This window comes from Pseudoxanthomonas sp. JC1303, from assembly GCF_058448525.1.
The window spans coordinates 1-56,306 of sequence record NZ_CP185958.1 but is presented as its reverse complement, the minus strand read 5'-3'; the positions used below and the strand labels follow the sequence as shown (position 1 = coordinate 56,306).

General features: G+C 68.0%; 48 protein-coding genes, 5 tRNA genes and 1 pseudogene (1 of these 54 running past the window's edge). 32 read left to right on the top strand and 22 right to left on the bottom strand.

The window, feature by feature from the left end; all coding sequences use genetic code 11:
- From ACORQU_RS00270 to hemN, 3 genes are all read left to right on the top strand, one after another.
- Positions 1-679, top strand: partial view of a pyridoxal phosphate-dependent aminotransferase gene (locus ACORQU_RS00270; RefSeq protein WP_491642723.1) — the 3' portion only. Its footprint begins 470 nt before the window's first position; the window shows 679 of its 1,149 coding nt (coding positions 471-1,149); the start codon falls outside the window, past its left edge; its stop codon occupies positions 677-679.
- 258 nt (positions 680-937) lie between these two features.
- Positions 938-1,741 carry an amidohydrolase gene (locus ACORQU_RS00265; RefSeq protein ID WP_491642722.1) on the top strand — a complete coding sequence of 268 codons (804 nt, stop codon included), beginning with the start codon at positions 938-940 and terminating at the stop codon, positions 1,739-1,741.
- A gap of 66 nt (positions 1,742-1,807) precedes the next feature.
- Positions 1,808-3,217 carry an oxygen-independent coproporphyrinogen III oxidase gene (gene hemN, locus ACORQU_RS00260; RefSeq protein ID WP_491642721.1) on the top strand — a complete coding sequence of 470 codons (1,410 nt, stop codon included), beginning with the start codon at positions 1,808-1,810 and terminating at the stop codon, positions 3,215-3,217.
- A 12-nt stretch (positions 3,218-3,229) separates the two neighbouring features.
- On the opposite strand, the gene ACORQU_RS00255 is transcribed toward hemN, so the two are convergent.
- The 5 genes from ACORQU_RS00255 to ACORQU_RS00235 form a co-directional block, all read right to left on the bottom strand.
- The gene (locus ACORQU_RS00255) at positions 3,230-3,619 is read right to left on the bottom strand and encodes a hypothetical protein (protein ID WP_491642720.1); all 390 of its coding nucleotides are present in this window, start codon (positions 3,617-3,619) and stop codon (positions 3,230-3,232) included.
- Between the two features lie 25 nt (positions 3,620-3,644).
- The gene (locus ACORQU_RS00250; protein WP_491642719.1) at positions 3,645-5,519 is read right to left on the bottom strand and encodes an ABC transporter ATP-binding protein; all 1,875 of its coding nucleotides are present in this window, start codon (positions 5,517-5,519) and stop codon (positions 3,645-3,647) included.
- Positions 5,520-5,655: 136 nt separating this feature from the next.
- Positions 5,656-6,138 carry an FKBP-type peptidyl-prolyl cis-trans isomerase gene (locus tag ACORQU_RS00245; RefSeq protein ID WP_271645368.1) on the bottom strand — a complete coding sequence of 161 codons (483 nt, stop codon included), beginning with the start codon at positions 6,136-6,138 and terminating at the stop codon, positions 5,656-5,658.
- A gap of 152 nt (positions 6,139-6,290) precedes the next feature.
- Positions 6,291-6,446: a hypothetical protein gene (locus ACORQU_RS00240; protein WP_491642718.1), complete on the bottom strand. Its 156-nt coding sequence runs from the start codon at positions 6,444-6,446 to the stop codon at positions 6,291-6,293.
- Positions 6,447-6,521: 75 nt separating this feature from the next.
- Positions 6,522-7,481, bottom strand: coding sequence for a cation diffusion facilitator family transporter (locus ACORQU_RS00235; protein WP_491642717.1), 960 nt, complete (start codon positions 7,479-7,481; stop codon positions 6,522-6,524).
- Positions 7,482-7,645: 164 nt separating this feature from the next.
- Here ACORQU_RS00235 and ACORQU_RS00230 point away from each other — a divergent pair, with 164 nt between their 5' ends.
- Entirely contained in the window at positions 7,646-7,984 is a 339-nt protein-coding gene (locus ACORQU_RS00230) for a zinc ribbon domain-containing protein YjdM (RefSeq protein ID WP_271645371.1), read from the top strand.
- Positions 7,985-8,003: 19 nt separating this feature from the next.
- Here ACORQU_RS00230 and ACORQU_RS00225 read toward each other — a convergent pair whose 3' ends face one another.
- Entirely contained in the window at positions 8,004-8,984 is a 981-nt protein-coding gene (locus ACORQU_RS00225) for a LysR family transcriptional regulator (protein WP_491642716.1), read from the bottom strand.
- Between the two features lie 47 nt (positions 8,985-9,031).
- Here ACORQU_RS00225 and ACORQU_RS00220 point away from each other — a divergent pair, with 47 nt between their 5' ends.
- Together ACORQU_RS00220 and ACORQU_RS00215 are read left to right on the top strand one after the other, a co-directional pair.
- A complete protein-coding gene (locus tag ACORQU_RS00220; protein ID WP_491642715.1) occupies positions 9,032-9,793 on the top strand; it encodes an SDR family NAD(P)-dependent oxidoreductase in 762 nt (253 codons plus the stop codon).
- 110 nt (positions 9,794-9,903) lie between these two features.
- Positions 9,904-10,929: a LacI family DNA-binding transcriptional regulator gene (locus ACORQU_RS00215; RefSeq protein WP_271645374.1), complete on the top strand. Its 1,026-nt coding sequence runs from the start codon at positions 9,904-9,906 to the stop codon at positions 10,927-10,929.
- Positions 10,930-11,154: 225 nt separating this feature from the next.
- On the opposite strand, the gene ACORQU_RS00210 is transcribed toward ACORQU_RS00215, so the two are convergent.
- The 4 genes from ACORQU_RS00210 to ACORQU_RS00195 all read right to left on the bottom strand — a co-directional run bounded on the left by ACORQU_RS00210 (position 11,155) and on the right by ACORQU_RS00195 (position 13,660).
- The gene (locus ACORQU_RS00210) at positions 11,155-11,337 is read right to left on the bottom strand and encodes a hypothetical protein (protein WP_271648729.1); all 183 of its coding nucleotides are present in this window, start codon (positions 11,335-11,337) and stop codon (positions 11,155-11,157) included.
- Positions 11,338-11,353: 16 nt separating this feature from the next.
- Positions 11,354-11,686 carry a YkgJ family cysteine cluster protein gene (locus tag ACORQU_RS00205; protein WP_491642714.1) on the bottom strand — a complete coding sequence of 111 codons (333 nt, stop codon included), beginning with the start codon at positions 11,684-11,686 and terminating at the stop codon, positions 11,354-11,356.
- Positions 11,683-12,345: a class I SAM-dependent methyltransferase gene (locus tag ACORQU_RS00200; protein WP_271645376.1), complete on the bottom strand. Its 663-nt coding sequence runs from the start codon at positions 12,343-12,345 to the stop codon at positions 11,683-11,685. Before ACORQU_RS00200 ends, ACORQU_RS00205 begins: the two co-directional genes overlap by 4 nt.
- Before the next feature lie 208 nt (positions 12,346-12,553).
- On the bottom strand, positions 12,554-13,660 hold the full coding sequence (locus ACORQU_RS00195) for an alkene reductase (RefSeq protein WP_491642713.1): 1,107 nt from the start codon (positions 13,658-13,660) through the stop codon (positions 12,554-12,556).
- A 181-nt stretch (positions 13,661-13,841) separates the two neighbouring features.
- Here ACORQU_RS00195 and ACORQU_RS00190 point away from each other — a divergent pair, with 181 nt between their 5' ends.
- From ACORQU_RS00190 to ACORQU_RS00180, 3 genes are all read left to right on the top strand, one after another.
- Positions 13,842-14,183 (top strand): RidA family protein, encoded by a 342-nt coding sequence (locus ACORQU_RS00190; protein WP_271645378.1) that lies wholly within the window; start codon positions 13,842-13,844, stop codon positions 14,181-14,183.
- A 73-nt stretch (positions 14,184-14,256) separates the two neighbouring features.
- Positions 14,257-14,421, top strand: a complete 165-nt coding sequence (locus ACORQU_RS00185; RefSeq protein WP_491642712.1) for a DUF2256 domain-containing protein — start codon at positions 14,257-14,259, stop codon at positions 14,419-14,421.
- A 27-nt stretch (positions 14,422-14,448) separates the two neighbouring features.
- Positions 14,449-15,006, top strand: a complete 558-nt coding sequence (locus ACORQU_RS00180) for a 2'-5' RNA ligase family protein (protein WP_491642711.1) — start codon at positions 14,449-14,451, stop codon at positions 15,004-15,006.
- Here ACORQU_RS00180 and ACORQU_RS00175 read toward each other — a convergent pair.
- Positions 15,003-16,232 carry a TCR/Tet family MFS transporter gene (locus ACORQU_RS00175; RefSeq protein WP_491642710.1) on the bottom strand — a complete coding sequence of 410 codons (1,230 nt, stop codon included), beginning with the start codon at positions 16,230-16,232 and terminating at the stop codon, positions 15,003-15,005. The genes ACORQU_RS00180 and ACORQU_RS00175 overlap by 4 nt on opposite strands.
- 189 nt (positions 16,233-16,421) lie before the next feature.
- On the opposite strand from ACORQU_RS00175, the pseudogene ACORQU_RS00170 reads away from it, so the two are divergent.
- The 13 genes and pseudogenes from ACORQU_RS00170 (at position 16,422) to ACORQU_RS00110 (ending at position 28,245) form a co-directional block, all read left to right on the top strand.
- A pseudogene (locus tag ACORQU_RS00170) lies at positions 16,422-18,992 on the top strand (DNA internalization-related competence protein ComEC/Rec2).
- Positions 18,892-19,485, top strand: a complete 594-nt coding sequence (locus ACORQU_RS00165) for a MotA/TolQ/ExbB proton channel family protein (RefSeq protein WP_491642709.1) — start codon at positions 18,892-18,894, stop codon at positions 19,483-19,485. Before ACORQU_RS00170 ends, ACORQU_RS00165 begins: the two are co-directional and overlap by 101 nt.
- A gap of 7 nt (positions 19,486-19,492) precedes the next feature.
- On the top strand, positions 19,493-19,915 hold the full coding sequence (locus tag ACORQU_RS00160; RefSeq protein ID WP_491642707.1) for an ExbD/TolR family protein: 423 nt from the start codon (positions 19,493-19,495) through the stop codon (positions 19,913-19,915).
- Complete coding sequence (msbA, locus tag ACORQU_RS00155; protein WP_491642706.1) at positions 19,912-21,666, top strand: lipid A export permease/ATP-binding protein MsbA; 1,755 nt, start codon at positions 19,912-19,914, stop codon at positions 21,664-21,666. Before ACORQU_RS00160 ends, msbA begins: the two co-directional genes overlap by 4 nt.
- Positions 21,663-22,676, top strand: a complete 1,014-nt coding sequence (gene lpxK / locus ACORQU_RS00150; RefSeq protein ID WP_491642705.1) for a tetraacyldisaccharide 4'-kinase — start codon at positions 21,663-21,665, stop codon at positions 22,674-22,676. Before msbA ends, lpxK begins: the two co-directional genes overlap by 4 nt.
- A 112-nt stretch (positions 22,677-22,788) precedes the next feature.
- Entirely contained in the window at positions 22,789-23,568 is a 780-nt protein-coding gene (gene kdsB, locus ACORQU_RS00145; RefSeq protein WP_491642704.1) for a 3-deoxy-manno-octulosonate cytidylyltransferase, read from the top strand.
- Positions 23,569-23,696: 128 nt separating this feature from the next.
- Positions 23,697-25,118 carry a hypothetical protein gene (locus ACORQU_RS00140; RefSeq protein ID WP_491642703.1) on the top strand — a complete coding sequence of 474 codons (1,422 nt, stop codon included), beginning with the start codon at positions 23,697-23,699 and terminating at the stop codon, positions 25,116-25,118.
- Positions 25,115-26,992 carry an excinuclease ABC subunit UvrC gene (gene uvrC, locus ACORQU_RS00135; RefSeq protein WP_491642702.1) on the top strand — a complete coding sequence of 626 codons (1,878 nt, stop codon included), beginning with the start codon at positions 25,115-25,117 and terminating at the stop codon, positions 26,990-26,992. The genes ACORQU_RS00140 and uvrC overlap by 4 nt, the downstream gene beginning before the upstream one ends.
- The gene (gene pgsA / locus ACORQU_RS00130; protein WP_271645388.1) at positions 26,989-27,633 is read left to right on the top strand and encodes a CDP-diacylglycerol--glycerol-3-phosphate 3-phosphatidyltransferase; all 645 of its coding nucleotides are present in this window, start codon (positions 26,989-26,991) and stop codon (positions 27,631-27,633) included. Before uvrC ends, pgsA begins: the two co-directional genes overlap by 4 nt.
- Positions 27,624-27,699: transfer RNA gene (locus tag ACORQU_RS00125), tRNA-Gly, on the top strand. Before pgsA ends, ACORQU_RS00125 begins: the two co-directional genes overlap by 10 nt.
- Positions 27,700-27,805: 106 nt before the next feature.
- Positions 27,806-27,879, top strand: a tRNA-Cys gene (locus ACORQU_RS00120).
- Between the two features lie 43 nt (positions 27,880-27,922).
- Positions 27,923-27,998, top strand: a tRNA-Gly gene (locus ACORQU_RS00115).
- Between the two features lie 160 nt (positions 27,999-28,158).
- Positions 28,159-28,245 (top strand) — tRNA-Leu (locus ACORQU_RS00110).
- Positions 28,246-28,512: 267 nt separating this feature from the next.
- Here the strand turns inward: ACORQU_RS00110 and ACORQU_RS00105 are convergent.
- Positions 28,513-28,644, bottom strand: a complete 132-nt coding sequence (locus ACORQU_RS00105; RefSeq protein WP_271645389.1) for a hypothetical protein — start codon at positions 28,642-28,644, stop codon at positions 28,513-28,515.
- A gap of 519 nt (positions 28,645-29,163) precedes the next feature.
- A complete protein-coding gene (locus ACORQU_RS00100) occupies positions 29,164-29,427 on the bottom strand; it encodes a hypothetical protein (RefSeq protein ID WP_491642701.1) in 264 nt (87 codons plus the stop codon).
- A gap of 40 nt (positions 29,428-29,467) precedes the next feature.
- Here ACORQU_RS00100 and ACORQU_RS00095 point away from each other — a divergent pair.
- A tRNA-Val gene (locus ACORQU_RS00095) sits at positions 29,468-29,542 on the top strand.
- Positions 29,543-29,614: 72 nt separating this feature from the next.
- On the opposite strand, the gene ACORQU_RS00090 is transcribed toward ACORQU_RS00095, so the two are convergent.
- Positions 29,615-30,628 carry a LysR family transcriptional regulator gene (locus ACORQU_RS00090; RefSeq protein WP_491642700.1) on the bottom strand — a complete coding sequence of 338 codons (1,014 nt, stop codon included), beginning with the start codon at positions 30,626-30,628 and terminating at the stop codon, positions 29,615-29,617.
- A gap of 125 nt (positions 30,629-30,753) precedes the next feature.
- Here ACORQU_RS00090 and ACORQU_RS00085 point away from each other — a divergent pair, with 125 nt between their 5' ends.
- The 6 genes from ACORQU_RS00085 to ACORQU_RS00060 all read left to right on the top strand — a co-directional run bounded on the left by ACORQU_RS00085 (position 30,754) and on the right by ACORQU_RS00060 (position 38,667).
- A complete protein-coding gene (locus ACORQU_RS00085) occupies positions 30,754-30,981 on the top strand; it encodes a hypothetical protein (RefSeq protein WP_491642699.1) in 228 nt (75 codons plus the stop codon).
- Positions 30,978-31,778: an SDR family oxidoreductase gene (locus tag ACORQU_RS00080; RefSeq protein ID WP_491642698.1), complete on the top strand. Its 801-nt coding sequence runs from the start codon at positions 30,978-30,980 to the stop codon at positions 31,776-31,778. The genes ACORQU_RS00085 and ACORQU_RS00080 overlap by 4 nt, the downstream gene beginning before the upstream one ends.
- Before the next feature lie 48 nt (positions 31,779-31,826).
- The gene (locus ACORQU_RS00075) at positions 31,827-33,026 is read left to right on the top strand and encodes an efflux RND transporter periplasmic adaptor subunit (protein WP_491642697.1); all 1,200 of its coding nucleotides are present in this window, start codon (positions 31,827-31,829) and stop codon (positions 33,024-33,026) included.
- A gap of 161 nt (positions 33,027-33,187) precedes the next feature.
- Positions 33,188-36,367 carry an efflux RND transporter permease subunit gene (locus ACORQU_RS00070; protein WP_491642696.1) on the top strand — a complete coding sequence of 1,060 codons (3,180 nt, stop codon included), beginning with the start codon at positions 33,188-33,190 and terminating at the stop codon, positions 36,365-36,367.
- A gap of 60 nt (positions 36,368-36,427) precedes the next feature.
- Positions 36,428-37,177, top strand: a complete 750-nt coding sequence (locus ACORQU_RS00065; protein WP_491642695.1) for an SDR family oxidoreductase — start codon at positions 36,428-36,430, stop codon at positions 37,175-37,177.
- Positions 37,171-38,667 (top strand): efflux transporter outer membrane subunit, encoded by a 1,497-nt coding sequence (locus ACORQU_RS00060; RefSeq protein WP_491642694.1) that lies wholly within the window; start codon positions 37,171-37,173, stop codon positions 38,665-38,667. Before ACORQU_RS00065 ends, ACORQU_RS00060 begins: the two co-directional genes overlap by 7 nt.
- A gap of 201 nt (positions 38,668-38,868) precedes the next feature.
- On the opposite strand, the gene ACORQU_RS00055 is transcribed toward ACORQU_RS00060, so the two are convergent.
- Complete coding sequence (locus ACORQU_RS00055) at positions 38,869-39,126, bottom strand: acyl-CoA-binding protein (protein WP_271645397.1); 258 nt, start codon at positions 39,124-39,126, stop codon at positions 38,869-38,871.
- Between the two features lie 141 nt (positions 39,127-39,267).
- Entirely contained in the window at positions 39,268-40,395 is a 1,128-nt protein-coding gene (locus tag ACORQU_RS00050) for an acyltransferase family protein (protein WP_491642693.1), read from the bottom strand.
- A 345-nt stretch (positions 40,396-40,740) separates the two neighbouring features.
- Between ACORQU_RS00050 and ACORQU_RS00045 the strand changes: the two genes are divergently transcribed.
- The 3 genes from ACORQU_RS00045 to ACORQU_RS00035 all read left to right on the top strand — a co-directional run bounded on the left by ACORQU_RS00045 (position 40,741) and on the right by ACORQU_RS00035 (position 47,029).
- Positions 40,741-43,227, top strand: a complete 2,487-nt coding sequence (locus ACORQU_RS00045; protein ID WP_491642692.1) for a S9 family peptidase — start codon at positions 40,741-40,743, stop codon at positions 43,225-43,227.
- A gap of 194 nt (positions 43,228-43,421) precedes the next feature.
- Complete coding sequence (locus ACORQU_RS00040) at positions 43,422-44,429, top strand: glycoside hydrolase family 43 protein (RefSeq protein ID WP_491642691.1); 1,008 nt, start codon at positions 43,422-43,424, stop codon at positions 44,427-44,429.
- A 212-nt stretch (positions 44,430-44,641) separates the two neighbouring features.
- Positions 44,642-47,029: a GH92 family glycosyl hydrolase gene (locus tag ACORQU_RS00035; protein WP_491642690.1), complete on the top strand. Its 2,388-nt coding sequence runs from the start codon at positions 44,642-44,644 to the stop codon at positions 47,027-47,029.
- A 246-nt stretch (positions 47,030-47,275) separates the two neighbouring features.
- On the opposite strand, the gene ACORQU_RS00030 is transcribed toward ACORQU_RS00035, so the two are convergent.
- From ACORQU_RS00030 to hutH, 6 genes are all read right to left on the bottom strand, one after another.
- Positions 47,276-49,342, bottom strand: coding sequence for a TonB-dependent receptor family protein (locus ACORQU_RS00030; RefSeq protein WP_491642689.1), 2,067 nt, complete (start codon positions 49,340-49,342; stop codon positions 47,276-47,278).
- A 708-nt stretch (positions 49,343-50,050) separates the two neighbouring features.
- Entirely contained in the window at positions 50,051-50,635 is a 585-nt protein-coding gene (locus ACORQU_RS00025; protein WP_271645403.1) for a DUF8082 domain-containing protein, read from the bottom strand.
- Positions 50,636-50,684: 49 nt separating this feature from the next.
- A complete protein-coding gene (locus ACORQU_RS00020; protein ID WP_271645404.1) occupies positions 50,685-51,812 on the bottom strand; it encodes a Cache 3/Cache 2 fusion domain-containing protein in 1,128 nt (375 codons plus the stop codon).
- A gap of 230 nt (positions 51,813-52,042) precedes the next feature.
- Entirely contained in the window at positions 52,043-53,710 is a 1,668-nt protein-coding gene (hutU, locus tag ACORQU_RS00015) for a urocanate hydratase (protein WP_491642687.1), read from the bottom strand.
- A 47-nt stretch (positions 53,711-53,757) separates the two neighbouring features.
- Positions 53,758-54,591, bottom strand: coding sequence for an N-formylglutamate deformylase (gene hutG, locus ACORQU_RS00010; protein ID WP_491642686.1), 834 nt, complete (start codon positions 54,589-54,591; stop codon positions 53,758-53,760).
- Positions 54,592-54,696: 105 nt separating this feature from the next.
- The gene (gene hutH / locus ACORQU_RS00005; RefSeq protein WP_491642685.1) at positions 54,697-56,238 is read right to left on the bottom strand and encodes a histidine ammonia-lyase; all 1,542 of its coding nucleotides are present in this window, start codon (positions 56,236-56,238) and stop codon (positions 54,697-54,699) included.
- Between the last annotated feature and the right edge of the window lie 68 nt (positions 56,239-56,306).

Sequence of the window (56,306 nt, the reverse complement as noted above, 5' to 3'; positions counted from 1 at the left end):
GGCCACGCGCCTGATCATGATCAACAGCCCGCACAATCCGTCGGGGGCGATGCTGGGCCAGGCCGACCTGGAAGCGCTGACCAGCATCCTGGAAGGCACCGACATCTTCCTGGTCTCCGACGAGGTCTACGAGCACATCGTGTTCGACGGTCGCGTGCATGAATCGATCCTGCGCTGGCCGGAGCTGGCCCGGCGCGCCTTCGTGGTGTCCAGCTTCGGCAAGACCTACCACTGCACCGGTTGGAAGATCGGCTACGCGATCGCCCCGCCGGCGCTGACGGCGGAATTCCGCAAGGTGCACCAGTACAACACCTTCACCAGTTTCGCCCCGGCCCAGCACGCCTTCGCCGCGATGCTCCAGGCCGAGCCGGAGCACGACGAGCAGCTGGGCGCGTTCTACCAGGCCAAGCGCGACCGCTTCGCCGAGCAGCTGCGGACCACCCAGCTCAAGCCGTTGCCGGTCCCGGGCGGGTATTTCCAGCTGGTCGACTACTCGGCGGTCAGCGACCTGCCGGACATCGAATTCGTGAAGTGGCTGACCGTCGAGCACGGCGTCACTGCGATCCCGCTCTCGCCGTTCTACGAAACCCCGCCGGCCGGCCAGCGCCTGGCGCGCCTGTGCTTCGCCAAGAACGCCGCCACGCTGGACGCGGCGATCGAACGATTGAAGTTGCTGTAATGGCGCGGATGGGTTGGTTCGGCTGGTTCCGGACCCTTGTAGCGCCGAGTTTGCTCGGCTGGATCCGGAAATTTGTAGCGCCGAGCTTGCTCGGCTGGCGCTCTGCCGGGGAAGCCTCAGCCGAGCAAGCTCGGCTCTACAGGGATGTCGGGAAAGCTTCAGCCGAGCAAGCTCGGCGCTACGGGAGCGGTCGCCGGGTAAGGACGGCGTTTGGGAACGGAGCGGGCACCGCTTTCTGGCTATGAGGAGGAGATCACGATGCAGGATCTGAGAATCGCCCTGGTCCAGGGCGCGACCCGCTGGCACGACCCGGCCGGCAACCGCAGCCACTACGGCGAGCTGATCGCGCCGACCGCGGGCCATGCCGATCTGGTGATCCTGCCCGAAACCTTCACCAGCGGGTTCTCCAACGACGCCATCGACAAGGCCGAGGGCATGGATGGGCCGACCGTGGCCTGGATCATCGAGCAGGCGGTGGTCTTGAATGCCGCCGTCACCGGCAGCGTGCAGCTGCGGACCGAGGATGGCGTGTTCAACCGCCTGCTGTGGGCCACGCCGGACGGCGCACTGGCCTACTACGACAAGCGCCACCTGTTCCGCTACGCAGGCGAGCACAAGCGCTACGCGCCGGGGCGCGAGCGACTGAGCGTGGAGTGGAAGGGCTGGAGGATCAATCCGCAGGTCTGCTACGACCTACGCTTCCCGGTGTTCTGCCGCAACCGGTTCGATGTCGAGCGCCCCGGGCAGTTGGACTTCGATCTGCAGCTGTTCGTGGCGAACTGGCCGGCGCCGCGCCGCTATCCGTGGCAGACGCTGCTGCGCGCCCGCGCCATCGAGAACCTGTGCGTGGTCGCCGCGGTCAACCGTGTCGGAACCGATGGCAACGGGCTGGAGTATGCGGGCGACAGCGTCGTGCTCGATGCGCTGGGCCAGCCGCTGGCCGAGGCCGATGCGTCCGAGGGCGTGACCTATGCGGCGGTCTCGGCCGAGGCCCTGCGCGCGCATCGGGAGCACTTCCCGGCGATGCTGGATGCCGATCGCTTCGAGCTGATCGATCGGTAATTCCGTGCGCGGGCCGCTTTGATCCAGGTCAAGGCGGCCGGTCCCGCAGGCGGCGAGGATGGCCGCATGACGACTTCACTCCCGCGGCCAGGCGACTGGTCCTTCGATGCCGAGCTGCTGCGCCGCCATGGCGTCAACGGACCGCGCTATACCTCCTATCCCAGCGCGCTGCAGTTCAACGAGGACTTCGGGCCGGCGCAGTTCGCCGAGCAGGCGCGGCTGAGCAACGTCGGCCAGTACTCGCGGCAGCTGTCGCTGTACGTGCATGTGCCGTTCTGCGCCAGTCCGTGCTTCTACTGCGGCTGCAACCGGGTGATCACCCGCAGCCCGGTCGCCGGCGGACGTTACGTAGACTTCCTGGAGCGCGAGATCGCCCGGGCGGGCGCGTTGTTCGAGCCGGGGCGCGAGGTGGTGCAGCTGCATTTCGGCGGGGGCACGCCCAACTTCCTCGATGGTCCACAGCTGGCCCGGGTCGTGGCCTGCCTGCGGCAGCACTTCCACTTCAGCCAGGCGCAGGACCGCGACATCTCCATCGAGCTGGACCCGCGCACGACCACGCCGGCCCACGTCGCCGCGCTGGCAGAAGCCGGTTTCACCCGCGCCAGCCTTGGCGTGCAGGACCTTTCCGTGCAGGTGCAGGAGGCCATCAACCGCGTGCAGAGCTTCGAGCAGACCTACGCGGTGGTGGCGGCCTGTCGCGCCTACGGGCTGCAGTCGATCAACCTGGACCTGGTCTACGGCCTGCCGTACCAGACGCTGGAGGGCTTCGCCCATACCCTGGACCAGACCCTGGCCCTGCGACCGGACCGGCTGGCGGTCTACGGATACGCGCATATGCCGTCGGTATTCAAGGCGCAGCGGCAGATCCCCGAGGACGCGCTGCCCGATGCCGAAGGTCGGCTGGCGCTGCTGGAACTGGCCGTGCAGCGCCTACGTGCGGCCGGCTACGACTACATCGGCCTGGACCATTTTGCGCTGCCCGGCGATGCGCTGGCCCAGGCGCTGCGCACCGGCAGCCTGCATCGCAACTTCATGGGCTATACCACCCATGCGCAGACCGACCTGCTGGGCTTTGGCGTCAGCGCCATCAGCCATGTCGGGGACAGCTACAGCCAGAACCATCGCGATTTGCGGCAGTGGGAGGCGGCGCTGGAGCAGGAGCGCTTGCCGATCATGCGCGGCGTGCTGCTGGACGAGGACGACACCATCCGCGCCGACGTCATCCAGCAGCTGATGTGCGGCGGCCGGGTCGAACCGGAGCAGATCGAACGTGCCTGGAGCATCCGTTTCCAGGAGTACTTCCGCGATGAGATCCATGCGCTGGCGCCGCTGGTCCAGGACGGGCTGGTCCGGGTCGAGCCGGACCTGATCGAGGTCACGCCGCGTGGGCGCGGCCTGCTGCGGCTGGTGGCGATGCGCTTCGACCGCTACTTGGCCGGCGGGCACCTGCGGGGGCGGCACTCACGCGCGGTCTAAGCCGGCGCTGGCTCAGGGGGTGAAGCTCAGCTCGTAGGAGACGTAGAACGGCGAGCGCGCCGGCACCAGCAGGATGCGACCGCGCAGGAACTTCTCCATGCAGATCGACAGCGGCGTGGTGCCCTGCCGCCAGGTGTGTTCGATGCGGCCCTGCGCGTCGAGCTGGGCGACCACCACGAAGGGGCTGGTGTCCGGCTGGGGCGTGGCGCAGGCCTTGACGCCGGCTTCCAGCGTCTCGGCCTGGGTGCTGCGCATCGCCTCGGCCACGTCCTCCGGCAGCGAGGCTTCGTCGCGGTCGGCCAGGGCCTTGGCTTGGGTGTAGTTGATCGGCGTCTGAGCGCTGGCACTCAGGCTGGCACCGCAGAGCAGGGCGGCGAGTAGGATGGCGATGGCGTGGCGCATGGTCTCCTCCTGGTGACGGCAACGTTCAACGATAGCCGGCGGCCTGCAGTTCGAACAATTCCGCGTAGCGGCCCCCTTCGGCCAGCAGGCTTTCGTGGGTGCCGCTGGCCTCCAGCCGGCCCAGGTGCAGCACCAGGATGCGGTCGGCCATGCGCACCGAGGAAAATCGATGCGAGATCAGCACCGCGGTGCGTTGCTCGGACAGCTCGCGGAAGCGTTGGAACACCTCGAATTCGCTGCGCGCATCCAGCGCGGCGGTGGGCTCGTCCAGGATCATCACCTGGGCCTGGCGCATGTAGGCGCGGGCGATGGCGATCTTCTGCCACTGCCCGCCGGACAGGTCCACGCCGGTCTTGAAGCGGCGCCCGATCAGTTGGTCGTAGCCGGCCGGCAAGCCTTCGATCACCTGGTCGGCCAACGCGCTGTGGGCGGCGGCGCGAATGCGCAGGGCATCGTCCATGGCTTCGATGCGGCCCACCCCGATGTTCTCGCCGGCGGTCAGGTAGTAGCGCACGAAGTCCTGGAAGATCACCCCGACGTTGGCGCGCAACGCATCCAGGTCGTACTCGCGCAGGTCGCGCCCGTCCAGCAGGATGCGGCCTTCGTCCGGGTCGTACAGGCGCGCCAGCAGCTTGACCAGGGTGGTCTTGCCGGCGCCGTTTTCGCCGACCAGCGCCAGCACTTCGCCGACCCTCAGCTCGAAATCCAGGTGCCGCACCGCCCAGTATTCGGCATCCGGATAGCGGAAGCCAACGTTCTCGAACACAAAACCCTGGCGGATCGGCTGCGGGAAGGGGAGCGGGTCGGCGGGGGAGGTGATCTCCGGCTGCACCGCGAAGAACGAGAACAGGTCGTCCAGGTACAGCGCCTGGCCTGCGACTTGCGAAAAGCCCACCAGCAGGCCTTCCAGCAGCTGGCGCAGGCGCAGGAAGCTACCGGCCAGGAAGGTCAGGTCGCCGATCGAGAAATCCCCGGTCACCGTGCGCCAGGCGATGTAGGCGTAGGCGGCGTAGTAGCCCAGCGAGCCCAGCGCGGCCAGCGCCGTCCCCCAGATGGCACGCCGCTTGGCCAGCACGCGGTTGGCCAGGAACAGCTGCTGGGCCAGCGCGCGGTAGCGCTCGATCAGGAAGCGATGGAGGTTGAAGATCTTCACCTCCTTGGCCGTCTCCACGCTGGCGCCGGTCTGGCGCACGTATTCCAGCTGGCGGCGCTCGGGCGTCCACTGGAAGTTGAGCGAGTAGCCCAGCGCGTTGAAATGCGCTTCGCCGACGAAGGCCGGCACGAGCGCCACGATCAGCAGCGCGATCAGCCACGGCGCGTAGGCGAGCAGGCCAACGCCGAAGCTCACCACGGTGATGGCGTCCTGGACCTGGCCGAACAGCTGGCTGAGCAGGTTCATGCGGCCCATGGTCTGGCGCCGCGCGCGGTCCAGCTTGTCCTGCAGCTCCGGGTCTTCGAAGTCCTCCAGGTCCAGCGTGGCGGCGTGTTCCATCAGCCGGATGCTGGTGGCGTTGGTGAACAGCTCCGACAGCAGCGTATCGGCATAGCTGATCAGCCGGCCCAGCAGGTCCGAGCCGATCGCCAAGGCGAATTCCAGCGCCAGCAGTTCGAGCAACCGGGTCAGTTGGCCGCTGGCCAGGGCCTGGCCCAGCGAATCGAACTGCAGCCCCAGGCCGACCAGGCGCACGGCCTCGTCGATGATCAGCTTGCCCACGTACAGCGTGGCGACGGGCACCAGGGCGCGGATCAGGCGCAGCCCCAAGCTGCCGACGGTCAGCCACGGGCTGGTGGACCAGACCATGCGCAGGAAAGGCGGCAGGTTGCGCATGGCGTCGAAACGCTCGCGCAAGCTGGGTTGTTTTGAGGTGCGCGGCGGTGCGGCGTGAGGCGAGGGCGGCATGGCGCCCATTGTCGCCCGGGCGTGATCAGGATGGTGCGATCATCGTGCTTGGCCGTGCCTGCATACGAAAACGCCCCGGGGGCATCCCGGGGCGTTCGACATCAGCGGTCGCGACCGCGACCGGCCACGCTGGGCGTCAGGCGTGCGCGCCGTCGGCGCCGTGCACGTGGCCGTGGTTGAGCTCTTCGGTGGTCGGTTCACGCACATCGGCCACTTCCACGGCGAAGTGCAGGTTGCGGCCGGCCAGGGGGTGGTTGCCGTCGATCGTGACCTGATTTTCGCCGACCTCGGTGACCATGACGACCATCGGACCACGCTCGCTGCGGGCCTCGAACTGCATGCCCGGGACCACGCTGGCGCCCTCGGGGAAGGCGGTCTTGGCAACCTGTTGGACCAGCTGCTCGTGACGCGGGCCATAGGCTTTCTCCGGCGGCACATCGGCCTGCACGGTGTCGCCCTGCTGCTTGCCGGTGAGCGCCTGCTCCAGGCCCGGCACGATGTTGCCGGCGCCGTGCAGATAGCTCAGCGGGGCTTCGGGCGTGGAGCGATCGATGACCACGCCGTCGTCGTCGGTCAGGGTGTAATGAATGGTGGCGACACGACCGTCCATGATTTCCATGGGAAACCTCCGTAGTTGAGAAAAAGGGAGTTGAAGCGATACGCCGGCAGAATTCACGGCGAAGATGCGAGTTGCCTTATCTACCCTAGGGAAAAGCGGCGCGCGATACAACCTCGGGGCCCGCCGGGGCGGGCTTCTGGGGCAGGTGCGATTCAGCCGTGTTCCGGCGAATCGTCCGGATAGACCTCGGCAATCGGGCATCGGGCACTTCGCGTTGAACGCTGAGCGCGCCACGCGCGATTTCGGGCGCGTTCTCCGCTGCCGCCATCGCTCACCCGCAGCGCGTCACCCGGATTGCCGTAGATCATGCCGATGTATCAATCCTTCGATGCGGCTCGGTGTGCGGCGTGTCGCGTCGCGGGGCTTCGGTGGTCAAGCGCGGCCTAATGCGGTTGGTTTGCCTCGGCCAGGACCGCGCGCCTGGCTTGGAAGACCTCGGGTGTCTGCGGCTTGACGAACAGCGCCTTCAGCTCTGGATATTGGCGCTTGACCGCGTCCTCGATGCGGGTGATGCAGGCCTCGATCTGCTGGGTATTGCGTGCATCCTCGAATTCGCAGCTGAGCATGGCCACCACCTGGCGGGGGCCCATCTGCATCGTGGTCACGCCGTTGGCGCCGCGCACGTCGGCATCGGCGGTGGCCAGTTCCAGGATGGTGCTGGCGACCTTGGGATGGGCCGGCTCGCCGACCAGCAAGCCCTTGGTTTCGCGGGCCAGCAGGAAGGCCGCGGTGGCCAGGACCGCGGCGATGCCCAGCGATGCCACGCCATCGAGCACCGGCATCTCCAGCAACTGCGCGGCCAGCAGGCCGGCCAGGGCGAAGCCCAGTCCCAGCAGCGCGGCACTGTCCTCCAGCAGCACGGTGAAGGTGGACGGGTCCTTGCTGCGACGGAAGGCTTCGAAATAACCCTGCTTGCCCTTGGTGCGGCGGAACTCGCGCAGGGCCAGGTACCACGAGGTGCCCTCGAACAGGATCGACACGCCCAGCACGATGTAGCTCATCAGATGGCTCTTGGCCGGCTCCGGATGGCGGATGTGGCTGATGCCCTCGTAAGCAGACACGCCCGCACCGGCGGCGAAGACCAGCAGCGCCACGATGAAGCTCCAGAAGTACAGCTCGCGCCCATAGCCGAACGGATGCGTGGTGTCCGGGGCTTTCTCCGCGCGGTGCAGCCCGTAGAGCAGCAGCAGCTCGTTGGTGGTGTCCACCAGCGAGTGCACGCCTTCGCTGAGCATGGCCGAGCTGCCGGAAATGCCGGCCGCGATGAACTTGGCGATGGCGATGGCGAGGTTGCCGACCAGGGCGGCATAGACGACAAGGCGCGAGCCGGAGGGTTTGGCCATGGGGCGGAGGATTGGGAAACGGCGTGGACTGACATCTTGGTCAGCCTGGTGTCCCGGCTGCGTGAGAGATCCGCGTCCGCCGTCCGGAGCCATCGCCTGGCCTTGCCCGAATCGCGTTGTCGTCCGCGTACAATCGCGCGCCCTGCTTTGAAATGCTGCTTCTGATGCCGACCAACGCCTGCCCGCAATGCACGCTGGATAACACCTACCCCGATGGCGCACTGTGGATCTGCGCCGACTGCGGATTCGAATGGACGGCCGAGGCGTCCGAGTCAGCGGACACCGCACAGCTGGTGCGCGACGCCAACGGCAACGTGCTCAATGCCGGCGACACGGTCACGGTGATCAAGGATCTCAAGGTCAAGGGATCCTCGATCCCGCTCAAGCAGGGCACGGTGATCCGCAACATCCGCCTGGTCGAAGACGATGTCGAACACATCGAAGGCCATTCGGACAAGATCAAGGGCCTGGTGCTGAAGACCTGTTTCCTGCGCAAGGCATAGGACGCACCTCAGGCCGGTCTCAGCGCGGGACCGGCATGGGCTCCAGGTGCGGGGTCGCCACGCCGGCCAGCCAGTCCATGAAGGCAGCGACCCGGCGCGGCAGGTGTCGCCGTCGCGGATATAGCAGGGTCAGTGGCATGGGCTCGGCGGGGGCGTCGGGCAGGATTTCCACCAGTTCCCCGGAGGCCAGCAGCTGGCGCACGCCCATGGCCGGCGGCTGGATGATGCCGAAGCCAGCCAGTGCCGCGGCCACATAGGCATCGCCGCTGTTGACGGTGATCGGGCCGGGCAAGGCGCGCGTGACATAGGCGCTGCCATCGAAATACTCCAAGCCTGGCGAGCGTTGGCCCAGCGTGCCGACGTAGTGCACCAGCCGATGGCCCTCCAGCTCATCCGCCGTGTGCGGCGTGCCATGCCGGGCCAGGTAGGCTGGGCTGGCGCAGGTGACGACGGGCATCATCCCCAGCGGACGCGCGACCAATGAACTGTCAGCCACCGTGCCCGCGCGCAGGACGCAGTCGAAGCCTTCGCGGACCACGTCGACCAGACGGTCGGTGCTGCTGATCTCCACTTCCAGCAGCGGATGTTCGGCGAGGAATTCGGGCAGGCGCGGCAGCACATAGCCGCACGCCACGCCGCCGGACATGTCCACCCGCAGCCGGCCTTTAAGCTGGCGCGCCTGGCGGAACATGCCGTGCAGTTCGTCCATGTCGTCGGCCAGGTCGCGACTGCGCTGGTAGAAGACCTCGCCGTCGGCGGTCAGTTGCACCCGGCGCGTGGTCCGGTGCAGCAACTGGGTGCCCAGGCTGGCCTCCAGCCGGGCCACCGCAGTGGACACGCTGGCCTTGGGCAGGCCAAGTGAATCGGCGGCACGGGTGAACCCGCCCAGCTCGGCCACGCGCTGGAAGATGCGCAAGGTTTCCAGCGAATCCATGGACTGTTCGCAAATAATGAACGGTGAAATCAGAATTGCGCGATTTGTGCGCAACTTCAAGCGCAATAGTCTCAGTGCACCGGGCAATCGCCCTTCGCGACGAGCTTCTGACGATGTTGAACGCACCCACCACCACCCTGATCACCGGCGGCAGCCGCGGCCTGGGCCGCAATGCCGCGCTCGCCCTGGCCGCTGCCGGTGGCGATGTCATCCTGACCTACCACCAGCGCAGCGACGCGGCCGACGAAGTGGTGGCCCAGCTCCAGGCACTGGGCCGCAACGCGGCCGCGCTGCGCCTGGATGTGGCCGACGCCACCTCCTTCCCGGCCTTCGCCGGGCAGGTGAAGGATGTCCTGGCCGGCTGGGGACGCGACCGTCTCGACGCCCTGGTCAACAATGCCGGCACCAGCCTGCATGCCTCGATCGCCGACACGACCCAGGCGCAGTTCGACGAGGTCGTCGCCGTGCACCTGAAGGCGCCTTTCTTCCTCACCCAGGCGCTGCTGCCGCTGATCGCCGAGGGCGGCCGCATCCTCAACGTGTCCAGCGGGCTGGCGCGTTTCGCGCTGCCGGGCAGTTCGGCCTACGCGATGATGAAAGGCGGCATCGAGGTCTTCACCCGCTACCTTGCGCGCGAGCTGGGCGAGCGCGGCATCAGTGCCAACACCCTGGCCCCGGGCGCGATCGAGACCGATTTTTCCGGCGGCATGGTCCGCGACAACCCGCAGGTCAATGCCATGGTGGGGCAGAACACCGCGCTGGGCCGGGCCGGCAAGCCGGACGACATCGGGCCGGTGGTGCTGGCCCTGCTGTCGCCGAAGACGCACTGGGTCAACGGCCAGCGCGTGGAGGCGTCGGGCGGCATGTTTCTCTGAGCGACCTCCAAACCCGCAGGGCAGTCCCGGAGCGTTGCAGGTTCCGGGCTGCACGTTGCGTGCGCGACACGGCACACTAGCGCCCCTCCGTTCAGCGTGAGGCCGAGGCGATGTCGCGCAACAAGCCTAATTTCCAACAGATCGCCGAACTGGCCGGCGTCAGTCCCAGTACCGTGGACCGCGTGCTCAACGACCGTGGCGGCGTGTCCGAAGCGCGCCGCAAGAAGGTGCTCGAAGCCGCGCGCAAGCTGGGGACCGGGCGGGTGTTGCCCAGCGCGGTGCGCGGCTCGATGCATTTCGACATCATCCGCACCAAGGCCGAGAACGAGTTCTCGCGTCGCATGGAGCTGGCCTTGCAGCGCGTGGCCAGCATGCTGGGCAAGGACATCGTCCTGCACCGCAGTGTGTGGGCTTCCGAGGACCAGAGCGCGCTGGTGCGCTTCATCACCCGTCCGCGCCATCGCCGGCATGGGTTGATCATGGTGGCCGGCGATACCCCCGAGGTGCGTGGCGCGCTGGAAACGGCGGTGTCCAACGGCATGCCGGCGGTGTTGATGGTCAATAACCTGCCGGACCTGGCCCAGGCCGTCCCCTACGTGGGCGTGGACAATCGCGCGGCCGGCGCGACCGCGGCGTTGCTGATGGGGCGTTTCCTACGCCGTCAGGGGCGGGTGCTGATGCTCACCGGATCCGCCAATTTCCAGCCCTACCGCGAGCGTTCCGAGGGTTTCATGCAGGTCATGGACCGGGACTTCCCCGGGTTGGAGCTGATCGGACCGATCGACATGCGCGACGACGACGCGCTGGCCGAGGCGACCGTGCGCGGCGCCCTGCGGGGCGAAACACCGCTGGTAGGCCTGTATGGCAATGGCCAGGGCACCTTGGGGGCCGATCGGGCCATGGGGCGCCTGCGTCCGGGCGAGCGGCCCATCTGGATCACCCATGAGTCCACGCCGCAGCACGATGCCCTGCTCAACGCCGGCCGCATCCACATCCTGATCGACCAGGATCCGGAGACGCAGGCCCTGCATGGCATGCAGCACCTGCTCCACGCCAACCATGACGGTCCGGCGCCAGCGGTGGCGCAGACCCGCTTCCACATCATCACCTCGGAAAACATGCCCGCGCTGGGCTGACGCTTTCCCCTAGGCTTCCGCAAGGTGAGCACGCCTAAGCCGTGGCGCGGATGTTCGGCAAGCGCCGCCAGGGCAGCGCGGCTGCGTGTCGCCGCCGCGCTTGGCCCGGCGCTGCAGGTGCATCGGTCTTGGCATGGCCCAGGCGCGCATCCACGTGGGCGAGTGGCAAAAAAGACAAAGGCCGCGAAAGCGGCCCTTGTTGTCATGGGGTCGAAACGACGGCGGTCAGTTGGTGCCTTCCTGTCCGTCGACCTTCTTCAACACGCGGGTGTTGCCGAGCACTTCCACGCGGCCACCGGCCTTGCGGAACGCTTCCAGGTCGGCCTGCAGCCGCTCGTGGGTGAGCGCGCCGCCCTTTTCGCCGGACTTGTTCTTGGCCATGGTCATCTTCGAGCTGGTACGGGCCATTTTTAGATCTCCTGATTCAGTACATCGTCAAAGGGATGCCGCGACGCAGCTGGTCATGGTGGACCTGCCGCACATCGCGACAATAGGGGGCGCCCATCACGAAGCGGCGACAGACATCGGGCCGCGACGCGTAGATGGAGCACCCCATCTCGGGGTCGACCGCCACGCACCAGCCCTCTTCGTCGCGGGCCATGACGTGCAGTCCGTCTTGGGTGTAGTCGGTCAGGTGGGAGGGCACCCGGTCGTCCGGGTCCAGGACCACGGTCAGCCGGCAACAGATCGCATCACAGCCCCCGCACTGCACGCTGGGGTCCACGTCGCTGCCGTCCTGCGTCTTGCTGCAGCTCATGCGGTGCCCACCAGGCCACGCGCGTAGACCAGCAGCTGTGCCAGTCGGGCGCCACCCTTGCCCGAGGGCAGGCGCGGCGTGGCCAGCTGGAAGCCGTGACTGGCCAGTTCGCGGGTGAAGACCCCGGCATGGCCACGACCGGGGTCGCTGATGATGATCTCGCAGGCCGGCCGCGCCAGGGTGGGCAGCAGCGCGGCCAGGGCCAGCGCGGGCCCGCGCTCGTAGAGCACATCGCCGCCGATAATCAGGTCGAAGCGTCCCATGCTCTGGCTGCCGGTCAACCAGTCCAGGCGCCGGTAGGCGACGGCATCCAGGCCGTTGAGGGCGGCGTTGTAGGCCAGGAACACTTCGGCCAGCGGGTGGTGATCGCTGGCGACCACGTCGGCGCCGCGTGCGCGCAGCACCAGGCTGGCAAGGCCAAGGCCGCAGCCCAGTTCCAGCACGCGCTTGCCGGCGACAGCGTAGCTGGCCATCGCCTGGGCCAGCAGTTCGCCCGCCGGCCAGACGTGGCCGAACAGGCTCCACTGCGCCGAAGAGATGCCGGCGGTCTCGGCCAGCGCATCGGGATCTGCGAATTGCTGCAGATCGCTCAAGGCGCGGATACGGAGATGCTGGTCGCCGAAGTCATAGTGGGAAATGAGGGTCTGATAGCCCGACACGGGCGCTCCCGAGGGTCGCCGTTGGCGTGCACGCCAACGAACCGGAGGAAAGAGAGCGAGAGACGGGCGCCGAAGGTGGCCGGACGAAACGCGCGCGAAGCAGCGTGGAACCTGCGCGAGTGTATCACGTCGTGTTCCACGCCGGCTTCACCGCGCCTGAATCGGGCCATGCCCAGGCATGACGCGATGCGCCGGTGACCGCAAGGGCTCAGGCGTTGGCCGTTTCGGGCAGGGCGGGGTAGTCGATGTAGCCCGCGGCGCCACCGCCATACAGGGTCTGCTGGTTGAAATCGGCCAGTGGCGCGTCGCGGCGCAGGCGCTCGACCAGGTCCGGGTTGGCGATGAACGGCCGTCCGAACGCCACCGCGTCGGCCTTGCCGGCTTCCAGCGCGGCCACGGCCATGGCCTTGTCGTAGCCGTTGTTGACGATCCACGGGCCACTGAATTTCGCCTTCAGCGCGGCGTAGTCGAAGGCGATGTTGTCGCGCGGGCCGCCGGTGGCCCCTTCGATCACGTGCACGAACGCCAGCCCACCGATGGCCTCCAGGCGCTCGACCGCGCGCTCGAACAGGGGCTGCGGGTTGGAATCGTGCGCGTCGTTAACCGGGGTCACGGGCGAGAGCCGCACGCCCGTGCGTCCGGCGCCGATCTCGCCAGCCACCGCCTGCACGACCTCGGCCAGCAGGCGAGTACGGGCCTCGATGTTGCCGCCGTATTCGTCGGTGCGCTGGTTGCTGCCATCGCGCATGAACTGGTCGATCAGGTAGCCGTTGGCGGCATGCACCTCTACGCCGTCGAAGCCGGCCCCGATCGCGTTGCGTGCGGCGATGCGATAGTCAGCGATCAGGCCGGGAATCTCGTCCAGGCGCAGCGCCCGCGGTTCGGACACATCCTCCATGCCGTTGGCGGTGAAGGTCTGGGCCTTGGCACGCAGGGCGCTGGGCGCCACCGGCACCTGGCCCTCGGGCAGCAGGCTGACGTGGGAGATGCGCCCCACGTGCCAGAGCTGCAGCACGATCTTGCCGCCCGCGGCGTGGACCGCCTCGGTGATGGCCTTCCAGCCGGTGACCTGGGCCTCGCTATAGATGCCGGGCGTGTCCAGGTAGCCCTGGCCCAGCGGATTGATCTGGGTGGCCTCGGCGATGATCAGCCCGGCGCTGGCGCGCTGACGGTAATAGTCGATGGCCAGCGGGGTGGGCACGCGCCCTTCGATGGCGCGGTCGCGGGTCAGCGGGGCCATCACCACGCGGTTGCCCAGGTCGATGTCGCCCAGTCGGGTGGGAGAGAACAGGATGTTGTCGTCGGTCTGGTTCACGGGTGTGCTCGCGTCAAAAGATGTTGCGATGGTGCCCCGGCGAGTGTTGCCATTCAGTGCATCGGCCCGTGCGCGGCTGGAACGCAGCATCCAGCCGCCGGTCTTTAGCGCGCAGGTGCTTGGCAGCGGGCCGGCGCGCCGGTAGCGTGGCGCGCCCACCCTCCCTCAGCAGAGTCGCCCCATGATCCAGCGTTTCGATACCGGCCCACGCATGTCCGAGATGACCGTCCACAACGGCGTGGCCTATCTGGCCGGGCAGATCGCCGAGGCCGGTGGCGACATCGGCGCGCAGACCCGCGAGGTGCTGGGGCACATCGACGCACTGCTGGCCCAGGCCGGCACGGACAAGTCCAAGGTGCTGCGCGCCGAGATCTTCATGGCCGACCTGACCGAGTTCGCCGGCATGAATGCCGAGTGGGAAGCCTGGGTCGTGCCGGGCCACACCCCGGCCCGCGCCACCGTGCAGGCCCAACTGGCCGATCCCAGCTGGAAGGTCGAGATCCTCATCACCGCGGCGGTCTGAGATCAATGCGATGCCCCGCCTGACGCCCTCGCGCCGCCTGCGGACCCCGCCGTCCGCCGAGCGCGTCTAGGCCGTGCCGCGCGGCGTCGCCAAGGCCGATCTGCCGCGCAAGCGTTGCCTGGTGTGCGGGCGGGACTTCACCTGGCGCAAGAAGTGGGCCCGCGACTGGGAGCAGGTGGTGTACTGCTCCGATGCCTGTCGCCGGGGGACGCCGCGCCAGACTGGCGTCAAGCGCTGACCCTCAACAACCCGGGATATCGACCCCATGCAGGACGATCTGTTCGCCAGGCCTGCCGCGCCTCCCCCCAGCCTGTTCTTCGCGTTGCTGCCATCCGAGGGCGACCAGGCCGTGCTGGATGAGGCCCTGCGTCTGCACGCCGACCGCTTCGGCCCCTCGCGGCCGATCACGGCGGCCAAGCGGCACGTGACCCTGCTGTACCTGGGCCAGCCGCTGGACGAACAGATCCCCTCGCTGGTGCAGGGCGCGCAGCGTGCGCTGGAAGCCCTGGTGTGCGACCCCTTCGTCCTGACGTTGGACCAGGTGGGGGTCTTTGGCCGCAACGCGCTGGTGCTGGCAGCCTCGCAGACCCCGCCGGCGCTCGCGCAGCTGGATGCCCGCCTGCGCGAGGCCGCCCTGCGCCAGCGCCTGCAACGAGTCAAGGCGCCGGCGCTGCACCCGCATCTGACCCTGGCCCACAATGACGGGCGCCGCGCGCCGGTGGAGCCGTGTGCGCCGGTGCGTCTGGCCTTCGATGCGTTCGTGTTGCTGCGTGGCGGCGTGCCCGACGCCTACCAGGAACTGGGGCGCTGGTCGCTGGGTTAGGCCTGACGGCGCGCGCTGCGATCGGCCATCAGCGCCAACAGCGCGGCCGCGCCCAGCACCCCGGCGGCGATCAGCAGCGCAGTGCCGATGAAGGGAATCCGCGCCTGCGGCCCGACCGAAGCCGAATACACCGCACCGAAGAACACCGGTGAGACCACGCCGGCAATGCTGGCCACGCTGTTGTTGGCGCCCTGCAACTGCCCCTGCTCGGACTCGGATACGCGCTGGGTCATCAGCGATTGCAGCGTCGGCATGGCCAGTCCCCATAGCGCGTTGGGAAAGATCGCCGCCACGAACAGCCACCCGGTCGGGGCCAAGCCCATCAGGACCATGCCCACCACGCCGAAGCCCAGCCCGACCACCAGGGTGCGGCGGTCGCCGTAGCGCCGCACCATCGGCGCGGTCAGCGTGCCCTGGACCACCATGTCCAGCGCGCCCACCAGCGCCAGCAGCAGGCCCACCTGCCACGGGCCCCAGCCGTAGCGCGCCGCCGCGTACAGCACGAACACCGCCGAGAACACGTGGTGGGCGAAGTACAGCAGGAAGTTCACCGTCGCCAGCCCGGACAGTTCCCGGTGCGAGCGCAGCAGGCGTAGCGCGCCCAGCGGGTTGGCGCGCGACCAGGCAAAGGCCATGCGCCGCTCGGCCGGCAGGGATTCGGGCAGTACGAACAGTCCATAGCAGAACGCCAGCGCGCTCATCGCCGCCGCCGCCCAGAACGGCGCGCGCGGCGACCACTCGCCCAGCACCCCACCCAGCAGCGGCCCGGCGACAAAGCCGGCGCTGAAGGCCGCACCGATCAGGCCGTAGCCACGCGCCCGGTGTTCGGGCGCGGTGATGTCGGCCATGTACGCGTAGACCGTGGTGAAGCTGGCGGTGGTGATGCCAGAGATGATCCGGCCGGCGGCCAGCCACCACAGGTTGGGCGCCACGGCCATCAGCAGGTAGTCCACGGCCAGGCCGGCGGTGGACATCAGGATCACCGGACGGCGCCCGTAGCGGTCCGACAAGGACCCCACCACCGGCGAGACCAGGAACTGCATCAGCGCCCACAGCGCGACGAACACGCCATTGATCAACCCGGCCCGCGCGCTGGAACCGCTGAACTGTTCGATCAGGTGCGGCAGCACCGGGATGATGATGCCCATGGCCACGATGTCGAGCATCGCGGTGACCAGGATGAAGGCGACGGCGGCCTTGCCGGCACGGAACACGGGGAGGGGCATGGCGCTGGGGATCTCGACGTGGCGACGATCAGGGCGCCGCGCGGGCGCCGATGGTAACGCGCGGCCGCCGACAGGCCGCGGTCCGCGCGGGATTCGGATTTCCCCCACCTCCCAGGTCGCCTCCGGCCGATGGCACCAGGGCAGCGCCCCCGTGATTCTGGTGGCGTCATGGAAGACGGAGCTGCGCGTATGGGCGTGACGCTGGAGGCTGATCGCGGGATTGGGCATGAGCGCCCACGAGCGTGGGGTGGACGGGTCGCGCCGCTGGGCGTGGCAGTGTCCGTCTGCCTGCTGTGCGGCGCTGGCGGCGGCCTGCTGTTGCCCGGCTTGCCCCGCGCGATCTGGCTCTGGTGGGCCGTGGGGTTGGGGGTTGCCGGCTGGTGGCGTGGACGCGGGCTGATGCGCTGCCTTGCGATGGCCGTGCTCGGATTCGGTCTGGCCGGATTGCAGGCGGCCCACGCGTGGCAGGGACGTCTGGCGCAGGCGCAGGAGGGCCACGATCTGGTCCTCAGCGGGCGCGTGGTGGGGCTGCCCACGGTCGAGGCCAGACGGACTCGCTTCGAGTTCCTGGCCGATGCCTGTCCCGGCACCCCACATCCAGGCTGTGGAAGACGGGTGATGCTCTCCTGGTACGACGACTTCGGCGCCACCGCTCCCGGGCCGCGCACCGGCCTGCATGCCGGTGCGCGCTGGCGATTGGTCGCGCGTCTGCGCGCGCCGCGCGGGCTGTCAAACCCGGGCGGCTTCGACAGCGAGCGCACGGCCCTGGCCAATCGTGTCGCGGCCACTGGCTACCTGCGTGAGGTCGCGCTGGCCCGGCGGCTGGCGCCCGCCACGGGCCTGGATGCATGGCGCGAGCGGATGTCCGCACGCATCGATGCGCAGGCGCCCCCCTCGGCGCGGCGCTTCATCCGCGCCCTGGCGCTGGGCGACACCGGCGGGCTGGACGATGCCGACTGGAGCACGCTGCGCGCGGCGGGATTGACCCACCTGATCGCCATCTCCGGCTTCCATGTCGGGCTGGTGGCCGGATTCGGCGCGCTGCTGGCGCTGGGATGCTGGCGCCTGTGGCCGGGACTGGGGCGCGCGCTGCCACGTCCGATCGCCCAGGCCGTGGCAGCGTTGCTGGGCGCCGTCCTCTACGCCGCCCTGTCCGGCTTTTCGCTGCCGACCACGCGGACCGTGCTGATGATTGCGGTCGCGGCGGCCTCGCGCTGCGGGCGGCGACCAGCCAGTGGCGCGCAGTCCCTGGCCCTGGCCGCCATTGCCGTGCTGCTGGTCGATCCGCTCTCGGTGCTGGCGGCTGGCTTCTGGCTGAGCTTTGCCGGCGTGGCCTGGCTGCTGTGGTGCCTGCCGCGCGACGACGCCCCGCTGCTGCGGCAGTTCCTCTCAGCCCAGGGCGTGGCCACGCTTGGCCTGCTGCCGCTGAGCGCGGCGCTGTTCGGCCAGGCCTCGCTGGCCGGGCCGCTGGCCAACCTGGTCGCCATCCCGTGGTGGAGCCTGGTGGTGGTGCCGCTGTCGCTCATCGGGACCGCGCTGGAAGCGGTGCATGCCGGCGCCGGGCAGTGGGCATGGTGGCTGGCCGGGCAGGCATTCGCACCGAGCTGGACTCTGTTCGCGTGGATGGCGCACAGTCGCTTCGCATTGTGGTGGCTGCCGGAGGCGCCGTGGTTCGCGCTGCCACTGGCCCTGCTGGGCGCCTTCTGGATGCTGCTGCCGCGCGGAGTGCCTGGCAAGGTGCTGGCCGCACTGTTGTGGTTGCCCTTGCTGTGGCCGGACACGGGTCGGCCGGCGACGGGCGAGGCGACGCTCACGGTGCTCGATGTGGGGCAGGGCCTGTCGGTGCTGGTCCGCACACGCAGCCACGCATTGCTGTTCGATACCGGGCCGGCGGTGGAGGACGGGTTCGACGCCGGCGAGCGCGTGGTGATCCCGGCCTTGCATGCCAAGGGCATCGCGCGCCTGGACCGGGTGGTGGTCAGCCATGGCGATGCCGACCACGCAGGCGGCCTGGCCGCCGTGCTGCGCGACATGCCGGTGCTGGACGTGTTGGCTCCGGCCGGCGCGCCGGTGCCGCTGCGCACCCGCTGTCGCGCGGGGCGGGCCTGGCATTGGGATGGCGTCGAATTCCGCTTCCTGCATCCCACGCGCGGCTTCCCCTATCTGGGCAACGAGGCCAGCTGCGTGCTGCGCATCCAGACCGCCTACGGCAGCGCGTTGTTGACTGGCGACATCGGTCAGATGATCGAGCGCCGCCTGGTCCGGACCCGGCCGGCCGCGCTGAAGGCGGACGTGGTCGTAGTGGCGCATCACGGCAGCGGTGAGTCGTCCGATCCGGCCTTCGTGCGCGCCTCCGGGGCGCGGTTGGCGCTAGTCTCGGCCGGTTACGACAACCGCTTCGGCCATCCGCAGGCCGCGGTGGTCAAGCGTTGGCGCGATGCAGGCGCCGAGGTCCTGGACACGGCAAACGGCGGTGCGCTGACCGTGTGGCTGGGGCGGCAGGGGCTGGCGGTGCGCGAGCGCCGGCGCTGGAAACGGCGTCTGTGGGACCCGACAGGAGCGGCGCGGTCGCTACGCTATCCTATCGGCTTGCTCTCACACGGCCCCCCGAGCCGAAGGATTGACTGTGCTGGAACTGGTGAAGGCGGGCGGCTGGCCCATGATCCCGCTCTTGCTGCTGGCGGTGCTGGCCCTGGCCATCGTGGTGGAGCGGTTCTGGAGCCTGCGTCGCAAGGAAATCCTGCCGCCGGGCCTGGGTGAGGAAGTCCGCCGCTGGGCGCTGTCGGGCAATCTGGAAGCCTCTCACATCGAGTCGCTGCGCCAGACCTCGCCCCTGGGCGCGCTGCTGGCCGCCGCGCTGGACGTGCGCCATCGCCCGCGCGAGGTGATCCGCGAGCGGGTGGAGGACACCGGGCGCCACCTGGTCCATCGCATGGAGAAGTTCCTCAACACTCTGGGCACGATTGCCGCGGCCGGGCCGCTGCTGGGCCTGCTGGGCACGGTCATCGGCATGATCCAGATGTTCCTGGGCATCCTGGACCACGGCCTGGGCGATGTGAACCAGCTCGCAGGCGGCATCGGCAAGGCCCTGGTCTGCACCGCCACCGGCATGCTGGTGGCCATCCCGGCGCTGATCTTCCACCGCTATTTCCGCGGCCGGATCACCGGTTACGTGATCGAGATGGAACAGCAGGCCATGGCCCTGTCCGACGCGCTGGAAACCCGCAACGCCAGCCAGCACGGACAGGACTGACCCCCGCATGCGTATCCGTGACGACCGCGCCCACGACGAGCCGGAGATCAACCTGGTCCCGCTGATCGACGTGATCCTGGTGCTGATCATCTTCTTCGTGATCACCACCACCTTCGACGCCCGTTCCACCCTGCAGCTGCAGTTGCCGTCGGCCTCGCAACAGCCGGTGGACACGCCGGCCAAGGCGCTGAGCATCCTGATCAATGCCGACGGGCGCTATTTCGTGGGGGACGAGGAAGTGCTGCGGACTGATGTCGATGCGCTCAAGCAGGCCATCAGCCAGTCCGCCGGCACCGATCACAGCCGGCCGGTGCTGCTGCGCGCCGATGCCCGCACCCCGCACCAGGCGGTGGTGACCGCGCTGGACGCGCTGGCGCAGCTGGATTTCAAGCGCATCTCGATCGCTACCGCACCGGAGCCAGGCAAGTGAGTCGGGGCAATCAGGGCAATGCGTGGCAGACCTATCGGCGACTGCTCACGTTCGCTGGCCCCTACAGTGCGTTGCTGGTGGTCGCCTTCATTGCGGCGCTGGTCGAGGCCGCCGGCACCGGTGCGTTCGCCAAGCTGATGGAACCGATCACCAACCGGACCTTCGTGGCCCGCGACATGCGGTCTGCGTTGTTCATGCCGGCGGCCATCCTGGGGCTGTTCCTGGTGCGTGGCATCGCCGGCTACATCACCGACATGTCGATGGGGCGCGCCGCGCGCAGCATTGCGCGTGACCTGCGGGTCAAGGTGTTGGGCAAGTACCTGCGCCTGCCGGGCGCGCGCTTCGATTCAGAGCCGGTGCCGTCGATGCTGGTGCGCCTGGGTTCGGATTCGGACCAGGTCGCGCAGGCTGCAGTGGACGCGCTCAAGACAATGATCCAGCAGGCGCTGCAGGCCATCGCCCTGCTGATCACCATGCTGTGGACCAGTTGGCAGGTGACCATTTCCATCCTGCTGCTGGCCCCGCCGCTGGCCTTCGTGATGAACAAGGTGGCCAAGCGCTACCGTCGGGTGAGCCATCGCATCCAGGAAAGCGGCGCGCAACTGCTGCAGTCGGCCGACCAGACACTCTCCAACCAGCAGGAGGTCAAGGTCTACGGTGCCCGCGACTCGGAGCTCAAGCGCTATCACGCCCTGGCCGACAACAACCTTCGCCTGGCCATGAAGGTGGAATCCACGCGCGGGCTGTCCACGGCGACCGTGCAGATGATGGGCGCGGTGGGCCTGGCTAGCCTGCTGCTGATCGCCAGCTACGAATCCACCGCCGGCCGGCTCAGTGCCGGCGCGTTCTTCACCCTGCTCCTGTCCATGGCCGGCATCATCCCCGCGCTCAAACAACTGACCAACGTGCAGAACGTCCTGCAGCGCGGCGTGGCCTCGGCCGAGCGCCTGTTCTCGGTGCTAGATGCGCCGGATGAAGTCGATACCGGAACCCGCGCGCTGACGCGCGCGCAGGGCACGATCGAATTCCGCGACGTGACCGCGCGCTATCCCGGGCAGGGGCGTCCGGCGCTGGAGCATGTCAGCTTCACCGCGCGCCGCGGCACGGTCACTGCGATCGTCGGACGTTCGGGAAGCGGCAAGTCCAGTCTGATCAAGCTGATTCCGCGCTTCTACGACGCCGAGTCGGGCCAGATCCTGGTGGACGGTGCGCCGGTGGAGGAATATCGGCTGACCGACCTGCGCCGGCAGATCGCGATGGTGGGGCAGCAGGTGATGCTGTTCGACGGCTCGGTGGCCGACAACGTGGCGTATGGCGAAATGAGTGCGTGCGCGCCGCAGGCGCTGGACAAGGCCCTGCGCGACGCGCATGCGATGGAGTTCGTCGAACAACTGCCCGATGGCAAGGACACCCCCATCGGGGTCAAGGGCGGCAAGCTCTCCGGCGGCCAGCGCCAGCGCCTGGCGATTGCCCGCGCGATGCTCAAGGATGCGCCCATCCTGATCCTGGACGAGGCCACCGCGGCGCTGGACAACGAGTCCGAGCGCCTGGTGCAGGACGCGCTGACCCAGCTGATGCCCGACCGCACCACGCTGGTCATCGCCCACCGCCTGTCCACCATTGAGCACGCCGACCAGGTGCTGGTGCTGGACCAGGGCCGCCTGGTCGAGCAGGGCACCCATGCCGAGCTGCTGGCGCAGGGCGGTTTGTACGCGCAGTTGCACGGCGCCCAGTTCCGCGACGCCGAATGAGCAAGGCGTCGAAGACACCGCGGCACTGGTTCGACGGGGCGCCGGTGCCGCCGCTGGCCGGCGCGCTGGAGCCGGTCTATGCCGGTGCCCTGAAGCTGCGTGGCGCGCTGTTCCGCCTGGGCCTGCTGCGCCGTCGGCGTGCCCCGGTCCCGGTGATCGTGGTCGGCAACGTGACCGTGGGCGGCACCGGCAAGACGCCGCTGACCATTGCCCTGGTCGAGCGCCTGCGCCGCGCTGGCTGGACGCCCGGCGTGGCCAGCCGCGGCTATGGGCGTCGCGACGAGCGTACGCCGCGCTGGGTCGAACTGGAGACACCTCCGGAAGATGGCGGGGACGAGCCGGTGCTTGTCGCCCGGCGCACGGGGGTGCGGGTGCGCGTGGACCGCGACCGCGTGGCCGCCGCGCGTGCACTGGCCGCAGCGGGCTGCGACATCGTGGTCTGCGATGACGGGCTGCAGCACACCCGCCTGCGCCGCGATCTGGAGATCGAGGTGATCGATGGCCGCCGCCGCTATGGCAACGGCCGCCTGCTGCCGGCAGGGCCGCTGCGCGAACCGGCCGAGCGCGCCGGGCGCTGCGACTTCCGGGTGGTCAACGGCGGCAGCGCCGGCTTTGGCGAGTGGGGCATGACCTTGCGCTCGGAGCGCGCCCTGCCGATGGTCGGCGGCAAGCCGGTCCAGCTCAGCGCCTTCGGCGGACATCGCGTCCATGCGATCGCGGGCATCGGCAACCCCGGGCGGTTCTTCGACATGCTGCGCGGCTACGGGATCGGCGTGGTGCCGCACGCCTTCGACGACCATCACGCCTACACCGCCGACGACCTGCAGTTCGGTAGCGAATTGCCCTTGCTGATGACCGAGAAGGATGCGGTCAAGTGCGCGGGGATCGCCGGTGACTGGGCCTATAGCGTGCCGGTGGATGCCGAACTGCCCGAGGCGTTCTGGGTAGCCCTGGATGCAAAGCTGGCACCGCTGCGCAAGCCCGGCAGGCCCGAGGCAGCGACGCCCTGATTGCCGCGACGGCCCGCGGCGCGGTCGCGGGCGAACCTTAAACTGCGGCGCCCTGTCGCCGCCGCCATGCCTTGGCGACGCTTTACTTGAGATCCGGCCCCGGAGCCCATGCATGACTGAACCGAACGAAACCTTCGTCGTCGCCATTCCCGCCCGGCACGACGCGTCGCGCTTGCCAGGCAAACCGCTGCGCCTGCTGGGCGGGCGTCCATTGGTGCTGCACGTGGCCGAGCGCGCGCTCCAGGCCGGGGCGCGCGAGGTCTGGGTGGCCACCGATGACGAACGCGTGGCGCGCGCGCTCGACGGCAGTGGCGTGCAGGTGGCGATGACCGCTGCCGACCACGCCTCGGGCAGCGATCGCCTGGCCGAATGCTCGCGCATCGCGGGCTGGTCCGACGAGACCCTGGTGGTCAACCTGCAGGGCGATGAGCCCTTTGCGCCGGTGGCCGGGATCCGTGCCGTGGCGTCCGCGCTGTCGACCAGCGGCCATCCCATGGCCACGCTGGCCACGCCGATCACCGAGGCGGAGCAGGTCTTCGATCCCAACGCGGTCAAGGTGGTCGTGGCCGCCAATGGCGATGCGCTGTATTTCAGTCGCGCGCCGTTGCCCTGGCACCGCGACGGGTTCGCCCACAGCCGCGACGTGCTGCCCGCCTCGGACGCGCCGTTCCTGCGCCATATCGGCATCTATGCCTACCGCGCCGGGTTCCTGCGTTGCTTCACCGCGCTGCCGCCTGGCCGGCTGGAGCGCACCGAGTCGCTGGAACAGCTGCGCGCGCTGGAGGCGGGGTTCCGGATTTCCGTGGCGCTGACACCGGCCGCATTCCCGCCTGGCGTGGATACCCCCGAGGACCTGGAGCGCGCCGAGCGCTACCTCGCAGGGACGGCATGACACAGGGAAGGTATGCCCTGTGATGTGATCCTGATCGCATTGCGCCCGGCTTCACCGGTCGATCGGGCTGAACGGGCGGCGCGGTCGCGACGTCTGTCTAAACAGGGCTCCGGCATAATTGGCAGTACATGACGCCGATCCACGCACCCGACTTTCCTCACGACCTCAAATGGCTCAACGCAGCCCCGACGGCGATCCAGTCGCTGCGTGGCAGCGCGGTGGCCCTGGCTTTCATCGATCCGGCCTCGACCTGGTGCATGCAGCGGCTGGCCAACCTCGTCACGCTCCAGCGCCGCTTCGGCGCGCGCCTGCAGGTCCGGGTGATCGCCGTGCCGCGGTTCGACGCGCATCGCCGGCCAGAGGTGGTGCTCAAGCGCCTGCGCCGCCATGGCGTCAGCCTGCCGGTGGCGCACGATCCGGACTGGCACGCCTGGCAGCGCTTCGGGATCGAGGCCTGGCCGACGGTGGTGGTGATCGATGCGGCGGGGATGATGGTCCAGCGCATTGCTGGGACGCCTGGCACCGGCGTCCTGGAACGTGCGCTGGCCGCGGTCTGCGAGGACCTGGACGAGCCCTTGCAGGACACGCGCCCGCGCGAAACCAATCCCGAGCCGCGCCTGCCGCTGCTGTTCCCGACCGGGCTGGCGGTCACCGCGGATCGGCTCTATGTGGCCGACACCGGGCATCACCAGATCCTGGAGTGCACCCATGCCGGGCGCGTGCTGCGACGCTTCGGCAACGGGACGGCCGATGCACTGGATGGTGGTGCCGAAATCGCCAGTTTCTGCAGGCCCAGCGGGCTGTCGTTGCTGCGCGAGGCGCTGTACGTGGCCGATACCGGCAACCATCTGCTGCGCCGGATCGACCTGCGCAGCGGCACGGTGCACACCGTGCTCGGCAACGGACGTGCCGGCACGCCCGCCGAGGGGCGGCTGTCCAATGTGCACGATGTCTGCCTGCCGTCGCCGACCGCCCTGGTGGCGGGCAATAACCAGCTGCATATCGCGCTGGCCGGCGACAACCGCGTCTGGACCTGGAACCAGACCGACGGCGTGGGCGTGATGGAGTGCCGCGCCGGCTCGGGGCAACTGGGCCAGCGCGATGGCGCCGGTATCCTGGCCAGCTTCTCCCAGCCCACCGGCTTGGCGCTGGTCCAGCAGGCGCTCTACGTCTGCGACACGCTGGGCTCGGCCATTCGCGGCATCCAGTTGCGCGGTGACCTGACCCAGACCCTGGTCGGGCAGGGGCCGTGGGAGTTCGGCGATGCCGATGGTCAGCGTCACCAGGCCCGCCTGCAGGCGCCCGAAGCCATCGCGCTGGATCCCGACGCGCCGCTGCTGTGGATCGCCGATACCGGCAACGGCTGCATCCGCAGCCTGCGCCTGGGCGGCGGCGTGGTGAACAAGGTGCCGCTGGAGCGCGCATTGGCCGGTCCGGCCGGCGTGGCGGCGTTCGGCGGCAAGCTGTGGATCGCCGAGACCGATGCGCATGCGGTGCTGTGCCTGGACGTGGCCAGTGGCGTGTTGAGCCAGGTTCCGATCGAAGAATGAGCCGGGGCGCAGGGCGCAAACCCGAGGACGCGTTCGACGGCAAGGCCTTCGCGGCTGGGCTTGGCACCGTGCCGGGCGTGTACCGCATGTATGCGGCCGATGACACGCTGCTGTACGTCGGCAAGGCGCGCGCGCTGCGCAATCGGGTCGGCAGCTACTTCAACAACGCCCCACGCAACCCGCGCACCATCGCGATGATCGCGCAGATCGCGCGCATGGACGTCACGGTCACCCGCACCGAGGCCGAGGCGCTGCTGCTGGAAAACCAGCTGATCAAGTCGCTGACGCCGCGTTACAACGTGTCCCTGCGCGACGACAAGAGTTATCCGTATGTGCTGCTGACGCGCGAGGACTTCCCGCGCATCGCCCTGCACCGCGGGCCGCGTGCGATCCAGGGCCGCTACTTCGGTCCGTACGCCAGCGCCGGCGCGGTCCGCGACACGCTCAACCTGATGCAGAAGCTGTTCAAGCTGCGCAATTGCGAGGACAGTGTCTTTCGCAACCGTTCGCGGCCCTGCCTGCAGTACCAGATCGGTCGCTGCACCGCGCCCTGCGTGGACCTGGTGAGCGTGCAGGACTACCAGCAGTCGGTGCATCGCGCCTCGCTGTTCCTGGGCGGGCGCAGCGATGAGCTCAGCGACGAGCTGACCGCCGAGATGGAGCGGGCTGCCGAGAAGCTGGAGTTCGAGGAAGCCGCGCGCCTGCGCGACCTGCTCAAGCGCCTGCGCGGCATGCAGTCGCGCCAGTACGTGGATGGCCACGCCGCCGACCTGGATGCCCTGGCGTGCGCGATGCAGGGTAGTACCGCCTGCGTGCTGCTGCTGGCCTTTCGCGACGGTCGCAACCTGGGTACGCGCGCCTTCTATCCGCGCACCAACGGCGAAGAGAGCGCCGAGGAGGTCCTGGCCGCGTTCGTGTCCCAGTACTACGCCGACCAGGTGCCGCCACGCGAGCTGCTGCTGGATCGGGAGATCCCCGAGGCCGAGCTGATCGAGGCGGCCCTGTCCTCGGCGGCGGGGCGCAAGGTGCAGCTCAAATGGAACGTGCGCGGTGAGCGCGCGGGCTATCTCGACCTGGCCCGGCGCAATGCCGAGATCACCCTGGCCACGGAGATGACCAGCCGCAATGCGCAGGCCGCGCGCAGCCAGGCGCTGGCCGAGCTGCTTGGCCTGTCCGAGCCGGCCCAACGCATCGAGTGCTTCGACATCAGCCATACCATGGGCGAGGCCACGGTGGCTTCGTGCGTGGTGTTCGACGACAAGGGCGCGGTGCGCTCGCAGTACCGCCGCTTCAACATCACCGGCATCGAACCGGGGGACGACTACGCGGCCATGCGCCAGGCCATCGAGCGCCGCTTCCGCCGCGCGATGGAGGAGGGCACCGTGCTCCCCGACGTACTGCTGATCGATGGCGGCACCGGTCAGCTGCGGCAGGCACGCGAGGTACTGGCCGACCTGGGCGTGGATGGCATCGCGCTAGTGGGCGTGGCCAAGGGTGTGGAGCGCCGCGCAGGTCACGAGACCCTGATCCTGGACGACGGCCGCGAGGTGAATCCGGGCGCGGCGTCGCCAGCGTTGCAGTTGGTGCAGCAGGTCCGCGACGAGGCGCACCGTTTCGCCATTACCGGCCACCGTGGCAAACGCCAGAAGGCGCGCACCACCAGTAAGCTGGAAGACATCGCCGGCATCGGACCGCGCCGGCGCGCCAGCCTGCTCAAGCATTTCGGCGGACTGGCCGGGCTCAAGGGCGCCGGCGTCGAAGAGATCGCACGGGTGGACGGCGTCAATCATGCCCTGGCCGAACGCATCTACGCTAACCTGCACGGGCTGCCCGAACCGGCGACTCCCTCCGCGCCTGGCCCAGATCGCACATGAAGTTGACTGTACCCACCTGGCTGACACTGCTGCGGATCCTGCTGATCCCGGTGCTGGTCGTGGTGTTCTACCTGCCGTATCGCTGGGCGAGCATCGCTGCGGTGATCATCTTTACCACCGCCGCGGTGACCGACTGGCTGGATGGCTGGATCGCGCGTCGCTGGCACCAGTACTCGGCGTTCGGGGCCTTCCTCGATCCGGTCGCCGACAAGCTGATGGTGGCCGTGTCGTTGTTCCTGATCGTGCAGGGGCATCCCACCCCCTGGATGGCGTTCTGGGCGGCGGTGATCGTCGGCCGTGAGATCGCCGTGTCGGCCCTGCGCGAGTGGATGGCTGAGATCGGCCAGCGCGGCACGGTCAAGGTGGCCTGGATCGGCAAGGTCAAGACCACCGTGCAGATGATCGCCCTGGGCTGCCTGCTGTATTCGGTGCGTCCGGCCAGCCATTCGCTATACAACGTGTGGCTGGCGGTGCCCATCTTCCACATCGGCGACTGGCTGCTGGCGGTCGCTGCGCTGCTCACCCTGTACTCGGGATACCTGTACCTGCGCGCGGCATGGCCGAGCCTGCGAAAAGATGAGCAGGCAGCCGTTGACAGCCGCAAGAAAGACACTACAATTTCGCCTCTCTCGCGGGATTAGCTCAGTTGGTAGAGCGCAACCTTGCCAAGGTTGAGGTCGAGAGTTCGAGTCTCTTATCCCGCTCCAAGTTTCAAAACGTTCCTGTCGTACCTCGTGCTTCAGGAGCGCAGATGAAACCCCCTCGCCGGGGTTTTGTCGTATCGGAAGGTCGAAAGGCCAACCGCGGGTCACCGGCCTGGTGGCAGAGTGGTTATGCAGCGGACTGCAAATCCGTGCACGCCGGTTCGATTCCGACCCAGGCCTCCAGATTCAAGGCGAAGCCCAGGCATCGCTGGCAGTAAAGAAAAACGCGGGATTAGCTCAGTTGGTAGAGCGCAACCTTGCCAAGGTTGAGGTCGAGAGTTCGAGTCTCTTATCCCGCTCCAAGATCAAAGGCCGGCCCCGCCGGTCGATGCGGAAAAGGCCCTGCATGCAGGGCCTTTTTTCGTAGGCGAGGGAGGCTGTCGGGCGAGCGGCAGGCCACTCGCGCGCGTGACGCATGGGCGAGGTGTCGGCTTCCTGCTAGCCTTGCCCGGCTGCCTTCCTGCCCGGATGGCGAAACTGGTAGACGCATCGGACTTAAAATCCGCCGGGAGCAATCCCTTGCCGGTTCGATTCCGGCTCCGGGCACCAAGACGAGGTGGGCGCGACGATGTCGCGGGTCGGCGTTCGTCGGACAGGGAGTGCGGACTGATTTCGCGACAAGGGTGTGAGCGCCCGATGTCGGGACGCGGTCGCTTGGCGCGCCGGTGTCTCCTGCCTCTGCCGGGCTTCGGCTTCTGGCCTCGCGCGAGAGGTGTTCGCCCATTCCCGCCAGGAGGTCGCGGCAGTTCAATCGCCTCTGCCTGGCGGTCCTTGTCGGCGGTAGTGGCCGCCGCAGCGGCGGCCCTTCACTGGGGCTCAGCGCGCCTTGCAGGAGTAAGACGGCGGCTTGGTGCCGTGGTCGCCGTGCCCGCTCGCGTATGCGATGCCGCCGCCCCCCAGCAGCAGGACGGCCAAGGTCAGGATGACTTTAGTGGTGGTCGTAATCACGGAGTGCTCCCCTGGTTGGAAACGATGAAACGTGTTGTGTGTTCGTCTTGTAACGCGAACTGCGTCACGTTTAGGTCAAGGGAATCGCGATTTCTTGCCGAGACGCTTCCCTGATCGCGCGGCAGGCTGCTGGGCGGGTGAGGGGGGCGGGGGGAAGCAGCGGTCCAGATCTGGCGTATCGGCTCGCAAGCGCGACCGTCCGCCAGCTGCCATCCGCCGCGCGACGGACGCGCGTCATGCTTGCCGGCGCCGGGACTTGGGCCTGCGCCAAGCGCCCTGGAGAGAGCGGGATGGGCCATATCGCCGAGCACGCTTGGCCGAACGGGAGATAGCACCACGCAGGTGCGGGCGCGCTCCTTGCCAAACCATGCAAGAGGAGCGGAGCCATTGACGCACCCACGCTCGCCAGACAGCCCCGTGTCCTGGCGAGCGTGGGTGCGTCAAAGGATGTTTGGCTGCTGATCGGGCGCGGCGACGCGCTCCACGTCCGCCATCCGCGGAGGCCGAGGAGGGATTGCGTCAGCACGCATGCTGCACCGTGGGTCCGCAGCGCGCATGCGCGATGGGCAGATCGAAGCGCTGTTTCGCATGGGTCTGGAGGCGAACCTGGTGCCGGCCGGCGGTAGAACACGACCGAACTGGGCGGCGTCGCGGGCCATCCGACGCGGTGATGACCTCCATCGGATAAAGCACGCCTCCCTCCGGTGAGGTGTCGAGGCAGGGTGTTCCGGCGTGCGATGCGGTGCTGCAAAAAAACGGTTTGACCGAATCGAACAGGGCCATTACTATTTGCGCCCCGATCGGGCCTGAGGGTCTGCATCGCGGGCGGTTAGCTCAGCGGTAGAGCATTGCCTTCACACGGCAAGGGTCGCAGGTTCGATCCCTGCACCGCCCACCAAGCATCAATGAAAAAGGCCGGCTTTCAAGCCGGCCTTTTTCTTTTCCGCCGCAGCGTGATGCGCTGGATGGATCAGGCGGTCACCGCCTCGACTTCCTTGAGCAGTCGCTTGACGTCGTCACTGGTGTCGTTGTCCTGATCGGCCTGTTGCTTGGCCTGCATCAGCGGGCAATGCGCGCTCATGTAGTCGATCTCCAGATTGAGCCGCTCGAGCAGGAAGTCGACGAACACCCGCACCTTGGGCGACTGCACGTGGCCACGCGGGAACACCGCGTTGAGCACGTACTCGCCGCCGGTCCAGCCGGCCAGCACGCGCTGCACCAGGCCGGCTTCCACGAACGGCTTGACCATCACGTCGGCCGAGATCACCAGTCCTTCGCCACACAGCAGGGCCCCCTTGAGCGCTGCGGGATCGTTGGCCACCAGGATCGGGTTGACCAGGAAATCACGCGGGCCGTTGCCGTCGTCCAGCGACCAGCTGTAGCTGCTGCCGTGGCGATGCTTGGGCATGGCGAAGGTGCGATGGTACTGCAGATCATCCGGATGCAGAGGTTCGCCGTGGCGGGCGATGTAGCTCTTGGCGGCAAACACCTGCGTATTGAGTACGCCCAGCTTGCGCGCGACCAGGTTGGAGTCGGGCAGGCTGCCCACGCGCAGGGCGACGTCGACCTCGCCCCCGATCAGGTCGATCGGTTCATTGGACAGCAGCATCTCCACGCGCACTTCCGGATGGCGGGCGTGGAACTCACCCAGTAGCGGGGCGATCTTGTCGATACCGATGGAGTAGGGAGCGGTCACTCGCAGCCAGCCACGCGGGCCGGCATGCAGCTGGCCAACGGCGCTTTCGGCTTCGGCCAGTTCGCGCGCGATGCGCTGGCAGTGCTCGTAATACACGTTGCCGGCTTCGGTGAGGCCCAGCTTGCGCGTCGTGCGGTGCAGGAGCTGCGCGCCCAGGCGCGTCTCCAGTTCCTGGACCTTGCGGCTGACGGTGGTCTTAGGTAGCCGCAGGGCGCTGGCGGCACCGACAAAGCTGCCTTGTTCAACCACCTTGACGAAAATCAGGGTGTCGTTGAGGTCGTGAGACATGGATTCCTCCGGAGGGGAGAGGGATTGGACCGGGAGCGGGATGATTATTCCCCGAAATCTGGACTAATCAAGTCCGGCATGCAGGCCTAGAGTGGCGGCCTGTCCTGAATGCTGCGACCGACGCCATGTCGTTCTTCACTGTCATCCGCCAATTATTGAACCCTGAAGTTCGCAATGAAAGCGCCATTTCACGGGCGTCATTCCTGCGCATCGCCAGCAGTGGCAAGGGTCTGCGTGAGTTTTCCCCATCGCGCCGGGTTCAGCTCGGCGGGGTGCAGGTGCGGCCTGCAGGTGCACGCTGGATGGGTGGTGATTTCGGGATTATCCCGTCGATGGGAGGAAAACTCCCATGAGTGGGATGATGCCGCAGTCGCCGGTCCCGACCGCGCTGGTCCTGGGGGCGCACAGCGCCGCTGGGGCAGGCGTGGTCGGTGCGTTGATCGAGGCGGGCAGCCCGGTCCTGGCGGTCGGTGAGCCCGGCGAGTACATGGACGCGTTGGCCGAGTCCTATCGTGACGAGGCCCAGCTGACCCTGCTACCAAGCACAAGCCCGATCGACGAGGACGGTGCGCGCAAGCTGGCCAATGAGGTTCGCGCGCGTGGCCTGGTGCTGCATGCGGTGTTCGCGCACCTGTTCGCACCGTCCTTCAGCGGTCGCCTGCTGGAGCAGTCCAGTGCACGGCTCGGCGAGCGCTTCGGCAGTGACGTACTCGCGCACCTGGCCGCGGCCCGGCACCTGCTCCCGCTGCTGCAACATGAGTCGGCCACCACGCATTACGTGATGATCGGCGGGCCGGCCACCGAGTGCGGCTGGGCCGGCCACGGCCATGCCTCGATTGCTTCGGCCGGCTTGCGCATGCTGGCCAAGGTGCTGCACGAGGAAGCCATGCCGCTGGGCGTGCGCGTGCAATTGCTGGCTGTCGAGCACCCCCTGTCCACCCCCAAGAACCGCGTGCATGCCTGCGCTGGCTGGCCCGATGCAATCAGCGTGGGCCGCAAGGCCGTCGAACTGCTGCGCCCGGCCACGTCCGGCCCGGTACGCGCCATCGTCTCCTTCGATGCGGCCTGGGTGCCGCCGCCGGTACGCACCCTGTTCGATGCACTGCCTGGTTCGCTCACCGTCTCTTCGCTCGACCTCAACCGGGGTTGAGGTCGTCGCTCCGTCTTTTCCTTCTTGTCTCCCACACGAGCATTTGCCATGAACCTTTCCCGCGCCGACTCCTTCTTCCGCGCCCGTCGTTTGTCTTCCTTCGCGCTGCTGGCCCTGTCGGTGGCGGTGATCGCCGGCTGCAACGGCAACGCCGCCGAGACCGCCGCGCCGCCTCCGCCGGCCGTCAGCGTCGCCCCCGTGTTGGTCAAGCCGATCAAGCAGTGGGATGAGTTCAGTGGCCGCATCGAGGCCGTGCAGACCGTACAGCTGCGCCCGCGCGTGTCCGGTTACATCGAGTCGGTGAACTATCACGAGGGCGAGGAAGTCCGCGCCGGCGATGTGCTGTTCACCATCGACGCCCGCAGCTACCGGGCGGCGTTGGAGCAGGCCCAGGCCGAGCTGGCCCGCGCGCGCAGTGCGGCCAGCCAGACCCAGGGCGAGGCCGACCGCGCCAAGAAGCTCACCGATGTGCAGGCCATGTCCACCGAGTTGTTCGAACAGCGCCGGGCCGCCGCCAACGAGGCCAGCGCCCAGGTCCAGGCCGCCCAGGCCGCGGTGGACGCCGCGCGCCTGGACCTGGATTGGACCAAGGTGCGCGCGCCCATCTCCGGCCGCGCCGGCCGCGCGCTGGTGACCGCCGGCAATCTGGTGGGCACCGGCGAGGCGGCCAGCGTGCTGACCACGGTGGTGTCCGACCAGATGCACGTGCACTTCGATGCCGACGAGGCCACCTTCCTGCGCTATCAGGCCCTGGCCCGTGACGGCGAGCGTCCCAGCGGCCGCGATGGCGGCCTGCCGGTCAAGGTCGGCTTGGTCGGCGAGGATGGTTATCCGCACCAGGGCCAGGTCGACTTCGTCGATAACCAGTTGTCCCCGGGAACCGGCACCATCCGCGTGCGTGCGCTGATGGACAACAACGACCACAGCCTGGTGCCGGGCCTGTTCGCCCGCGTGCAGTTGCCGGGCAGCGGTGAGTTCAAGGCCATGCTGGTGGACGACAAGGCCGTTTTGACCGACCAGGATCGCAAGTACGTCTACGTGGTCGATGCCGAAGGCAAGGCGCAGCGCCGCGACGTGCAACTGGGCCGCATGGCCGACGGGCTACGCATCGTCAACGGCGGGCTGAAGGCCGGCGACAAGGTCATCGTCGACGGCGTGCAGAAGGTCTTCATGCCTGGCATGCCGGTGCAGGCCAAGGAGGTCGCCATGCAGGCGCCGCCGGCCAAGGCCACCGCGATGCTCGACTGAGCGACAGGGCGCCGGGCGCATGACCGCGCGCCCGGTGTGATCCACGCATTACCCGTCCCGAGCGAGTCGGGACGGTCATCGAAAGGCGATCCGCAAGCCCGCTATGGGCAGGCGCGGGCCATGCTGGCCCGCGCCGGGCGCGACACACAGGAAACCACCCCATGAACATTTCCAAGTTCTTCATCGACAGGCCGATCTTCGCCGCGGTCCTGTCCATCGTGATCTTCGCCGCCGGCCTGATCGCGCTGCCGCTGCTGCCGATCAGCGAGTACCCCGAAGTGGTGCCGCCGAGCGTGCAGGTCCGCGCGACCTATCCCGGCGCCAACCCCAAGGTGATCGCCGAGACCGTGGCCACGCCGCTGGAGGAAGCGATCAACGGCGTCGAAAACATGATGTACATGAAGTCGGTGGCCGGCTCCGACGGCGTGCTGGTCACCACGGTGACCTTCCGCCCCGGGACCGATCCCGACCAGGCCCAGGTCCAGGTGCAGAACCGCGTGGCCCAGGCCGAGGCGCGCCTGCCCGAAGACGTACGCCGGCAGGGCGTGACCACGCAGAAGCAGTCGCCGACACTGACCATGGTCGTGCACCTGCAGTCGCCCAACGGCAAGTACGACTCGATGTACCTGCGCAACTACGCGGTGCTGAACATCAAGGACGAGCTGGCGCGCCTGCCTGGCGTGGGCCAGATCAACATCTTCGGTGCCGGCGACTACGCCATGCGCATCTGGCTGGACCCGGACAAGATCGCCGCGCGTGGCCTGACCGCCTCGGATGTGACCGCGGCCATCCGCGAGCAGAACGTGCAGGTCTCCGCCGGCCAGCTCGGTGCCGAGCCGATGCCGTCCAAGAGTGACTTCCTGCTGTCGATCAACACCCAGGGCCGCCTGCAGAGCGAGGCCGAGTTCGGCAACATCATCGTCAAGAGCGGCGATGACGGCGAGATCGTGCGCCTGCGTGACGTGGCTCGCATCGAAATGGGCGCGGGCACCTATGCGCTGCGCTCGCAGCTGGACAACAAGGACGCGGTGGGCATGGGCGTGTTCCAGGCCCCGGGTGCCAACTCGCTGCAGCTGTCCGACGCGGTGCGCGCCAAGATGGCCGAGCTGGCCACGCGCTTTCCCGAAGGCATGACCTGGGCCGCGCCGTACGATCCGACCGTGTTCGTGCGCGACTCCATTACCGCGGTGGTCCACACCCTGATCGAGGCAGTGATCCTGGTGGTGCTGGTGGTGATCCTGTTCCTGCAGACCTGGCGCGCCTCGATCATCCCACTGCTGGCCGTGCCGGTCTCGGTGGTCGGTACCTTCGCGGCGTTGTACCTGCTGGGCTTCTCGATCAACACGTTGAGCCTGTTCGGCCTGGTGCTGGCCATCGGCATCGTGGTCGACGACGCGATCGTGGTGGTGGAAAACGTCGAGCGCAACATCGAGGAGGGCCTCACGCCCCTGGCCGCGGCCCACCAGGCCATGCGCGAGGTGTCCGGGCCGATCATCGCCATCGCCCTTGTGCTGTGCGCGGTGTTCGTGCCGATGGCCTTCCTGTCCGGGGTGACCGGCCAGTTCTACAAGCAGTTCGCGGTGACCATCGCGATCTCCACGGTGATCTCGGCGATCAATTCGCTGACCCTGTCGCCGGCGCTGGCCGCGATGCTGCTCAAGGCGCACGATGCGCCGAAGGACGGCCCGTCGCGCCTGATCGACCGCCTGTTCGGCTGGCTGTTCCGCCCGTTCAACCGCTTCTTCAACACCAGCTCCAACAAGTACCAGGGCGCGGTGTCCCGTGCGCTGGGCAAGCGTGGCGCGGTGTTCGCGGTGTACGTGCTGCTGCTCATCGGCGCTGGCCTGATGTTCAAGGTGGTGCCGGGTGGCTTCATCCCGACCCAGGACAAGCTGTACCTGATCGGCGGCGTGAAGATGCCCGAAGGCGCCTCGCTGGAGCGCACCGACGCCATGCTGCGTAAGGTCAGCGACATCGCCCTGCATACCGACGGGGTGGACCACGCGATCGCCTTCCCCGGCCTCAACGCGCTGCAGTTCACCAATACGCCCAACACCGGCACGGTGTTCATCACCCTCAAGCCGGCCAGTCAGCGGCATCGCAGCGCCGAGCAGATCAACGTCGAGCTCAATGGCAAGATCTCCCAGCTGCAGGAGGGCTTCGGCTTCGCGATCATGCCGCCGCCGATCCTCGGCCTGGGCCAGGGCTCGGGCTACTCGCTCTACATCCAGGACCGCGCGGGACTGGGGTACGGCGCCCTGCAGCAAGCGGTCAATGCGGTGGCCGGCACGGTTTCGCAGACGCCCGGCATGTCCTTCCCGATCGGGACCTACCAGGCCAACGTGCCGCAGCTGGATGCCCAGGTGGACCGCGACAAGGCCAAGGCCCAGGGCGTGCCGCTGACCAACCTGTTCGACACGATGCAGACCTATCTGGGCTCGGCCTACGTCAATGACTTCAACCGCTTTGGCCGCACCTGGCAGGTCATTGCGCAGGCCGACGGCCAGTTCCGCGACAGTGTCGAGGACATCGCCAACCTGAAGACCCGCAACGCGGCCGGCCAGATGGTGCCGATCGGTTCGATGGTGCACATGGCCACGACCTATGGCCCGGACCCGGTGATCCGCTACAACGGCTATCCGGCGGCCGACCTGATCGGTGAAGCCGATCCGCGCGTGATGTCCTCGACCCAATCGATGCAGGCCGTCGCCGGGATCGCGAACAAGGTGCTGCCCAACGGCATGACCATCGAGTGGACAGATCTGAGCTACCAGCAGTCCACGCAGGGCAATGCGGCGATGATCGTGTTCCCGATGTCGGTGCTGCTGGCCTTCCTGGTGCTGGCCGCGCTGTACGAAAGCTGGACCCTGCCCATGGCGGTGATCCTGATCGTTCCGATGACGATGCTCTCCGCGCTGGTGGGCGTGTGGCTCACCGGCGGGGACAACAACGTGTTCGTCCAGGTCGGCCTGGTGGTGCTGATGGGTCTGGCGTGCAAGAACGCGATCCTCATCGTCGAGTTCGCCCGTGAGCTGGAACTGGGCGGCAAGGGCATCGTCGAGGCCGCGCTGGAAGCCTGCCGCCTGCGTCTGCGTCCGATCGTGATGACCTCCATCGCCTTCATCGCCGGCACCGTGCCGCTGGTGCTGGGCCATGGCGCCGGCGCCGAGGTGCGCTCGGTCACCGGCATCACCGTGTTCGCCGGCATGCTGGGTGTGACCCTGTTCGGCCTGTTCCTGACCCCGGTGTTCTACGTGGCCCTGCGCAAGCTCTCGGGTCGCCAGCTGGTGCACCACGATGCCGCGCCGGCCCTGGGCCAGACCCATGGCACCGCGCACTGATCCTTTCTTCCCCTGCTGGGCACATACCGGGCCCAGCCATCTTCTCAACGGAGATATTCCATGAACACCCATGCTCAGAAGATCGCCCTGGTCACCGGCGCCACCCGCGGCATCGGCACCGAGACCGTGCGCCAGCTTGCGCAGGCAGGTGTACGCACCCTGCTGGCCGGCCGCAAGCTGGCCACCGCGCAGGCCGAGGCGAAGAAACTGGCCGATGCCGGTCTGCCGGTGGAAGCCATCCAGCTGGACGTCACCGATACCGCCAGCATCGCCGCCGCCGTCAAGGAGGTGCAGGATCGCCACGGTCGCCTGGACATCCTGGTCAACAACGCCGGGATCATGGTCGATGACGTGACCAAGCCGCCGTCCGAGCAGACGCTGGAAGCCTGGCGCACCACCTTCGACACCAACGTGTTCGCCGTGATCGAGGTGACCCAGGCGTTCCTGCCGCTGATCAAGGCCTCGCCGGCCGGTCGCATCGTGAATGTGTCCAGTGCGCTGGGTTCGATCACGCTGCATGCCGATCCCAGCTCTTTCATCTACGACTTCAAGATCCCGGCCTACAACGTCTCCAAGAGCGCGGTGAATGCCTGGACCGTGCAGCTGGCCTACGAGTTGCGCAATACCCCGGTGAAGGTCAACACCATCCACCCCGGCTACGTCAAAACCGACATGAACAACAGCGATGGCGAGCAGCGCGGCGAGATCGAAGTGGACGAAGGCGCCAAGACCAGCGTGCAGATGGCGCTGATCGACGCCGATGGGCCGACCGGAAGCTTTTCCTATCTGGGACAGGTGCTGCCATGGTGAAGAGCATCCTGGGGATCGGCGTCGCCTCGGCGCTGCTGGCCGCCTGCGCGGTGGGGCCGGACTATGTCCGTCCCGATGCGCCGCACGCCGCGGCCTTCGTACAGGCACCGATCGACGCCGCCAGCGCCGGGCCGGTGAACACCACGGCCGACGCCGAGTTCTGGCGCAGCTTCAACGATCCGCAGCTCTCGGCCCTGGTCGAGCGCGCGCTGCTGGAAAACCATGACGTGCGCATCGCGCTGGCGCGCTATGACGCGGCCAACGCGCTGCTGCGTGATGCGCAGTACGCCCGGCTTCCGACCTTCACCGCCACGGCCGATGCGCAGCGTGTCCGCAGCAGTGCCGACCAGCTGCCGGGCTACAGCCGCGATGAACGCGACAACCACGGCTATGACGGCAGCCTGGGCGCGGTGTGGGAGCTGGATTTCTTTGGCCGCCTGCGTCGCGCCAGCGAGGCAGGGCACGCCGATGCACAGGCCGCTGCCGCGGATCTGGCGGCGATGCAGGTGGCGATCGCCTCCAGCGTGGCGCAGGGCTGGTTCCAGTTGCGCGGCATCCAGTCGCAGCTGGAGATCGCGCGAGAGAACGCCAGCACCCAGCAGCGCACGCTCAAGCTGCTGGAGGCGCGCACCCAGATCGGCGTTGGCGATGCCTTCGACGTGGATCGTGGGCGCACCCAGCTGGAAACCACGCTGGCACGCATCCCGTCGCTGGAAGCGGCGGAGGCCGTGGCGGCCAACCGCATCGCGGTCCTGGTCGGTGCCACGCCGGAGTCGATGTCGGCCGATCTGATGGTCGCCGGGCCGATGCCCGCGCTGCCACCGGCGCCGGCGCCGGGCACGCCCTCGGACCTGCTGCGTCGGCGTCCGGATGTGGCCGCCGCCGAGCGGCGTGTGGCCGGTGCCACCGCACGGGTCGGCGTGGCCACGGCTGATCTGTTCCCGCGCTTTACCCTCGGGGCGCTGTTCGGGACCCAGGCCATGGCCAGCAGTGCGCTGTTCGCGCGTGACAGCGAGACCCGCGTGCTGTCGTTGGGCATGGACGGCTCGTTCCTCAACGTAGGCCGGGTACGGGCAAGGATCGCCGCCGCCAACGCACAGACCGCCGAGGATCTTGCCAGCTACCAGCAGACCGTGCTGCGTGCGCTGGAGGACACCGAGAACGCCCTGGTCCGCGTGGATCGCAGCCGAAAGGAGGCCGCGCATCTGGATCAGGCCGCGCAGGCGGGCGCGCGGGCGGCCGACCTCGCCCGCCTGCGCCTGGACAACGGCGCCATCGACACGCTGGACATGCTCGACGCCGAGCGTAGCCGTCTGGATGCCGAGGATGCGGCCGTGCAGGCCAAGGTGCGCAGCGGCCAGGCCATGGTGCAGCTGTATGCGGCGCTGGCCGGTGGCTGGCCCAACTACATCGCTGCCGAAAGCCTGCCGCCCGCGCCTGCGACCCAGGCGGGTCAGCGGCGCGAAGTGGCCATGGAAATGCCGCGCTGAAGTCGGTGGTACATGGGTGCCGTGCAGGGAAGCGCGGCATCGTGTCTCGGTCTGGCCTGGAGACACGTCCGATCCGGTGCTGTAGCACCGACGCTTCGCGCGCCGGGCATCAACGCATCATCCTGGCGGCAACGCCGACGTAGTTCGGTGGATGACCCGATGCGCTCGGCGGGGTGACAGCGGCCGCCGCCCGGCGATGGCTCAGTGCAGCAGTTGCTCGACCAGGTCCACGTAGCGTTTCTGGGCGGTGGTCGAGGGCATGCCGCGCAGGCGTTCCCACGCCTCGTACTTGGCCGTGCCGACGAAATCGAAGAAGCCGGGCTTGTTGCCATGCACGTCGCCTTCGAGGCCCTGCTTATACAGCGCGTAGAGCCGGAGCAGGGTGTCGTTGTCCGGACGCTCGGACAGGGTCTGGATGTCCTGTGTCGCCTGTTCGAAAGCCGTGCTGACCTGGGCCATGGTGGCCTCTCCTGGTGCGGGGTGCGCGAATATCAGCACGCCCGCCTCACCCGGTCACGTTGCGGTGCAGCCAACGCGCGGGCAGGGCGCCCTTGGTGCCCTGCGTGTCGATGGCGATGGTCGCGCGGCGCTTTATCGGCGTCAGCCGGCCGCGCTTTTGTGCTCATCGGGATGGCCAAGATCGTACGCCGATGGCACGGTCGCCTGGGGAATGGCGGCCGGCCCGGTGCCCTGCTGATGGGCTCGGTTCGGAAGCAGGATCCGCTGCCCGATCCGACGTAGCAGCTTGCTGCCCGGCATCTCGATGGTCCGATACATCGCCCAGGCCAGCAGCAGGATGACGGCCGTCACGCCAACCGCCATGGCGGGCGTCGCGGCACGACCATGGGCCCACTTCACTGCGAAATAGATCACCGGGATGTTGATCAGGTACATCGAAAAGCTGCAGTCCCCGCGCAGCTTGATCGCGCGGTTGCCGAGCAGCGCCTTGGCCAGGCGGGTATCGAAGGAAAAGACGAACACCGCGATGCCGGCAAACAGCGCTGTCTCCAGGCTTTCGTAGAACGCTCGCTTGGAGCCGAAGTGCGGGTCCGCCACGCCCAGGCCTACCAGCGCGAGCAAGACCAGCAGGACGACCTGCATCGTCCCGATCATCGCCACACCGCTGCTATCCCTGGTGCGCGCGCGAACCAGGCCGAACACGGTGCCGGTAAAGAAGTAGTGCAGCTTGGAACCGACGAAGGTGCCCGGCAGCGAACCGCGATAGCTCATCATCAGGAAGACCAAAGTCAGCATGGCGACCAGGAACGCCGCGTTGCCCTGACGACGAAACGCCCACAGCGAGAACCACAGGGCGACGAAGACCACGTAGAACTGCACTTCCGGTGGAATGCTCCACAGCGCCGAGACGTTGCCCGAGAACGCGAGGTGGCGCAGGAGGTTCTGGTGGGTAATGGCGTAGACGAAGTGCCCGTCCACAAGGTTGTAGATCAGGTATGCGGCCACGACCACGAACAGGTAAGCCGGGGCGATGCGCGCGAACCGGGCGATGGCGTAGCGGGCGACGGCCGGGTAGTTGAAGTCCTTCTCGCCATAGAGGAAGGCCATCAGAAACCCGCTCAGGGTAAAGAACACCATGACGCCGACTTCGCCCGGTAAAAGCGGGCTGACGCTGAAGAAGTATTTCTCCACCAGATGCGAGTACACCACCAGCAGCGCGGCGACGCCGCGAATGCCGGTCAGTGCGTCGATGCGACGTTCTTGGCTCATGGCCAGGCTCCTTGCGTATCGTGCGGTTACGGGGGCAACTGCAAAAAACGTCAGGGACCTGCCTGTCACGGCGGGGAGGCATCCGCGCTCATCGGCGGCCGGTCGGGGGTCCCGGTCTACTCAAGCGTGCTGGAGCAAGTAAGCGCGACCAGTGCACTTGGCTGCGCTGGTCTGGAGCCGAGCCTAGCAGGCGGACGGGCGCCGCGCACCTGGCATGGATCATCGCCGCGGTCCGATTTCGCGCCACTTGTCGGCTCAGCTGCGATGCTAGATTTGAACACGGCATGCGAAGCGCACCGCTTCGCATGCGCGATGTGAACCACGCCACTTTTTTTGGGGATGCTCATGCTGCTTCGCCGCAACCTCCACATCACGGCGGCTGCCGTGACCACCCTGTCGCTGCTGGTATGCGCGCCGGCCTGGGCCGGCTACGACGTTCCGCCCGAGCCGTTGCTCAAGGTGCTCAAGGCGCCGCCGCCGCCCAGGCCCAGCGTCGATCCCACCGGTCGGACCCTGATGCTCACCACGGCGCAGACCTATCCCTCGATCGAGCGGGTGGCGCGCCCGTTCTACAAGCTGGCCGGCGTGCGCCTGGAACCTGCCAACCGGAGTCGGCATGACACGCCCGCCGGCTACGGCATCCCCGCCTGCGTGGCCGATTTCACCCTGGTGGACATCGCCAGCGGCAAGCAGACCAAGGTGCCATTTCCGAACGGCGCCTGCCCGGGCAGTGCCTCGTGGTCGCCCGATGGGCGTCGCTTCGCCTTCCAGAACGTGACCCCGACCTCGGTGGAGCTGTGGCTGGGCGACGCGGCCACCGGCCAGGTACACGCGGTGCCTGGCGTGGCCCTCAACCCGATCTTCGACGATGCGGTGCAGTGGCTCGACGGCAGCCGCAGCCTACTGGTCAAGCGCGTGCCCGCCGGGCAGGGCGCGCCGCCGGCCGAGACGCCCGAACAGATCGGGCCGGACATCCAGCAGTCGTTGGGCGGCCAGGGCGAAAGCAGCACCTACGAGGCGCGCGACACGCTCAAGAGCCCGCTGGACGAGGCCCGCTTCGTCTACTACGGCACCTCGCAGCTGGCCGTGGTCGATGCCGGCGATGGCCGCGTGCGCGACGTCGGCCAGCCGGCGATCTACAACGACGTCGTCGCCGCGCCTGATGGCGTGCACGTGCTGACCGAGGCGATCAAGCCGCCGTATTCGCACGCGGTGACCTACCAGCGTTTCGCCCACGACGTGGCGGTGCTGGACGTGGGCAGTGGCACCTCGGTGACCGTGGCCCGCCTGCCGTTGGCCGATCGCGTGCCGGTGCACGGCGTGCCCGAAGGTCCGATCAACTTCGACTGGCGCGCGACCGAGCCGGCCACCCTGGTGTGGTCCGAGGCGCTGGACAAGGGCGACTGGAAGGTCAAGGTGCCGGCACGCGACAAGGTGATGACGCTCGCCGCGCCCTTCACAGGCACCCCGAAGGAGATCACCCGCACCGAGCAGCGCTTCGAAGGCTTTGCCTGGACGCCGCGCCGCGAGACTGCCTTCCTGCTGGAGGTCGACGAGAACCGTCACTGGCAGACCACCCGCATCGTCGATGTGGACCAGCCGGGTGCGCCGGGGCGCGTGCTGTGGGACATGTCCTATGACGAGCTGTACAAGAACCCGGGCAATTTCGTCTACCAGGTGCTGCCCAACGGCGCGTGGGCGGTGCGCCTGGAAGGCGACACGGTCTTCCTGCGCGGGCAGGGGGCTTCGTCCCAGGGCGATCGGCCGTTCCTGGATCGGCTGGACCTGGGCACGCTGAAGACCGAGCGCCTGTTCCGCAGTGGCGTGGACGAATACGACCAGTTCCTGGCCTTCGCCGCGACGCCGGATCGCTTCCTGACCTGGCACCAGTCGGTGATGGATCCGCCCAATGCCTTCGTCCATACCTTGGGCGCGCCGGTGGCCGATGCAGCCGAAGACGAGGCGGCCTATGCCACGCCGGGCACCGCGTTGACCCGCCTTGAGGATCCGACACCGGAGGTGCGGCAGATCAAGAAGCGCCTGGTGACCTACAAGCGCGCCGACGGGCTGGATCTGTCGTTCACCCTCTACACCCCGCCGGGCTACAAGGAAGGCCAGCGCGTGCCGGCAATCCTGTACGCCTATCCGGAGGACTTCGCCAGCAGCGAGCAGGCCGGCCAGGTGTCCGGCTCGCAGCAGACCTTCACTCGGTTGAGCAATTACCGCTTGCTGCTGCTAGCCGGCTACGCGCTGATCGACAACGCCTCCTTCCCGATCGTCGGCGACCCGCGCAGCGCCTACGATACCTACATCCAGCAGCTGACCGCCGATGCGCAAGCGGCCGTGGACAAGGCCGTCGCGCTGGGCGTGGTGGACCGCAACCGGATCGGCGTCACCGGGCATAGTCATGGCGCGCTAATGACGGCCAACCTGGTCGCGCATACTGACCTGTTCAAGGCCGGCGTGGCCACCAGCGGCTCGTACAACAAGACCTTCACTCCCTTCGGTTTCCAGAACGAGCGACGTTCGGTGTGGGAGGCGCAGGACGTGTACCTCAAGGCTTCGCCGTTCTTCTACGCCGACAAGATGCAGGCGCCGCTGCTGCTGGTGCACGGCGAGGACGACGCCAACCCGGGAACCGAACCGATCCAGTCGGTCAAGCTCTACCAGGCGATCCGCGGCAATGGGGGCGTCACCCGGCTGGTAATGCTGCCGCACGAACCGCACTGGTACACCGCGCTGGAGTCCAACGAGCAACTCGTCTACGAGATGCTGCACTGGTTCGACACCTACGTGAAGGAGGCCGGGGCCAAGCAGGGCGGCGCGCGATAAGGCGACGCTGTCTGGCCCCTTGGCAAGGCGGCGCCGCGAGGCGCCGCCTTTTTCATTGGGGCGCAATGCGTCTAGAGCAGGTCTAGCACACGACCATGTTGCGGTGCGCCTTCTTAATTGTCTGATTATATGGTTTAGTCGGCGCTGTCACGGTGGCCGCATCGCCTGCGGCCTCGCCCCAGCCAGGAGTCCACATGCCGCGTCCTGCTTCGATCGCCCTGCTACTTGGCTTGTTGTTGACCGTGCCCACCGGCATGGCCAGGACGCCGACCTATACCAATCCCCTGCTGCCGTCCGGGCCCGACCCGTGGATCGCGCACGAGGGCGGGATGTACTACTTCATGAGCACGCGCGGCGATCATCTGGCCATCCGCAAGACCACCGACCTGTCGCAGTTGGCCAAGGCAGCCCCGGTCACCGTCTGGACCCCGCCCAAGCAGGGGCCGAACGGCCAGTCGATCTGGGCGCCGGAACTGCACCGTATCGACGGACGCTGGTTCATCTACTACACCGCCGCCGACAGCGCCCACGACGATGATGCGCATCGGGGCATCTTCGTGCTGGAAAACACCAGCGCAGATCCCACCCAGGGAACCTGGATCGATCGCGGCCAGCTCAAGACCGCGCACACCGGCATCGATGGCACGACCTTCGCGGTGGGTGGCGAGCGCTACTTCGTGTACTCGCCCTACGTCGGGCCGGACAGCGTGCTGGCCATCGTGCGCATGTCCAATCCGTGGACACTGACCGGGCCGGAGACCATCATCGCGCGCCCGGATCAGGCCTGGGAGCGACAGGGCGGGCGCCAGATCCTGGAAGGACCGGAGTTCGTGCTGGGGCCAAAGGGGGATCTCTTCCTGACCTATTCCGGCAGTGCCTGCTGGTCCGACGGCTATGCGCTGGGATTGCTGAAGGCCGCAGCCGGAAGCGATCCGCTCGATGCCGCAAGCTGGATCAAGCAGCCCGGGCCCGTGCTGGCCACCGACCCGGCGCGCGGCGTGTTCGCGCCCGGACACAACGGCTTCTTCCGCGGTGCGGAGGGTCAGACCTGGATCGTCTATCACGCCAATCCTGCTGCGGACATGCGCTGCACCAGCGCGCGTGCCCCACACCTGCAGCCGGTGTCCTGGTCGACCTCGGGCGATCCGGTGTTCGGCCGGCCTGCGCCCGTCGGCATCCCGCTGACTGCACCGGGTGGTTGAAGGCGTCGCGCAGGCTTTGCGCGTTCGACCCGTTCATACCAGGCCAGACCCATCGCGCATCGGCGTGCGGGGAGGCAGGTTGGGATCAATGCGAATTCCCCTGGCCCGCAGATGTCGCAACCACGGGGCGGGCTTCATTTAAACGATTTAAATCAGCATAATCCCGATGAACCGCGCCACGCAGTGGCGCGCGCAGAACCGGGAGAATGCATATGTACCGTCCCCTGCTGCTGGCCGCCAGTGTGGCGCTGCTGATGCCATCGGCCCAGGCCGAGGCCCCGACAGAGCGCGAAACGGCCGACCTCGCCGCCGAGGTCAATGTCTTCATCGGCACGACCAACGGCGGCAATGTGTATCCAGGAGCGACCCTCCCGTTCGGCATGGTCGCCTTCAGTCCGGAGCAGACCCCGTTGCCAGGCAAGCGCTTTCCCTTCGCCGCGCCGGGTGGCTACGAGTGGCGCGCCAACGGCGTGCGCGGCTTCAGCCTGACCCACGTCTCGGGAACGGGTTGCGCTGGCGCCAGCGGCGATATCCCGATGATGCCGATCACCACCGGGGTTGAGGTTTCGCCGTCCTCGCCGCAGGCCGGTGTTCAATATTCGGCCCTGCTGGACCATGCCGACGAACACGCCAGCCCGGGCGCGTATGCAGCCAAGCTGGGCAACGGCGTGGACGTGGCACTGGGCGCGAGCGCACGCACGGCGGTGGGCCGCTTCGCCTATCCGGAAGGACGCCCGGCCAATCTGCTCATCCGGACCTCTGACAGCGAGGTCGGCAGCACGGCCTCGTCCATCCGCATCGATCCGGCCACCCGGACGGTCAGCGGCTCGGTGACCAGCGGCAATTTCTGCGGCTACCTGGCCGAGGATCGCCGCGAAAGCTATTACACGCTGCATTTTGTCGCGCGCTTCGACCAGCCCTTCGAGGTGGGGGGCACGTGGCGCGACGAAACGCTCAGCAAGGGCGCCGTCGACGGAAGCGGCGGCACCACCTATGGCACGCGCGGCCATCCGCCGGTGGGGCGCGGCGCGGGTGGATGGATCCAGTTCAAGGAGGGGGCGACGGTCAATGTCCGCGTCGGCGTGTCCTACGTGGACCCGGCCGGGGCGCGGGCCAACCTGGACAAGGAGAGCCCGGCCGGAACCTCGCTGGAAGCCACCCAGGCGGCTGCGCGCCGGGCGTGGAACGACATCCTGGGCCAGGTGCGCGTCACCGGTGGCGCCGGGGACGAGCGCGCGGTCTTCTACACCGCGCTCTACCATGCGCTGCTTGAGCCCAATCTCTATAGCGATGTCGACGGGCGCTACCTGGGCTTCGACGGCAAGGCGCATCGCCTTGCGCGTCATCAGCGGGCGCAGTACGCCAACTTCTCCGGCTGGGATGTCTATCGCTCGCAGCTGCAGTTGGTGACGCTGCTGGACCCGCAGCGCGGATCGGACATCGCCCAGTCACTGCTCAATCAGGCCGAGCAGAATGGCGGGGTCTGGGACCGCTGGACGCATCTGACCGGCGCGACCGGCGTCATGAACGGCGATCCCTCGCCGCCGTCGCTGGCGGCGATCCACGCGTTCGGCGGGCGCGGGTTCGACCTCCAACGCGCCTACGCCTCGCTCAAGCGGGCCGCCACGGTGCCAACCGAGAAGGATCTGAGCCGCAGGGGGTGCCCGATCCTGTGCGTGGGCCAGCGCCCTGGCCTGGATGCCTGGCTCAAGCTGCATTACATGCCGGTCGACGCGCCGGGCTGGGGCACTGCCTCGGACACGCTGGAGCTGGTCGCCGCCGATTTCGGCCTGTCCGAGCTGGCGCTGGCGGCCGGTGACAAGGCGGGCGCGAAGCTGTTCCGCGAACGCTCGGGCTGGTGGCGCAATCTGTTCAATCCGCAGGCGACCCCGGACGGCGGCTACCTCCAGCCGCGCAACGCCGATGGCAGCTGGCCCGCATTCGATCCGGCCTCCGACGAGGGCTTCGTCGAAGGCAGCGGCGCCCAGTACCTGTGGATGGTGCCGTTCGATCCAGCTGGATTGATCGAGCAGCTCGGTGGTGCACAGGTCGCCGCGCAGCGGCTGGATGCGTTCTTCCGCACGCCCGACGGCGGCTGGGCGGTGACCAAGTCCGGGCCGCTGCATGCCGAACTGGACAACGAACCCTCGATCGCCGCGCCGTGGCTGTACAACTTCGTCGGCCAGCCGTGGAAGACGCAGGACACCGTGCGTGCGGCGATGCGCCAGATCTGGACCAACACGCCGCAGGGCATCTCCGGCAACGACGACCTGGGCCAGATGTCCTCCTGGTACGTCTGGTCGGCGCTGGGCCTGTATCCGGTCTATCCGGGGCGAGCCGAGCTGGCGATCGGCAGTCCGCTGTTTCCGCAGGTGGTGATCGAGCGCCCCGGCGCGCGCATCGAGATCCGCGCGCGCAATGCCGCGCCCGATGTGCCCTACGTGCAGTCCCTGCAGGTGGACGGCAAGGCCAGCGATCAGGCCTGGCTGCCGGCGGACTTCGTCAAGCGTGGCGGCACGCTGGAGTTCGACCTGGGCAAAGCCCCCAACCAAACCTGGGGCACGCAGGCCCTGCCGCCTTCGTTCGGGCCTGCGCTGTAAAACGCGACATCGCGCCGCGAGCGCGATTCGCATGGACAGGGAAGCGGCAGGAAGCCGCGCATGGTCGAGTGCCTCGCCTTTCCACGTCGACGGCGCTGGTCAATGCCGATCGAAATCAGAACGCGGACGCGACTGGCGGCCGCGCGGCGCGGCCAGCCAGAGACACCCGTGCGATGCCCGGCTCGGCGCGCATCGGATTGAGCGCGTACGTCACACGGGGTGCTTGACCCTCACCTTCGATCCGACTCATTGGAAGTGCAGTTCGAGGCCCGCATAGAGGCCAAGGCCCTCGCCGGGCGTGGCCCGCGCCGCGTCGGTACCGGCATCGTCGTAGCCGGGCGTGATCGTGGCGGCGTAACGCTGCCCGGTGAGGTTGCGCGCCTCCAGCCAGGTCTGCCAGCGCCCACCCGGTGCAGCGAAGCCCACGCGTGCGCCAAACACGGTGTGGCCATGCGCCCAGGCGCTGTTGGCGTAGTCCACCGCAAGGCGCGAGGCCGACTCGGTATCCAGCGCCGCATAGACGCCGCTGTGATGGTCGTAGCGCAGCATGGCCTGGTAGTAGTGGCGGGGCAGGTCAGGCAGTACGTTGTTCCCGAACCGCGCATCGTGGCGGTAGCGGAAATCGCTGTAGGTATAGGCCTGGCGCAGTGACAGCCGGTCGCCCTGGGCCTGCCACAGGGTCGACTCCAGCCCCGCTTCGATGCCGCGATGCACGGTCGGGCTGGCATTGGATTCGGCCACGTAGGTGTCCGGCGCGGTGCCGACCTCGACGCTGAGCAACTCGTGGTGGACGTTGGACTGATAGGCCGCAAGCTGCCAGCGGCCCAGCGTGCCGTCACCGCGCGCGCCCAGTTCCAGTGTCGCGGCGGTCTGGTTGCCCAGGTGGACCGGCGTGCTCTGCCGGCCGGTGGCCGCGCCGCTGCCGGCCGGGAACACCGTGCCTGAGCCCCAGATCATCGACCACGGGTGTGGCGGCTCGACCGAGCGGCTCAAGTTGCCGAACAGCTGCACCTGCGGTGTGGCCTGGAAGGTCAGGCCCATGCGCGGCGCGTAGTCCCAGCCATGCTCGGACAAGCGGCCACCGCCGGCCGGCCAGGTCACTGCGACCTCGCTGGCGGTATGGACCAGGGCCAGGCCGGTGACCAGATGCAGGGACGGGGTGAGCGCCGTCGTGTTGCCGACATGCACGACGGCATCGGTGCCCAGGTGTTCGAAGTCGCGCGTGCGCGTCCCGGCCGGATCCCCGTTGGTGTCCAGGCGCAGAGTCTCGCGCACCTGGGCATGCAGATCATGGGTCACGCGCAGGCCGACGGTGGTGGTGCTGTCGCGGCCAAACCATCTGTGCTGATGCGTGTAGTCCAGCGTGGCACCCAGGTCGGCGTAGTCCAACTGCTGGCGGTAGCGGCTTTCGTTGAGGTCCATCGGAAAGCGGTGGTAGACCAGGCCCGCCTTCAGCGTGGAGGCCGCGTCCAGCTGCAGGGTGGTGATGCTGCCGATCCAGGTGCTGCCAGGCTGCGGCCGGCGCGCATCGATGGCCACATAGGCCGGGTTGGCCTGGCGCGGGTCATCGGCGATCTGGGCACGGGTCAAACGGCCCGGCGTTTCGTGTTCGGTTTCGCGATAGCGCAGCACCAGCCGCGTGCTCAGATCGGGACTGAGCTGCCAGCCCAGGTTGGCCATCACGCCCTTGCCGCTGCCGGCCGCATGCGTCTGGTAGCCGTCGGTGCGGCTGTCGGTCAGGGCGAGGTAGTAGTCGAACGCGCCGTGCGCGCCGCCATCGGCCAGGCTGCGCTTGCGGTAGCCGAAACGGCCGCCCTCGTAGCGCAGCGCAAACCCGGGAGAATCCAGGCCACTGCGGCTGACGTAGTCGATCGCGCCGCCCAGAGCCAGGGCGCCGCGATCGAATCCGTTGGCGCCACGCAGCACGTCCACGCGGCTCATCCACAGCGGTTCGAGCAGTTCGTAGGGCGTGCCGCCGGAGAAGGTCAGCGGCAAGCCATCGAGCGACACCGACACCCCCGAGGCGTGCGCGCCCGGCGCACGGTTGATGCCCGAGCCGCGGATCGACACCTTGACCCCCTCGTTGCCGGGGGACTGGGCGTAGATGCCGGGCTGATAGGCCAGCACGTCGGCCGTGCCCGCCACGCGTCCGTTATCCACCCGGGTTAGATCGATCACGTTGCCTGCGCCGGGCACGTTGGACAGCGCCTTGCGCGCGGCGTCCAGGCCATCGGCTCCGGTGCCCGTGACCTTGATCGCATCGAGGGTGACCGCCTGTTCCGGCGTCGCGGCGAGGATGGCGCGGGGGGACATGCAACACAGCAGGGTGCTGGCCATCAGGACATGGCGTGTGGAGAGCGGGGCGAATCGTGGGCACATTGCGCTGGACATCGGAGCGAGCAACCAACCTGGTCTAGGGAGATGGGACGGCGCGCCGGCGCTGACCCGGATCGCGGTAGCGATGCCGGACCAAGGCGCAGACGCGTTGCGGAAGACCGAGGGAGGGATGATGGGTGGCGCTCGCGCCACATCCTGTCTACCTCAATACTTTCTCTAAAGTTTACAGGGTCGTCGAGGCACTGGCGAGTGCGATCGCTTCGCAGAAGGATTGGAGGCTGTTCCATCGGGCTTTGCGGATCACGCCGTCGCGTGATCCGCGGTGGCGTGCGTCAGGGAAGGTCGCCGACGCTGTGCGGTGCGGAGGCCACGGGGGCCTGACCGATGGGTACTCGGGAACAAAGTCCATCATCGTGATGCCCTGGGCGCGGCAGGCCAAAGGGGTGCCGAGCCGGAGATCGGCGCGCGATGCACGCGGACGCTCATGATCGAGCGCGCCGCTTGCGAGGGCTTGCGCTATCGAGTGGCCAGACCCAAGCGAAGAGGCGAAACTGGCCGTCAGGCCGCGGTCGACGAGGTCGCACGCGGCACCTTGCCGCAAGGGCATTGCGTGCGTGCAACGCATGCACAGTCGAGGCAGCGCGAATAATGTTGCGATCCACGATCGCCGCGACGCAGATGCCGCTAGTGCGGCAGCTTGTCCAATCCAGCGCGCACTTCCTGGAGAAAGCCCTTGGTTTCATCGGGCGAGGACAGATTGCTGGCCAGTTGCTCCAGCTGCGACGCCAACGGGGCAGGGGTTTCGAAGGCTTCATCGCACAGCATGCCGGCGATCGGGCCGAAGTACTGCAGCGCGATGTTCTCGATCAACTTGCGCTGGGCTTCACTCGGGGCGCCGCCGGCGGGCATGCCGGCAGGCGCTGCCACCGCTGCGGCGACCGGCGCGGCCTGCGTGCGTGAAAGGGCCTGTTCGAAGCCGCCTAGCAGCCACTGCAAGGAATCCTCGCTGAGGGCGGCCTTGCCGCTGCTCTTGCTGGCGGGATCGACCTGGAAGCGTCCGCGCGCGGCGTTGACCATCGACAGCCGTTGCACGGCCTCGTCACCGCGCAGCATCCTGAAAACCACTTCGTCGATCTGTCCGCCGTGCAGGCGGATGATGCAGGAATGGTTTTCCTCGGTGACCACGAAGAAGAAGCCGGACGCCTTCTTCGCAGTCAAAGATCGCAGCTCGCGCAGGACTTGGATCAGTGGGATGAAATCATTGGCCATGCGTCCTGGCTCCCTCGCATCGTCGATCTGGCGTCAGAGGCTTGGCGCCTCACCGTTTGGCCAAACGCTCCATGGCCAAGCGTACGCTGTTGGAGAGCCGCGAGATGGCCCGCGCCAGGGTGCCAATCTCGTCCTTGAGCTTGACCTCGTCGATGGTGTGGTTCCATTTGCCCAGGCTCAGTTCTTCGGCCACGGCGGTGAGGTGCTGGATCGGGCGCAGCACGCGGCTGAGGATCAGCATCGACTGCAGGCCCAGCAGCAGCACGCACACCAGCAGGCCGATGCCACCAATCCACAGCGACTGGCGCAGGATCACACTGTTGATGTCTTGCTTGGGATAGGCCGAGACCAGGGTGAAACCCCAGCCAGGGACGTCCTGGCGCGTCACCACCCAGTCGTCCGGACGCTCACGGGCGACCTGTTCCATCTTGGCCGGGTCGGTGGTGTTGCCGGTCTTGGAGTGGAAGCGCAGTTTCCCATTGCCGTCGAAGACCGCGATGAAGCCTGATTCCAGCACATGCGCCTCGCTGATCTCGCCTTCCAGCGAGGCCAGGTCGGTCTTGTAGCCGACGTACCAGATGCCGATGGGTTCCTCGTCGTAGATCGACATGATCGGCTCGTAGCCGGTCACGTAAGGCGTCCCCAGGATGTCGACCACGCCATAGAAACCCTGCGCCTTGCGAATCTGTTGAATCACCTGTCCCTTGGGATCCAGGAGGGTACCGACCGCCCGGTTGCCATCGTCGGTCTTGACGTTGGTGGCCACGCGCACGTAATCCTGACCGGTGCGCGAGAACACCGTTGCGGTGCCGTCCACCGTGGCGGTCACGCTGTCGACCAAGGTCATGTTGCCGGCCTGGGACTTCTGTCCGAACAGCAGGTCCGGGACATCGCGGCCGCTGATCTGGACCTTGGTTCCGGCGGACGGGGCTCCCAGCGCGGCACTTTCACGGCGCAGCAGATTCATCGAGCCCCTGACCCGATCGAGCATGATCGAGCGGGTGATGGCGAACAGTCCCTGGAGGGACGAGGACTGGCGCCGGATCGCCTCATCGGCCTGGCTGTGCACGCGCCGAGCCTCGGTGCTGGCAAGGACCAGGGTCAACACCACCACCACGACCAGGACCAGGCCCAGCACGGGCAACAGCAGGCGCACACGTAATGAATTTCGGAGCATTGCCCCCTCCCGACTTGCTTCACTTGAGCAGGAGGCGCTACGGCGCTCCCGGTATAGGCGCACTTCTGGCCCCAAACGCAATAGCGGCCGCGGACGAGCGGGCTTGAGTGGTCTGGGCGAGCGGGCGGATCATGGGGCGGCCCGTTCCCGGGCCGGGTGCGCCTCCTCAATGCGTGCCAGTGAGCGGGCGTTCGTGACGGTGGTGTTTCAGGCTGCGCGTCGCGCGGGTCTCAACCGAGGATCGCCGGCAGGTCCAAGCCTTGCTCCTTCGCGCAGTCGAGCGCGATCTCGTAGCCCGCATCGGCGTGGCGCATCACGCCGGTGGCCGGATCGTTCCACAGCACGCGAGCAATACGCTTGGCCGCCGCCTCGGTGCCGTCGCAGACGATAACCATGCCGGCGTGCTGGGAGAAGCCCATGCCCACGCCGCCGCCGTGGTGCAGCGAGACCCAGGTCGCCCCGCTAGCCGTGTTGAGCAGGGCATTGAGCAGTGGCCAGTCGGAGACCGCATCCGAGCCGTCGGCCATCGCCTCGGTTTCGCGGTTGGGCGAGGCCACGCTGCCGCTGTCCAGATGGTCGCGGCCGATCACCACCGGCGCCTTGAGCTCGCCCTTGGCGACCATCTCGTTGAAGGCCAGGCCCAGGCGGTCGCGATCGCCCAGCCCGACCCAGCAGATGCGCGCCGGCAGGCCCTGGAACTTGATCTTCTCGGCGGCCATGTCCAGCCAGCGGTGCAGGTGCGGGTTGTCCGGGATCAGTTCCTTGACCTTGGCATCGGTCTTGGCGATGTCTTCCGGATCGCCGCTCAGCGCCGCCCAGCGGAACGGGCCGATGCCGCGGCAGAACAGCGGGCGGATGTAGGCGGGCACGAAGCCGGGGAAGTCGAAGGCGTTAGCCACGCCTTCCTCCAGCGCCATCTGGCGCAGGTTGTTGCCGTAGTCGACGGTCGGCACGCCGAGCGCGTGGAAGCCGAGCATTGCCTTGATGTGGTTGGCCATCGACGCACGCGCCGCCTTTTCCACTTCCTTCGGCGCCGATACGCGCTTGTCATCCCATTGCTCGACGCTCCAGCCCTGGGGCAGGTAACCGTTGACCGGATCGTGGGCGGAGGTCTGGTCGGTCAGCAGGTCCGGCTTGACCCCGCGTGCCAGCAGTTCTGCGAGCACGTCGGCGACGTTGCCGAGCAGGCCCACGGAAAGCGGCTTCTTGGCCTTGCAGGACTCGTCGATCAGCCGCAGCGCTTCGTCGAGGTTGTCGGTCCAGGTGTCCAGGTAACCGGTGCGCAGGCGCATATCGATGCTGCTCTTGCGGCATTCCACCGCCAGGCACGAGGCGCCGGCCATTACCGCGGCCAGCGGCTGCGCGCCGCCCATGCCGCCCAGCCCACCGGTGAACAGCCAGCGCCCGGCCAGGTCGCCGTTGTAATGCTGGCGGCCCATCTCGACGAAGGTCTCGTAGGTGCCCTGGACGATGCCCTGGGCGCCGATGTAGATCCAGCTGCCGGCGGTCATCTGGCCATACATCGCCAGGCCCTTCTTATCCAGCGCGTTGAAGTGGTCCCAGTTGGCCCAGCGCGGCACCAGGTTGGAGTTGGCGATCAGCACGCGCGGCGCATCGGCGTGGGTGCGGAACACGCCGACCGGCTTGCCCGACTGCACCAGCAGGGTCTGGTCGTCGTCCAGGCGCTTGAGGGTTTCGACGATCTTGTCGAAGCTTTCCCAGTCGCGCGCGGCGCGGCCGATGCCGCCGTAGACCACCAGCTCTTCCGGGCGTTCGGCCACATCCGGGTGCAGGTTGTTCATCAGCATGCGCAGCGGTGCTTCGGTCAGCCAGCTCTTGGCATTGAGCGTGGTGCCGGTGGGCGCGTGGATGACACGGGACGGATCACGACGGGTCATGGGAAATCCTTGTGAGTTGGACAGGCCGCACCGCGATGTGCGGGCCTTCAGCGAAGGGAAGCGGATGTGCGGGCGAAGTCGAGGGCGGCACTGAGCACGCCACGCAGCGTGTCCTGCAGGCGCTGGGCGCGGGCTGGCGACCACGGCGTGGGCCAGGTGTCGGGCGTGACCTGGCTCGGTTCGTCCATGTAGCCGCGGCAGGCCAGTTCCATCTGGATCGAATGCACGCCCTGGGCAGGGCGAGCGTGGTGGCGGGTGATCCAGCCGCCCTTGAAGCGACCGTTGCGCACGTGGCTCAGGCCACTTTCGGCGCAGCGCTGTTCGACCGCATCGGTCAGGCGTGCGTCGCAGGACGTGTCCGTGTTGGTCCCGATGTTGAACTGCGGCAGCTCGCCGTCGAACAGGTGCGGGATATGCGAGCGGATCGAGTGCGCGTCGTACACCACCACGGTGCCGTGTTGCGCGCGCAGGCGTTCGATCTCGCTCGCCAGGGCTTCGTGGTAGGGCGTGAACCAGCGCTCGCGGCGGCGCGCGATCTCTGCATCATCCGGCTCAAATCCGTCGCGATACAGCGGCTGATTGTCGAAGGTGGTCAGCGGGCACAGCCCGGTCGTGTTCTGGCCCGGATACAGCGAGATGCCGGACGGATCGCGATTGACGTCGATCACCGAACGCGAGATCGCGGTGCGGATCGTGGTGGCGCCCAGCTCGCGCGCGAACGCGTAGAGCTGGTGCACGTACCAGTCGGCATCGCGCCGCGCTAGCCACGGCGAGACGAAACGGTCTTCCAGCTCGGCCGGCAGCTCGGTGCCGGTATGCGGGAAGCTGACGATCAGTGGCGCATCGCCACGATGGATTTCAAGCCAGGTGTCAGGCGACATGTTCGATTTCACCGAAACGATGGGATGCCGTGGGAGCCGCCATGGCGGCGACGGGCATTGACTGGAAAGCCCCTGCGTCACCATGGAGTTCACCACCCTGCGGCGTCATGCCGCCGCGTCCACGCCTGGCAAGGCGACGGTGACACGGGCGGTCAGTGTACCGCTGCGCACCAGCTCGGCCGCGGCCACCATGTCCGGGTGGAAGTAGCGGTCGTCCTGCAACGTGGGCACCTGGCCGCGCAGCAGGCCGCGCGTGGCCTCCAGGGCGCCGCTGGAGGTGAGCGGGGCATGGAAGTCGCAGCCCTGCGCGGCGGCCAGCAGCTCGATGCCGACCACGTTGGCGGCGTTGTCGGCCATGGCCATCAGTCGGCGCGCGCCGTGTGCGGCCATCGACACGTGGTCTTCCTGGTTGGCCGAGGTCGGGATGGAATCGACGCTGGCCGGGTAGGCGCGCTGCTTGTTCTCCGACACCAGCGCCGCGGCGGTGACCTGCGGAATCATGAAGCCGGAGTTCAGGCCCGGCTTGGGCGTCAGGAACGCGGGGAGGCCCGAGAGCGCGGGATCGACCAGCATCGCGATGCGGCGCTCGCTGATCGAGCCAATCTCGCACACCGCCATGGCCAGCATGTCGGCGGCGAAAGCCACCGGTTCGGCGTGGAAGTTGCCGCCGCTCAGCGCCTCGCCGGTGTCGGTGAACACCAGCGGATTGTCGGACACGCCATTGGCTTCGATCTCCAGCGTGCTCGCGGCTTGGCGCATCACGTCCAATGCCGCGCCCATGACCTGCGGCTGGCAGCGCAGGCAGTAGGGGTCCTGCACGCGCACATCGTCCTCGCGGTGCGATTCGCGGATCGCGCTGCCGGCCATCAATGCGCGCAGTGCATCGGCCACGACGATCTGGCCGGGCTGGCCGCGCAGCGCGTGAATGCGCGGATCGAAGGGGGTGTCCGAGCCCTTGGCCGCTTCGGTGGACAGCGCACCGGTGACCAGCGCGGACTGGAACACGGTCTCGATCTCGAACAGGCCGGCCAGCGCGTAAGCGGTCGAATACTGGGTGCCGTTGAGCAGCGCCAGGCCTTCCTTCGCGCCCAGCACGATCGGGGCCAGCCCGGCCTGGGCCAGGGCGTCGGCGGCGGACATGCGCGCACCGCCGAAGAAGGCGTCGCCCGCGCCGATCATCGCCGCGGCCATGTGCGACAGCGGAGCCAGGTCGCCCGAGGCACCGACCGAGCCCTGGCAGGGCACCACCGGCATCACATCCTGCTGCAGCATCGCTTCGAGCAGGCTGAGCGTGGCCGGTTTGATCCCCGAGGCGCCCTGGGCCAGGCTGGCCAGCTTCAGCGCCAGCATCAGCCGCACCACCGGCAGCGGCATCGGCTCGCCCACGCCGGCGGCGTGCGAGAGCACGATGTTGCGTTGCAGGGTTTCCAGATCGTCGCGCTCGATGCGCACCGTGGCCAGCTTGCCGAAGCCTGTGTTGATGCCATACACCGGCGCGCCCTTGGCGACGATGGCCTCGACGGTCTGCGCGCTGCGCGCAACCGCCGCCGCCGATGCCGGGTCCAGTTGCACGCGGGCGCCGCGATAGATCGCGCGCCATTGCGCAAGGCTGACCGCGCCGGGGCGCAGCAGGATGGATTGGCTCATGAAGATGCTCCGTGGATCGAATGGGAGACAAGTGGGAAGTGGGTTCGCGGTCGCATCGCCTGCACCTG

Excerpts from the sequence above, each read along its gene's own strand:
- ACORQU_RS00140 (WP_491642703.1), top strand. The coding sequence starts at position 23,697 with ATGACGCCGATCCACGCACCCGACTTTCCTCACGACCTCAAATGGCTC.
- ACORQU_RS00030 (WP_491642689.1), bottom strand. The coding sequence starts at position 49,342 with ATGTCCCCCCGCGCCATCCTCGCCGCGACGCCGGAACAGGCGGTCACC.
- ACORQU_RS00175 (WP_491642710.1), bottom strand. The coding sequence starts at position 16,232 with ATGCCCCTCCCCGTGTTCCGTGCCGGCAAGGCCGCCGTCGCCTTCATC.
- ACORQU_RS00190 (WP_271645378.1), top strand. The coding sequence starts at position 13,842 with ATGATCCAGCGTTTCGATACCGGCCCACGCATGTCCGAGATGACCGTC.
- ACORQU_RS00180 (WP_491642711.1), top strand. The coding sequence starts at position 14,449 with ATGCAGGACGATCTGTTCGCCAGGCCTGCCGCGCCTCCCCCCAGCCTG.
- ACORQU_RS00235 (WP_491642717.1), bottom strand. The coding sequence starts at position 7,481 with ATGGCCAAACCCTCCGGCTCGCGCCTTGTCGTCTATGCCGCCCTGGTC.
- ACORQU_RS00090 (WP_491642700.1), bottom strand. The coding sequence starts at position 30,628 with ATGTCTCACGACCTCAACGACACCCTGATTTTCGTCAAGGTGGTTGAA.
- hemN (WP_491642721.1), top strand. The coding sequence starts at position 1,808 with ATGACGACTTCACTCCCGCGGCCAGGCGACTGGTCCTTCGATGCCGAG.
- ACORQU_RS00085 (WP_491642699.1), top strand. The coding sequence starts at position 30,754 with ATGTCGTTCTTCACTGTCATCCGCCAATTATTGAACCCTGAAGTTCGC.
- ACORQU_RS00060 (WP_491642694.1), top strand. The coding sequence starts at position 37,171 with ATGGTGAAGAGCATCCTGGGGATCGGCGTCGCCTCGGCGCTGCTGGCC.
- ACORQU_RS00100 (WP_491642701.1), bottom strand. The coding sequence starts at position 29,427 with ATGGCCCTGTTCGATTCGGTCAAACCGTTTTTTTGCAGCACCGCATCG.
- hutU (WP_491642687.1), bottom strand. The coding sequence starts at position 53,710 with ATGACCCGTCGTGATCCGTCCCGTGTCATCCACGCGCCCACCGGCACC.
- kdsB (WP_491642704.1), top strand. The coding sequence starts at position 22,789 with ATGACTGAACCGAACGAAACCTTCGTCGTCGCCATTCCCGCCCGGCAC.
- ACORQU_RS00065 (WP_491642695.1), top strand. The coding sequence starts at position 36,428 with ATGAACACCCATGCTCAGAAGATCGCCCTGGTCACCGGCGCCACCCGC.
- ACORQU_RS00205 (WP_491642714.1), bottom strand. The coding sequence starts at position 11,686 with ATGAGCTGCAGCAAGACGCAGGACGGCAGCGACGTGGACCCCAGCGTG.
- lpxK (WP_491642705.1), top strand. The coding sequence starts at position 21,663 with ATGAGCAAGGCGTCGAAGACACCGCGGCACTGGTTCGACGGGGCGCCG.
- hutH (WP_491642685.1), bottom strand. The coding sequence starts at position 56,238 with ATGAGCCAATCCATCCTGCTGCGCCCCGGCGCGGTCAGCCTTGCGCAA.
- hutG (WP_491642686.1), bottom strand. The coding sequence starts at position 54,591 with ATGTCGCCTGACACCTGGCTTGAAATCCATCGTGGCGATGCGCCACTG.
- ACORQU_RS00250 (WP_491642719.1), bottom strand. The coding sequence starts at position 5,519 with ATGCCGCCCTCGCCTCACGCCGCACCGCCGCGCACCTCAAAACAACCC.
- ACORQU_RS00055 (WP_271645397.1), bottom strand. The coding sequence starts at position 39,126 with ATGGCCCAGGTCAGCACGGCTTTCGAACAGGCGACACAGGACATCCAG.
- pgsA (WP_271645388.1), top strand. The coding sequence starts at position 26,989 with ATGAAGTTGACTGTACCCACCTGGCTGACACTGCTGCGGATCCTGCTG.
- ACORQU_RS00245 (WP_271645368.1), bottom strand. The coding sequence starts at position 6,138 with ATGGAAATCATGGACGGTCGTGTCGCCACCATTCATTACACCCTGACC.
- ACORQU_RS00230 (WP_271645371.1), top strand. The coding sequence starts at position 7,646 with ATGCCGACCAACGCCTGCCCGCAATGCACGCTGGATAACACCTACCCC.
- ACORQU_RS00215 (WP_271645374.1), top strand. The coding sequence starts at position 9,904 with ATGTCGCGCAACAAGCCTAATTTCCAACAGATCGCCGAACTGGCCGGC.
- ACORQU_RS00240 (WP_491642718.1), bottom strand. The coding sequence starts at position 6,446 with ATGATCTACGGCAATCCGGGTGACGCGCTGCGGGTGAGCGATGGCGGC.
- ACORQU_RS00220 (WP_491642715.1), top strand. The coding sequence starts at position 9,032 with ATGTTGAACGCACCCACCACCACCCTGATCACCGGCGGCAGCCGCGGC.
- ACORQU_RS00080 (WP_491642698.1), top strand. The coding sequence starts at position 30,978 with ATGAGTGGGATGATGCCGCAGTCGCCGGTCCCGACCGCGCTGGTCCTG.
- ACORQU_RS00075 (WP_491642697.1), top strand. The coding sequence starts at position 31,827 with ATGAACCTTTCCCGCGCCGACTCCTTCTTCCGCGCCCGTCGTTTGTCT.
- ACORQU_RS00255 (WP_491642720.1), bottom strand. The coding sequence starts at position 3,619 with ATGCGCCACGCCATCGCCATCCTACTCGCCGCCCTGCTCTGCGGTGCC.
- ACORQU_RS00045 (WP_491642692.1), top strand. The coding sequence starts at position 40,741 with ATGCTGCTTCGCCGCAACCTCCACATCACGGCGGCTGCCGTGACCACC.
- ACORQU_RS00050 (WP_491642693.1), bottom strand. The coding sequence starts at position 40,395 with ATGAGCCAAGAACGTCGCATCGACGCACTGACCGGCATTCGCGGCGTC.
- ACORQU_RS00210 (WP_271648729.1), bottom strand. The coding sequence starts at position 11,337 with ATGGCCCGTACCAGCTCGAAGATGACCATGGCCAAGAACAAGTCCGGC.
- ACORQU_RS00020 (WP_271645404.1), bottom strand. The coding sequence starts at position 51,812 with ATGCTCCGAAATTCATTACGTGTGCGCCTGCTGTTGCCCGTGCTGGGC.
- ACORQU_RS00025 (WP_271645403.1), bottom strand. The coding sequence starts at position 50,635 with ATGGCCAATGATTTCATCCCACTGATCCAAGTCCTGCGCGAGCTGCGA.
- ACORQU_RS00070 (WP_491642696.1), top strand. The coding sequence starts at position 33,188 with ATGAACATTTCCAAGTTCTTCATCGACAGGCCGATCTTCGCCGCGGTC.
- ACORQU_RS00265 (WP_491642722.1), top strand. The coding sequence starts at position 938 with ATGCAGGATCTGAGAATCGCCCTGGTCCAGGGCGCGACCCGCTGGCAC.
- ACORQU_RS00040 (WP_491642691.1), top strand. The coding sequence starts at position 43,422 with ATGCCGCGTCCTGCTTCGATCGCCCTGCTACTTGGCTTGTTGTTGACC.
- ACORQU_RS00035 (WP_491642690.1), top strand. The coding sequence starts at position 44,642 with ATGTACCGTCCCCTGCTGCTGGCCGCCAGTGTGGCGCTGCTGATGCCA.
- uvrC (WP_491642702.1), top strand. The coding sequence starts at position 25,115 with ATGAGCCGGGGCGCAGGGCGCAAACCCGAGGACGCGTTCGACGGCAAG.
- ACORQU_RS00160 (WP_491642707.1), top strand. The coding sequence starts at position 19,493 with ATGCGTATCCGTGACGACCGCGCCCACGACGAGCCGGAGATCAACCTG.
- ACORQU_RS00165 (WP_491642709.1), top strand. The coding sequence starts at position 18,892 with ATGATCCCGCTCTTGCTGCTGGCGGTGCTGGCCCTGGCCATCGTGGTG.